Annotated in this window: 53 protein-coding genes (1 of these 53 only partly in view); 24 read left to right on the forward strand and 29 right to left on the reverse strand. The window is 55.2% G+C overall.

What is annotated here, in order from left to right; genetic code table 11:
* Positions 1–78 precede the first annotated feature (78 nt).
* The 4 genes from AAC019_RS00005 to AAC019_RS00020 all read right to left on the reverse strand — a co-directional run bounded on the left by AAC019_RS00005 (position 79) and on the right by AAC019_RS00020 (position 4,156).
* Positions 79–2,046: a glycoside hydrolase family 97 protein gene (locus AAC019_RS00005; RefSeq protein ID WP_339896485.1), complete on the reverse strand. Its 1,968-nt coding sequence runs from the start codon at positions 2,044–2,046 to the stop codon at positions 79–81.
* A gap of 190 nt (positions 2,047–2,236) precedes the next feature.
* Positions 2,237–2,566 (reverse strand): hypothetical protein, encoded by a 330-nt coding sequence (locus tag AAC019_RS00010; protein ID WP_339896486.1) that lies wholly within the window; start codon positions 2,564–2,566, stop codon positions 2,237–2,239.
* A gap of 1 nt (position 2,567) precedes the next feature.
* Entirely contained in the window at positions 2,568–3,365 is a 798-nt protein-coding gene (locus AAC019_RS00015) for a transporter substrate-binding domain-containing protein (protein WP_339896487.1), read from the reverse strand.
* 98 nt (positions 3,366–3,463) lie between these two features.
* Positions 3,464–4,156: a TrmH family RNA methyltransferase gene (locus AAC019_RS00020; RefSeq protein WP_339896488.1), complete on the reverse strand. Its 693-nt coding sequence runs from the start codon at positions 4,154–4,156 to the stop codon at positions 3,464–3,466.
* A gap of 62 nt (positions 4,157–4,218) precedes the next feature.
* On the opposite strand from AAC019_RS00020, the gene AAC019_RS00025 reads away from it, so the two are divergent.
* From AAC019_RS00025 to AAC019_RS00035, 3 genes are all read left to right on the forward strand, one after another.
* The gene (locus tag AAC019_RS00025) at positions 4,219–4,470 is read left to right on the forward strand and encodes a peptidase S14 (protein WP_339896489.1); all 252 of its coding nucleotides are present in this window, start codon (positions 4,219–4,221) and stop codon (positions 4,468–4,470) included.
* Positions 4,471–4,500: 30 nt separating this feature from the next.
* On the forward strand, positions 4,501–5,307 hold the full coding sequence (locus AAC019_RS00030; protein ID WP_339896490.1) for a sulfite exporter TauE/SafE family protein: 807 nt from the start codon (positions 4,501–4,503) through the stop codon (positions 5,305–5,307).
* Positions 5,308–5,837: 530 nt separating this feature from the next.
* Positions 5,838–6,347, forward strand: a complete 510-nt coding sequence (locus AAC019_RS00035; RefSeq protein WP_339896491.1) for a hypothetical protein — start codon at positions 5,838–5,840, stop codon at positions 6,345–6,347.
* A gap of 423 nt (positions 6,348–6,770) precedes the next feature.
* Here the strand turns inward: AAC019_RS00035 and hemH are convergent, their stop codons facing one another.
* The 3 genes from hemH to AAC019_RS00050 form a co-directional block, all read right to left on the reverse strand.
* Positions 6,771–7,787 carry a ferrochelatase gene (gene hemH / locus AAC019_RS00040; RefSeq protein WP_339896492.1) on the reverse strand — a complete coding sequence of 339 codons (1,017 nt, stop codon included), beginning with the start codon at positions 7,785–7,787 and terminating at the stop codon, positions 6,771–6,773.
* 168 nt (positions 7,788–7,955) lie between these two features.
* Positions 7,956–9,092 carry a PQQ-dependent sugar dehydrogenase gene (locus tag AAC019_RS00045; protein WP_339896493.1) on the reverse strand — a complete coding sequence of 379 codons (1,137 nt, stop codon included), beginning with the start codon at positions 9,090–9,092 and terminating at the stop codon, positions 7,956–7,958.
* Between the two features lie 59 nt (positions 9,093–9,151).
* Entirely contained in the window at positions 9,152–9,745 is a 594-nt protein-coding gene (locus AAC019_RS00050; protein WP_339896494.1) for a DNA-3-methyladenine glycosylase I, read from the reverse strand.
* A gap of 120 nt (positions 9,746–9,865) precedes the next feature.
* Here AAC019_RS00050 and AAC019_RS00055 point away from each other — a divergent pair, with 120 nt between their 5' ends.
* The 4 genes from AAC019_RS00055 to AAC019_RS00070 all read left to right on the forward strand — a co-directional run bounded on the left by AAC019_RS00055 (position 9,866) and on the right by AAC019_RS00070 (position 13,652).
* A complete protein-coding gene (locus AAC019_RS00055) occupies positions 9,866–11,176 on the forward strand; it encodes an endo-1,4-beta-xylanase (protein ID WP_339896495.1) in 1,311 nt (436 codons plus the stop codon).
* Positions 11,177–11,290: 114 nt separating this feature from the next.
* The gene (gene pip, locus AAC019_RS00060) at positions 11,291–12,262 is read left to right on the forward strand and encodes a prolyl aminopeptidase (RefSeq protein ID WP_339896496.1); all 972 of its coding nucleotides are present in this window, start codon (positions 11,291–11,293) and stop codon (positions 12,260–12,262) included.
* Between the two features lie 3 nt (positions 12,263–12,265).
* A complete protein-coding gene (gene dtd / locus AAC019_RS00065; protein ID WP_339896497.1) occupies positions 12,266–12,709 on the forward strand; it encodes a D-aminoacyl-tRNA deacylase in 444 nt (147 codons plus the stop codon).
* Between the two features lie 73 nt (positions 12,710–12,782).
* On the forward strand, positions 12,783–13,652 hold the full coding sequence (locus AAC019_RS00070) for a TraB/GumN family protein (RefSeq protein ID WP_339896498.1): 870 nt from the start codon (positions 12,783–12,785) through the stop codon (positions 13,650–13,652).
* A 282-nt stretch (positions 13,653–13,934) separates the two neighbouring features.
* Here the strand turns inward: AAC019_RS00070 and AAC019_RS00075 are convergent, their stop codons facing one another.
* The 3 genes from AAC019_RS00075 to epmB all read right to left on the reverse strand — a co-directional run bounded on the left by AAC019_RS00075 (position 13,935) and on the right by epmB (position 19,231).
* Positions 13,935–16,046, reverse strand: coding sequence for an EAL domain-containing protein (locus AAC019_RS00075; RefSeq protein ID WP_339896499.1), 2,112 nt, complete (start codon positions 16,044–16,046; stop codon positions 13,935–13,937).
* 282 nt (positions 16,047–16,328) lie between these two features.
* Entirely contained in the window at positions 16,329–18,122 is a 1,794-nt protein-coding gene (locus tag AAC019_RS00080) for a hypothetical protein (protein WP_339896500.1), read from the reverse strand.
* A 101-nt stretch (positions 18,123–18,223) separates the two neighbouring features.
* Entirely contained in the window at positions 18,224–19,231 is a 1,008-nt protein-coding gene (epmB, locus tag AAC019_RS00085; RefSeq protein ID WP_339896501.1) for an EF-P beta-lysylation protein EpmB, read from the reverse strand.
* Positions 19,232–19,271: 40 nt separating this feature from the next.
* Here epmB and efp point away from each other — a divergent pair, with 40 nt between their 5' ends.
* The 7 genes from efp (at position 19,272) to AAC019_RS00120 (ending at position 26,704) form a co-directional block, all read left to right on the forward strand.
* A complete protein-coding gene (gene efp / locus AAC019_RS00090; protein WP_339896502.1) occupies positions 19,272–19,844 on the forward strand; it encodes an elongation factor P in 573 nt (190 codons plus the stop codon).
* A gap of 3 nt (positions 19,845–19,847) precedes the next feature.
* The gene (epmA, locus tag AAC019_RS00095) at positions 19,848–20,813 is read left to right on the forward strand and encodes an EF-P lysine aminoacylase EpmA (RefSeq protein ID WP_339896503.1); all 966 of its coding nucleotides are present in this window, start codon (positions 19,848–19,850) and stop codon (positions 20,811–20,813) included.
* Between the two features lie 425 nt (positions 20,814–21,238).
* Positions 21,239–23,854 carry a phosphoenolpyruvate carboxylase gene (gene ppc, locus AAC019_RS00100; protein ID WP_339896504.1) on the forward strand — a complete coding sequence of 872 codons (2,616 nt, stop codon included), beginning with the start codon at positions 21,239–21,241 and terminating at the stop codon, positions 23,852–23,854.
* 411 nt (positions 23,855–24,265) lie between these two features.
* Positions 24,266–24,520, forward strand: a complete 255-nt coding sequence (locus AAC019_RS00105) for a hypothetical protein (protein WP_339896505.1) — start codon at positions 24,266–24,268, stop codon at positions 24,518–24,520.
* Positions 24,521–24,634: 114 nt separating this feature from the next.
* A complete protein-coding gene (locus tag AAC019_RS00110) occupies positions 24,635–25,153 on the forward strand; it encodes a DUF1697 domain-containing protein (protein ID WP_339896506.1) in 519 nt (172 codons plus the stop codon).
* 66 nt (positions 25,154–25,219) lie between these two features.
* Entirely contained in the window at positions 25,220–25,735 is a 516-nt protein-coding gene (locus AAC019_RS00115; protein ID WP_339896507.1) for an ATP-binding protein, read from the forward strand.
* Positions 25,736–25,810: 75 nt separating this feature from the next.
* The gene (locus AAC019_RS00120; RefSeq protein ID WP_339896508.1) at positions 25,811–26,704 is read left to right on the forward strand and encodes a neutral zinc metallopeptidase; all 894 of its coding nucleotides are present in this window, start codon (positions 25,811–25,813) and stop codon (positions 26,702–26,704) included.
* Between the two features lie 24 nt (positions 26,705–26,728).
* Here the strand turns inward: AAC019_RS00120 and AAC019_RS00125 are convergent, their stop codons facing one another.
* From AAC019_RS00125 to AAC019_RS00135, 3 genes are all read right to left on the reverse strand, one after another.
* Positions 26,729–27,127, reverse strand: a complete 399-nt coding sequence (locus AAC019_RS00125; protein ID WP_339896509.1) for a GFA family protein — start codon at positions 27,125–27,127, stop codon at positions 26,729–26,731.
* Between the two features lie 39 nt (positions 27,128–27,166).
* Positions 27,167–27,823 (reverse strand): glutathione S-transferase family protein, encoded by a 657-nt coding sequence (locus AAC019_RS00130; RefSeq protein WP_339896510.1) that lies wholly within the window; start codon positions 27,821–27,823, stop codon positions 27,167–27,169.
* Between the two features lie 73 nt (positions 27,824–27,896).
* Positions 27,897–29,339, reverse strand: a complete 1,443-nt coding sequence (locus AAC019_RS00135) for a helicase HerA-like domain-containing protein (RefSeq protein WP_339896511.1) — start codon at positions 29,337–29,339, stop codon at positions 27,897–27,899.
* Between the two features lie 180 nt (positions 29,340–29,519).
* On the opposite strand from AAC019_RS00135, the gene AAC019_RS00140 reads away from it, so the two are divergent.
* A complete protein-coding gene (locus tag AAC019_RS00140) occupies positions 29,520–30,095 on the forward strand; it encodes a TetR/AcrR family transcriptional regulator (RefSeq protein ID WP_339896512.1) in 576 nt (191 codons plus the stop codon).
* Here AAC019_RS00140 and ybaK read toward each other — a convergent pair.
* A complete protein-coding gene (gene ybaK / locus AAC019_RS00145) occupies positions 30,092–30,568 on the reverse strand; it encodes a Cys-tRNA(Pro) deacylase (protein WP_339896513.1) in 477 nt (158 codons plus the stop codon). The two genes, AAC019_RS00140 and ybaK, sit on opposite strands and share 4 nt — an antisense overlap.
* 216 nt (positions 30,569–30,784) lie before the next feature.
* Between ybaK and AAC019_RS00150 the strand changes: the two genes are divergently transcribed.
* Both AAC019_RS00150 and AAC019_RS00155 read left to right on the forward strand, forming a co-directional pair.
* Positions 30,785–32,923, forward strand: a complete 2,139-nt coding sequence (locus tag AAC019_RS00150) for a marine proteobacterial sortase target protein (RefSeq protein ID WP_339896514.1) — start codon at positions 30,785–30,787, stop codon at positions 32,921–32,923.
* Positions 32,907–33,569: a class GN sortase gene (locus AAC019_RS00155; RefSeq protein ID WP_339896515.1), complete on the forward strand. Its 663-nt coding sequence runs from the start codon at positions 32,907–32,909 to the stop codon at positions 33,567–33,569. Before AAC019_RS00150 ends, AAC019_RS00155 begins: the two co-directional genes overlap by 17 nt.
* Before the next feature lie 20 nt (positions 33,570–33,589).
* Here the strand turns inward: AAC019_RS00155 and AAC019_RS00160 are convergent, their stop codons facing one another.
* On the reverse strand, positions 33,590–34,531 hold the full coding sequence (locus tag AAC019_RS00160) for a transporter substrate-binding domain-containing protein (protein ID WP_339896516.1): 942 nt from the start codon (positions 34,529–34,531) through the stop codon (positions 33,590–33,592).
* A gap of 177 nt (positions 34,532–34,708) precedes the next feature.
* On the opposite strand from AAC019_RS00160, the gene dauA reads away from it, so the two are divergent.
* A complete protein-coding gene (gene dauA, locus AAC019_RS00165) occupies positions 34,709–36,472 on the forward strand; it encodes a C4-dicarboxylic acid transporter DauA (RefSeq protein ID WP_339896517.1) in 1,764 nt (587 codons plus the stop codon).
* Between the two features lie 7 nt (positions 36,473–36,479).
* Here the strand turns inward: dauA and AAC019_RS00170 are convergent, their stop codons facing one another.
* The 9 genes from AAC019_RS00170 to AAC019_RS00210 form a co-directional block, all read right to left on the reverse strand.
* Positions 36,480–37,418, reverse strand: a complete 939-nt coding sequence (locus AAC019_RS00170) for a hypothetical protein (RefSeq protein WP_339896518.1) — start codon at positions 37,416–37,418, stop codon at positions 36,480–36,482.
* The gene (locus AAC019_RS00175) at positions 37,415–37,756 is read right to left on the reverse strand and encodes a helix-turn-helix transcriptional regulator (protein WP_339896519.1); all 342 of its coding nucleotides are present in this window, start codon (positions 37,754–37,756) and stop codon (positions 37,415–37,417) included. The genes AAC019_RS00170 and AAC019_RS00175 overlap by 4 nt, the downstream gene beginning before the upstream one ends.
* A 142-nt stretch (positions 37,757–37,898) precedes the next feature.
* Entirely contained in the window at positions 37,899–38,873 is a 975-nt protein-coding gene (locus AAC019_RS00180; protein ID WP_339896520.1) for an ATP-binding cassette domain-containing protein, read from the reverse strand.
* Entirely contained in the window at positions 38,860–39,522 is a 663-nt protein-coding gene (gene modB, locus AAC019_RS00185) for a molybdate ABC transporter permease subunit (RefSeq protein ID WP_339896521.1), read from the reverse strand. Before modB ends, AAC019_RS00180 begins: the two co-directional genes overlap by 14 nt.
* On the reverse strand, positions 39,519–40,223 hold the full coding sequence (modA, locus tag AAC019_RS00190) for a molybdate ABC transporter substrate-binding protein (RefSeq protein WP_339896522.1): 705 nt from the start codon (positions 40,221–40,223) through the stop codon (positions 39,519–39,521). The genes modB and modA overlap by 4 nt, the downstream gene beginning before the upstream one ends.
* 81 nt (positions 40,224–40,304) lie before the next feature.
* Positions 40,305–41,168, reverse strand: a complete 864-nt coding sequence (locus AAC019_RS00195; protein WP_339896523.1) for an ABC transporter ATP-binding protein — start codon at positions 41,166–41,168, stop codon at positions 40,305–40,307.
* A 9-nt stretch (positions 41,169–41,177) separates the two neighbouring features.
* Entirely contained in the window at positions 41,178–42,164 is a 987-nt protein-coding gene (locus tag AAC019_RS00200) for an ABC transporter permease (protein WP_339896524.1), read from the reverse strand.
* Positions 42,165–42,215: 51 nt separating this feature from the next.
* Positions 42,216–43,628 (reverse strand): CmpA/NrtA family ABC transporter substrate-binding protein, encoded by a 1,413-nt coding sequence (locus AAC019_RS00205; RefSeq protein WP_339896525.1) that lies wholly within the window; start codon positions 43,626–43,628, stop codon positions 42,216–42,218.
* Positions 43,629–44,046: 418 nt separating this feature from the next.
* Positions 44,047–44,616: an ANTAR domain-containing protein gene (locus AAC019_RS00210; protein ID WP_339896526.1), complete on the reverse strand. Its 570-nt coding sequence runs from the start codon at positions 44,614–44,616 to the stop codon at positions 44,047–44,049.
* A 192-nt stretch (positions 44,617–44,808) separates the two neighbouring features.
* Here AAC019_RS00210 and AAC019_RS00215 point away from each other — a divergent pair, with 192 nt between their 5' ends.
* The 4 genes from AAC019_RS00215 (at position 44,809) to AAC019_RS00230 (ending at position 48,393) form a co-directional block, all read left to right on the forward strand.
* Complete coding sequence (locus AAC019_RS00215) at positions 44,809–45,906, forward strand: transglutaminase domain-containing protein (RefSeq protein WP_339896527.1); 1,098 nt, start codon at positions 44,809–44,811, stop codon at positions 45,904–45,906.
* Between the two features lie 219 nt (positions 45,907–46,125).
* Positions 46,126–47,061 (forward strand): endonuclease/exonuclease/phosphatase family protein, encoded by a 936-nt coding sequence (locus AAC019_RS00220; RefSeq protein WP_339896528.1) that lies wholly within the window; start codon positions 46,126–46,128, stop codon positions 47,059–47,061.
* Positions 47,045–47,443 (forward strand): DUF5329 domain-containing protein, encoded by a 399-nt coding sequence (locus AAC019_RS00225; protein WP_339896529.1) that lies wholly within the window; start codon positions 47,045–47,047, stop codon positions 47,441–47,443. The genes AAC019_RS00220 and AAC019_RS00225 overlap by 17 nt, the downstream gene beginning before the upstream one ends.
* A gap of 8 nt (positions 47,444–47,451) precedes the next feature.
* Positions 47,452–48,393 carry a DUF6635 family protein gene (locus AAC019_RS00230; RefSeq protein WP_339896530.1) on the forward strand — a complete coding sequence of 314 codons (942 nt, stop codon included), beginning with the start codon at positions 47,452–47,454 and terminating at the stop codon, positions 48,391–48,393.
* Between the two features lie 35 nt (positions 48,394–48,428).
* On the opposite strand, the gene AAC019_RS00235 is transcribed toward AAC019_RS00230, so the two are convergent.
* Both AAC019_RS00235 and AAC019_RS00240 read right to left on the reverse strand, forming a co-directional pair.
* Positions 48,429–49,562: an AI-2E family transporter gene (locus AAC019_RS00235; protein ID WP_339896531.1), complete on the reverse strand. Its 1,134-nt coding sequence runs from the start codon at positions 49,560–49,562 to the stop codon at positions 48,429–48,431.
* A 64-nt stretch (positions 49,563–49,626) separates the two neighbouring features.
* On the reverse strand, positions 49,627–49,947 hold the full coding sequence (locus AAC019_RS00240) for a DUF805 domain-containing protein (protein ID WP_339896532.1): 321 nt from the start codon (positions 49,945–49,947) through the stop codon (positions 49,627–49,629).
* Positions 49,948–50,437: 490 nt separating this feature from the next.
* On the opposite strand from AAC019_RS00240, the gene AAC019_RS00245 reads away from it, so the two are divergent.
* Together AAC019_RS00245 and AAC019_RS00250 are read left to right on the forward strand one after the other, a co-directional pair.
* Positions 50,438–51,766: an ammonium transporter gene (locus AAC019_RS00245; protein WP_339896533.1), complete on the forward strand. Its 1,329-nt coding sequence runs from the start codon at positions 50,438–50,440 to the stop codon at positions 51,764–51,766.
* Positions 51,763–52,419 carry a hypothetical protein gene (locus AAC019_RS00250; RefSeq protein WP_339896534.1) on the forward strand — a complete coding sequence of 219 codons (657 nt, stop codon included), beginning with the start codon at positions 51,763–51,765 and terminating at the stop codon, positions 52,417–52,419. The genes AAC019_RS00245 and AAC019_RS00250 overlap by 4 nt, the downstream gene beginning before the upstream one ends.
* Positions 52,420–52,435: 16 nt before the next feature.
* Here AAC019_RS00250 and AAC019_RS00255 read toward each other — a convergent pair whose 3' ends face one another.
* The 3 genes from AAC019_RS00255 to AAC019_RS00265 form a co-directional block, all read right to left on the reverse strand.
* Positions 52,436–53,950: a beta-N-acetylhexosaminidase gene (locus tag AAC019_RS00255; protein WP_339896535.1), complete on the reverse strand. Its 1,515-nt coding sequence runs from the start codon at positions 53,948–53,950 to the stop codon at positions 52,436–52,438.
* 361 nt (positions 53,951–54,311) lie between these two features.
* Positions 54,312–56,201, reverse strand: a complete 1,890-nt coding sequence (dxs, locus tag AAC019_RS00260) for a 1-deoxy-D-xylulose-5-phosphate synthase (RefSeq protein WP_339896536.1) — start codon at positions 56,199–56,201, stop codon at positions 54,312–54,314.
* A gap of 169 nt (positions 56,202–56,370) precedes the next feature.
* Positions 56,371–57,018: the 3' portion of a farnesyl diphosphate synthase gene (locus tag AAC019_RS00265; protein ID WP_339896537.1), read on the reverse strand. The gene runs 237 nt beyond the window's last position; only the last 648 of its 885 coding nucleotides appear in the window; the start codon falls outside the window, past its right edge — the gene reads right to left on this strand; the stop codon is at positions 56,371–56,373.

Here is a 57,018-nt window from a genome sequence, read left to right on the forward strand (position 1 = left end):
CCACCGTCCACCGTCCACCGTCCACCGTCCACCGTCCACCGTCCACCGTCCACCGCATCTGACCTCAGACAAGCCGCATTAGCGGCTTTTAACAATCCCCGCCCAGCCGCCGCCCGAGGCGAGGTTGATGGTGAGTTTGTCACCGGCCTTTACGGTTTGGCTGTCGATTTTATAGTCTTCGGCAAAATGCTCGGTATTGATGCCGTCGCGCAGCGCGGTCAGGTTGAAGTTGCCCTCGCCCAAAAAGCTAAAGTCGATGGTTAAGGTGCGCGCGGTGTCGTCGGTCATGGCGCCTATGTACCAGTTATCACCTTTGCGTCGGGCCACCAGAATGTAGTCGGCCACTTGCGCATCCAGCACGCGGGTTTCATCCCAGTCGGCGGGAAACTGGCTGATAAACTCGGTGACTTTGGGCTCGCGGCGGTAGGTAGAGGGTGACTCGCACAGCATTTGCAGGGCGCTCTCGTACACGGCGTACATGGCCACCTGGTGAGCGCGGGTGCCAAGGCTGACCGGGCGATAGTGGCTGATGTGGTGATTGGCGGCGTGCGCGTTGCGCAGGGCACCGGGGGTAAAATCCATGGGGCCGGCAACCATGCGAATAAACGGCAAGGTGACTGTGTGCTCTGGGGTAATATCGGCGCTCCACTTGTTGTTCTCGTTACCTTTTACGCCCTCGTAGGTCATTACGTTGGGGTAAGCGCGGCGCAGGCCGGTGGGTTTAAAGCCACCGTGAAAGTCCACCAGCAGCTCGTGCTTGGCGGCTTCGCGGGCTATTTTCTCGTAAAAGTTCACCATGTACTGATCGGAGCGCTGCATAAAGTCGGTTTTGATGCCGGCTACACCCCATTCGCTGTAGGTTTTTAAGATGTTCTCATAGTCTTTGTCGAGTGGGCCCCACAGCGCCCAAAGAATAATCTCGACGCCTTTGCTTTGGCCGTAACGCACCAGCTCGTGCACATCGATGTCGGGGTTCATCTCCAGTAGGTTGGTGGTGGTTTTGGTCCAGCCCTCGTCCAAAATCACATACTCAAGGCCGTAGTCGGCGGCAAAGTCGATATAAGCCTTGTAGGTCTGTGTGTTTATGCCCGCCTTAAAGTCCACATCAAACAGGTTGTTGGCGTTGTACCAATCCCAGGCGATGCGGCCGGGTTTAATCCAGCTGTTGTCGGCCAGTTGGTTGTCGCGCGATAACAGCCACACCAGCTGACTCTCGATTAAGGCGCCGTCATCGTCGCTGATTACCGCCACGCGCCAGGGGAAGGTGCGCTCGCCTTGCGTGTCGGCCAGGGTATCGCCAAAGCTAAGGTTTTGGTTGCGGTCTTCCGAGCCGGCCATGGGGGTGGCCTCGGTAACCGTGGGGGTAAAGCCCGCGCTAAAACCGTCTTGCCCGGTGCCGTATAAAAACAGGCCGGGGTAGTCGTACAGGTCGGCTTCGGTGAAGACAATATTAATATCGTTAACGCCGATGTAGGCCGGCAGAGAGGCAAAGCGCTCGGGGGCGATATCGGCGACTTTTGCCGGTACGTACAGCCGCTCGTAGTGAGAAATTAAAGATTCCTCTTCTGGAAACAATGTGCTGGCACCGGCGGGAAAGTTAAGCGCCATGGTCTCGTCTGTGACGGTAATGGGCTGATCGTACTCACCCACAAAACGGTAGGCTACGCCGTCATCATAGGCGCGAAAATCAATACCAAAGTCGTTGTCAAAGCGCAGCGACAGCTCGCGGTAGTGCTCAACAATCGTGGCCGACTTATGTTTTACCACCGGCGTATGGCTGGTGTCGACCTGGTTGCGATCAACGCTAATCAATTTGCTGTCCTGGGTGATGTCACCGAGGCCTTTTAGCGTTAAGCCGATGGTGCTGTCAGTAATCACCGGTGCTTTGTCGAGTGTGGCAGACCAGCTGACGCTTTGCGCCACGTCGATACTAACGGTTAATCGCTCGTCCGGGGATTGCAGGGTAAAGGTTTCGGCATGAGCGCCGCCGGCGGCTAAACAAACTAACAGCGCACCGTGAGGTGCTAACAAACGCAGATGGTTCATGGTATGGGCCTATTCTTATCTCGCCTGATTGGGAGTCAGGGCAGCAATTAGTATGATTTATTAGCAGGTACTTTGCCGTTTCGTGTGGGCGAATACAAGCGCCAGAGGGCGAGTTAGGCTAAGGGATATGCAAGAAGTGTAAAGGAGGGGCGGCGCCTTAATCACACGTGTGATCAAGGCGCCGGACAAGCTAAAAGCTAAAGCGAAAAATCGTAGACGGCTCTGGCTCGTTGACGTCGCTGTGCAGCTTGATGCGGTTGTCGCTGTTGCGAATTTCATCCAGCACCGGGTCGTAGCCAAATTGCATACGGCTTTGCATCTTAACCCGGGTCTCATCGTCAATTTGCCAGCGAGGGTCTTCCGGTAGAGTGGGTGCGGTTTCCTTACGCCAGTTGGGCGCGGTGACCACAATCTCTTCCATTGCCCGATCGTCTGCGGCATTGCGGTTGCTGTCCTGGGCGACCGCTACCAGCGCGGTGCCGAGAAACAGGGTGATTATTAACGGAAATTTAAGCGCCATATTATTGCGCCTCCTTCCACTCCAGGCTGGTAAACCAGTAACGGGTACTTGCCGGCAACCATTTGTCGGCAGTGCGGGCAACAATCCACGCATTTAAAAAGTTTAGCAGTGATTGCTCGCCTTTGTGCACGGCCAGACCATTTTTATAGCTTAACAGCGGTGCATTCATAGGCAGGTCAATTTTTTTGCTGTTGCTGACCGAAAAGTAAGTCACCACGGGTTGGCTGGCAATGTAGGCGTGCGCTTTGCCATCCAATACCGCTTGCTCGGCGGCTTTAGAGGTTTCAAATACTTTTACCTCGGCGTTTTTAAACAGCGAGCTGGATACGTCAAAGGCGATGGTGTCGCGTACCACGGCAATGGTGAAGTCTTTGTTGTTCATCTCCGCCAGGGTTTTAACGTTGCGGGTTTTCTCGATATTGGCGGCTAAGCCAACGCCCGATTCCGAGTAGGGGTTGGTAAACTCAACCTGCAGCGCGCGCTTAGGGGTAATGGCCACACCGGCGGCGACCATATCGACTTTACCCTCGGCCAGCGATGGCAAGATTTTGTCCCACTCGTACTCGACAAACTCGACCTTAACGCCCATGTCAGCGGCAATTTTACGGGCTACATCTACATCAAAGCCGGTCAGCTCGCCTTTTTCGTTTTTCATGGTCCAGGGAGTGAACTGGGCGACCCCGACGCGGATGGTGCCGCGATCTAAGATGTCGTTGAGTGCGTCGGCACTGACGCCAGCGCTAAGGCAGCACAGGGCGAGGGCCGCCGTGCGAAAGAAGTTTTTAACAATAGATACCATGATTCACTCCATTTATTGATCAAGATATTGGCAGCCTGCGCGGCCGTGGTAAAACGTAATCCGAGTGTACACCAATTTTGTGCTGCGCCGGGCGTGGGTTATGAGTCGCGCTTGTCCCGGGGACGGCGATAGGCAGCCGCCTCGGGCGGTATCAGGTCGCCGTCCTCATCCAGCTCGGGGTAGGGCAGCTGGTGTTGTTTGCAGTAGCGCGCCATGTCTGGTTGAGCCCATTCAAACAGGGTTTTATGGTAATGGTCGTCTTCGCTGCAGCCGCGCTGGTAGTGCCCGGCCTGCTGCCGCTGGTGGAGTGCCTCCTGCAAAATAATACCGGCGGCGACACTGACGTTGTAACTCTCTACCAGGCCCATATTGGGAATAGTGACGTGGGCGTCCGCCTCGCGGGCGGCGTAATCGCTCAGGCCTTTTTTCTCGGCTCCCATCACCAGCGCAAACGGTTGGGTGTAGTCAAACTCGCGGTAGTGCACCGCCCGCTCGGACCAGTGCGCCGCTACCAAGGTAAAGCCGCGCTTGCGCAGGTGGGCAAAACCATCTTCAATGCGCTCGTGCACGCGCTGGCTGGTAAAGCGGCCAATACCGCCCGCGGTGTTGTGGTACACAATGTGGCCACGATCGGGCTTGACCATATGCACCTGACCGATGCCCGCCGCCTCAGCGGTACGCATAATGGCCGAGATATTCTGCCCCTTATGGACTTTATCGGTCAGTACCGTCATGTCGGGCTGACGCTGGTGCAACACTCTTATAAACTTCTCAAAACGCTCGCGGCTCATGGATGATCTTTCATTAATAGCGGAAAAAGCGTCATTATAGTGGCTAACCACCGGAGGTGATTATGAAAGCATCGGAATTTCTCAAAAAGTACGAGCGCGACCAGCAGGCGAAACAGGATAAAACCAACGAGAGCGAGGATGAAGATCACTCGCTGGAGCACAATGCCCGCGAGCGCGCGGCGCACCTGGAGCAAGGGCTTAACGTCGGCAGCCCTTTCGACTGGGAAGACCTGGAAAAGTACAAGCAAGAGCTTGAGCGGATGGAGCGCGAGGGGCCGGGCCGCGGTAAAAAAAGTGATAGCGACGAGCAATAGGCCCGCGATTTACATGGATAGGAGTTGTTAGTGGAGTGGATCTGGTTGCTGAGTTATCTCGCGCTGGGCGCCGTAACCGGTGTGTTTGCCGGGCTGCTTGGTATTGGCGGTGGCGGCATTATGGTGCCGGTGCTGAGTATGATGTTTACCGCCCAGGGTTTTAGCCCGGAGCACAATGTGCACCTGGCGCTCGGCACCTCGATGGCGGCCATCGTACCTACGGCGGTGGCCAGCGCTCGCGCCCACCATCGGCGCAAAGGGGTAGATTGGCACGCGGTGCAAGGCTTGGCGCCCGGCGTATTAGTGGGCACGTTTGCCGCCACTTTTATTGCCAGTTTTTTAAGTGCGGCGCCGCTGGCGATTTTCTTTGCGCTATTTATGAGTGCTGTGGCGCTCTATATGATTATCGGCAAACCGCCGCGCCCCGACCGCACGCTGCCCGGGCCGCCAGGGCTTGGTGCGGTGGGTACAGGTATCGGCGGTGTATCGGCATTAGTCGCTATTGGTGGTGGCTCGCTGACGGTGCCGTTTTTGGTGTGGTGCAATACGCCTATTGCCCGCGCGGTGGGCACCTCGGCCGCCGTAGGTTTACCGATCGCCGCCGCCGGTGCGGCGGGTTATATCGTCAATGGCTGGGGCCTTGCGGGTTTGCCCAGCCACACCCTGGGTTATGTCGTATGGCCGGCGGTGTTAGCGATGGCGCTGATGAGCTTTATGACCGCGCCGGTCGGTGCGCGTTTGGCGCATCGGTTGCCGGTGGCCGTGTTAAAGCGCATTTTTGCGGTAGTGATGGTGCTGTTGGCGGTGAAGATGTTGCATGGGGTTTTGGTGGGCTAGCGCTGTTGCTAAGAGCAAAATCTTATTCTTAAGTGTGTGGCCGTTATAAGATTGGCTACGGTACGGCCTTTGATTTGTGTGAGTTAATGGTTCGGCCTGGAGCGGAAAGTGGTGTCGGGCCAGGCCGAGATAGGTTAAGTCAAGATTTGACTCCTAAGTTTTTAGTTTGTTTTGAATAACTAAATTTTGCTGTGCGTATAAGCAGCGATAAGCCAAATAATATCGCAGGGCAAGAAATATAAAGCACGACGGCTCACTTTCATTTTTTTGATTTATGAAATTTTTCGGGATATTTTTAGCTGAAGCAGTAAGCTAATGACCAGACTTCAAGAGCTTTGTTGGGTGTGATAGGTTGCCAATGGTAAAGTAAGACGGCTTCTTTACAATATTACAAAAATACGTCAAGTATAATTTTATGCGAGATACAACAGTATGCTACAAGTGACTTCTAATATCTTTCTAGAAAAGATAGGTTGCCGGGCGTATTTTTCAACTCGCTCACTATTAAGCTGTTAAGCCCTTAGGAAAGTATGAGAGACGAACCAGAGTTAAAAGAGCTGTCAGAGTTTCTGAATGAATTCAATAAGGAGAGCGATAGAGGTGCCGCGCTTAACGCAGCTGCGGTACTTGATGACTGGATTTCCAATATATTGAAAGAGTTTTTGGTTGATAATAAGTCGGCAGAAAGTCTATTGGGTGGCTTTAATGCACCGCTAGGTACTTTTTCTGCTAAAGCGGCAGCCGCGCACTCACTGGGTCTAATTCAAGATAATGAAATTGAAGAAATTACCATAATACGAAAGATCAGAAACGAGTTTGGTCATAGTTGGAAAGGTCTCAGCTTTGAAAATCAAAAGATCAAAGATTTAACTTTTAACCTTCCTTGGCTTGGCCCTAAAGAATTAGAAGAAGAATCAACCGTAAGAGGTCGCTTTAATGCAGCGGTCGCTATTCTACTTACAGATCTAATGTGGCGCTCAAGATTGGTATCCAAAGAAAAAAGGCAGGTCAAAACGTGGCCCAACAAATCAAGAGACTAGGCTTAACAAGCGCCTGCTGTCGGACAGTCAAAAGCTCCGGTCAAAAAGCGGCCTACACTTTTGCCTACCGCAGAGCCGGGCGTTATGCACTTCACTATGCCGAGTATTTTAAATGAAGCGTAAGCCGAATGGCTCCTTCTATATAGAACTAGATACTTCCGGTAGGAAAAGCGTTACATCGATTCAATGGATGTGGTGTTAAACACTGTCGAAGCTAGATCTGCATTGCCTATTGATGAGATACAGTCCGAAAACAAAATTAAAATATCGATGTAATCCCCCCAATCATCCACAGCGATTACTCGTAGAAAATTCCATTAAAATAGGCTCAAAGAGTTTTCTATGAGAGGGTCACGTCACAGCGATAGCCAGATATTGGTGATATCGAAGCAGAGCGAGAGCCGCATTTCAGGCTCCCGGTCTTTAAGCGCCTGCCTGTCTTAATACATCCACCAACATTTTAATATGATCTTCCCGATCATTGAGCGCTGGTATGTAGTGGTATTGCTCGCCGCCGGCTTCAAGAAAAAACTCGCGGTTTTGTTCTTCTAGTTCTTCTAAGGTTTCTAAACAATCGGCGCTAAACGCGGGGCTTAGGATGGCGATATTTTTTACGCCTTGGGCGGGCAGTTCTTTTAGGGTTTGGTCGGTGTAGGGTTTTAGCCACTCGGCTTTGCCAAAGCGGGACTGGAAGGTGGTGATGCAGTCGTCCGGGTTGAGGCCGGCTTGCTCGGCGGCCAGGCGGGTGGTTTTAACGCAAAAGCAGTAGTAAGGGTCGCCTTTTTCCAGGCTGAACTTGGGGGTGCCGTGGTACGAGAACATCCATTTGTCGGGCGCGCCGTGTTCAGCTTGGTGCTCGTGTAGGGTGTTGGCGAGCGCGGCGGCGTAATCTGGGTGTTCGCAGTAGCCGCTTAAAAAGTGCAGCTCGGGCACCCAGCGCCAGTGTTGCAGCTCTTTGGATACCGCATCGAAGGTGGAGCCAACGGTGGCAGCGGCGTACTGAGGGTAGAGCGGAAGTACGATAATTTTGCGCACGCCGGCGGCTTGTAGCTCGGCCAGGGCGCTGGCGATAGACGGGTTGCCGTAGCGCATGCCCAGGGCGACTTTTACCTCGGAGCCCAAGTCTTTCGCGATGGCGTCGCGCTGGCGGCGGCTGATGGCCAGCAGTGGCGAGCCCTCGTCGGTCCAGATGCTTTGGTAGAGTTTGGCGGATTGCTTGGGGCGGGTATTTAAAATAATGCCGTGCAAAATCAGCAGCCAAAGCAGCCTGGGGATTTCGACGATGCGCGGGTCCGATAAAAACTCGGCCAAATAACGGCGTAAACCCGATTTAGTGGGGGCGTCGGGGGTGCCGAGGTTTGTTAATAAAACACCGGTGCGGGGGGTGGTTTTTACTGTGTCGTGGGCGTTGTCGGTGAGTGCCCGGTACCTTGCTGCCATGGTTTTGCCTTTGTGTTGTGGTTAACAGCTTGCTAGGCAAAGTTTACCAGCTGTGGCGCGATTTTACCGGATAGGATGTAAGTTTTCGCGTCGCTGTAGCGGGCGCGACCTTGCGTAACCCCTGCCTCTGGGAGCAGAGGCGGGGGCTCGGGTTTACTTAGATTGGGTTTACTCTTCTGGGCTCAGGCGCAAGATGGCGCCGTTGGAGTCATCGGTGAGTAAGTACAGGTAGCCCTCAGGGCCCTGAACCACGTGGCGCAGGCGCTTGCCCACCTCGTCTTGCAATAGGCGCTCTTCGTGCAGCACTCGCTCGCCCTCGATATCAAGGCGCGACAGGGTTTGGCCTTTTAAGCTGGCGACAAACATATCGCCCTGCCAATCGGGGAATTTATCGCCGGTGTAAAAGGTGAGGCCTGCGGTTGCCAGTGAGGGCAGCCAGTAGTACACGGGTGTCTCCATGCCGTCTTTTTTAAAGCCTTCGCCAATCTCGCCACCGCCGTAGTCTTCACCGTAGGTAACGACGGGCCAGCCGTAGTTTAGGCCGGCGCGGTCGATGTTAATTTCGTCGCCCCCTTGGGCACCGTGTTCGCCGCTCCACAATGCGCCGGTTTGAGGGTGAATTGCCGCGCCTTGCATGTTGCGGTGGCCGTAAGACCAGATCTCGGGCAGGGCGCCTTCGGTGTCAACAAAGGGGTTATCGGAGGGCACGCTGCCGTCGGTGTTAATGCGCACAACTTTACCGTGGTGGTTGTCCAGGGTTTGGGCGTCGTCTTTGCGCGAGTAGCGGTCGCCGAGGGTGACAAACAAGGTGCCGTCGCTGCCAAACACCAGGCGTGAGCCAAAGTGCGAGGTGCTTTTTACTTTGGGTTGCTGGCTAAAAATACGGGTGACATCGACCAGTTGATCGTCGTCTATGCGCGCCGAGGCGACGGCGGTACTGTTGCTGTCGCCATCTTCACTGGGCTCTGAGTAGCTAAAATAAATACGCCCATTAGTGGCGTAATCCGGGTCGATAGCGACATCCAGTAGCCCACCTTGCCCCTTGGCGACAATCTCGGGCAGCCCTTTTAGCGCTGGCCACACTTGTCCGTCAGCGCTAACCAGGCGCAAGTTGCCGGCGCGCTCGCTAACCAGCATGGTGCCGTCGGGTAAAAACGCCAGGCCCCAGGGGTTTTTTAGGCCCTCGGCAATGGTTTCAACGGCAAAATTGGCCCGCTCGCTGTCGATGACGGTTTTGCCGCTGGCGCTAAAAGGGGCGGCCAGTGCGGCGGCCAAGCCTAAGGCCGTCAAGGTGCGTGTCAACATGGTGACTCTCCTGTGTAATGTGGATCACTGGTTTGCTTCGATGCTTAAGTGTAACAGCCTTATTTGTTGTCTGGCGCGAGCTTGGCACAGGGTTGGTGGCGAAAACAGTCGGTGGTGTGATCGTTGACCATACCGGTGGCCTGCATAAAGGCGTAGCAAATGGTGCTGCCGACAAAGTTAAAGCCTTTGTTTTTTAAGGCTTTGCTCATGGCGTCGGACTCGGGTGTGGTGACCGGCACTTCGCTCAGGCTGTGCCAGTGGTTTTGTATTGGCCGGCCGCCGACAAAGCTCCATAAAAACACTACCCAGTCTTCGCCGTCTTGTTGCATCTGCAGGTAGGCGCGGGCGGCTTTGATGGCGCTTTCTATTTTGAGCTTGTTGCGAATAATGCCGGCATCCTGGCGCAACCGCTCGACGTCCTGCTCGGTAAATTGAGCTATTTTGCCCGGATCAAACTGACAAAAAGCCCGGCGGTAGCCCTCGCGTTTTTTGAGTACGGTAATCCAGCTAAGGCCCGCTTGGGCACCCTCTAAAATCAGCATTTCAAACAGCTCTTGGGCGTCGTAACAGGGTATGCCCCACTGCTGATCGTGATACTCCTGATAGATCGGGTCATCGCTGCACCATTGGCAGCGGGTGGGTTGTGTACTCACGGTATCTCCTGATGATTGACTTTACTTAACACAATCAAGTGGTCATAATGACCATAAGAGGGTGGTATAAAAAGTATACGACACTCTGCCCATTACAATAAAACTAATGATAGGTGATTTATGCGCACGCAACTTTTATGGCTGGCAGGGTTACTTGCCGCTACTTCACTCACGGCCTGCGGCGGTGGTTCCAGTGACGGAGACAGCTCCCCTAGCAGTTCCAGTGCCTCCTCGGTGGACTCCTCCTCATCAAGCTCGTCCAGCAGCTCGCAACAGAGCAGTTCGTCGTCATCTGTGGCAAGCTCGTCTAGCTCCTCGGTTAGCTCAGATAGCCCGATTGCGATTGAGCCAGATTTTGACCTTTACGCTACAACCCCGTCGGATTTTCCTGTGGGTGTAGCGGTATCGGCCGCCAATGAGGGTTACAGTATTTTCAATCACAGTGATGCCAGCGAGCGTCAGGATGTGATTGCCCGGCATTTCAGTCAGTTGACCGCCGGTAACATCATGAAGATGAGCTATCTGCACCCTGCCGAAGACACCTTTACCTTTGACGATGCCGACCAGTTGGTGGCATTTGCCGAGTCCAATGGCATGAGTGTTCACGGGCACGCGTTGGTGTGGCATTCCGGCTATCAGGTGCCGAGCTTTATGAACGGCTATGAGGGTGACTTCGCCGCTATGTTGGCGAACCACGTTAAAGGCATTGTCGAACACTTTAAGGCTGATTACCCCGGTGTTGTGACCAGCTGGGATGTGGTGAACGAAGCCGTGGATCAGGGGGCCAGTGACGGGTTCCGTCGCTCGGTGTTCTATAACGAGTTGCCACCAGCGGCTGAGGGTGAGATCCCCGAGTACATTAAAGTGGCCTTTCAGGCGGCGCGCGATGCTGACCCGAGCATCGATTTGTACTACAACGATTACGACAATACCGCCAATAGTACACGTCTTGCCAAAACACTCGAGATTGCCGAAGCCCTAAACAACGAAGGAACCATCGACGGTGTTGGTTTCCAGATGCACATCTACATGGGTTACCCTTCGCTTAATAATTTTCAAAACGCCTTTCAGCAAGTGGTGGACATGGGCTTGAAGGTCAAACTAACCGAGCTGGATATCGCGGTGGTGAACCCCTACGGTGGTGGTACCCCGCCTGCTTTACCGGAGTACGATGAGCAGCTGGCTGCCGACCAAAAACAGCGTTTTTGTGAAGTGGCCAAGGTGTATTTGGATACAGTCCCGGCCGATCAGCGTGGCGGGTTCACCGTCTGGGGGCTCACCGACGATGAGAGCTGGTTGATGAATCAGTTCGCCAACGCTGCCGGAGCTGATTACGATGATGTTTGGCCGTTGCTGTTTAACGCCGACCTCTCGGCTAAGCCGGCCTTACAGGGTGTGGCGGATGCCTTTAGCGGTCAGGGCTGCCTCTAAATTTTGACCCGACCCCGGTGCAACGCACTGGGGTCTCCCTCCGGTCGCCTTTGTGTGCTAAGTTGCAAGCTGGTATTCAGTCGCACTCTTTCTTAGTACGCAGGGCCATCCTACATGTTGATGTTCTACCCCGAAATTAAACCGTTTGCCCGCCACCAAATTCCCGTAGAAGCGCCACACGAGCTATATGTGGATGAGTCGGGCAACCCCGACGGTATTCCCATCCTGTTTGTGCACGGCGGGCCGGGGGCCGGGTGCGGTAAGTACGACCGGCGCTTTTTTGACCCAGAGCGCTACCGCATTATTTTGTTTGATCAGCGCGGTGCCGGGCGCTCTACCCCCCACGCCGAGCTTGAGGGCAATAGCACGCAAGCGCTGGTGGAGGACATCGAACGTATCCGTGTGGCACTCGATATCGATCGCTGGGCTCTGTTTGGTGGCTCGTGGGGCTCAACGCTTAGCCTGGTGTACGCCGAGACTTACCCAGAGCGTGTACTGGGGCTGATTTTGCGTGGCATCTTTTTATGTCGTGAGCGGGATTTACGCTGGTTCTATCAAGACGGTGCCAGCGCTATCTTCCCGGATTACTGGAAGGATTTTCTCGCCCCGATCCCCGAGAACGAGCGCCACGATTTAATGCACGCCTACTATCAACGCTTAACCGGCGATAACGAGCTGCAAAAAATGTCGGCGGCCAAGGCCTGGTCTTTGTGGGAGGGGCGCTGCGCTACCTTGCGCCCTAACCAGGATGTGGTGGATACCTTCTCTAACCCCTTTAAGGCGTTAGCCCTGGCACGCATCGAGGCCCACTACTTTGTGAACAAGGCCTTTTTGGAAGACAATCAAATTATTAAAAACGCCGATAAACTGGCGGGTATCCCCGGCATGATTGTGCACGGGCGCTACGATATGGTGTGCCCGTTGGATAACGCCTTTGCCTTGCAGGCGGCCTGGCCCGATGCCGAGCTGCAAATTATCCGCGACGCCGGGCACGCCTCGCGCGAGGCGGGTATTGTCGATGCGCTGATCCGCGCCACCGATGGTCTGGCGCGCAAGCTCAGCAACGACTCTGACCAAATGGCGTAACCGATGCGTGGTTTGATACAGCGTGTGTCTCAGGCATCGGTTTCGGTGGCGGGTGAGTGTGTTGGGCGTATCGATCAGGGCCTGGTATTACTGCTGGGCGTCGAGCGTGACGATACCCGCGAGCAGGCCGATAAACTTCTGCACAAGCTTTTACACTACCGCGTGTTTGCCGACGCCGACGATAAAATGAACTTAAACGTCGGCGAGGTGAACGGCGGAGTATTAGCGATATCGCAATTTACCTTAGCCGCCGATACCCGCAAAGGTTTGCGCCCGGGCTTTTCGGGTGCCGCTACCCCCGCGCTTGCCCAAGAGCTGTACGATCACTTTGTCGCCGAGCTTAACGCCCGGCACCCACGGGTGGCTACCGGTATTTTTGCTGCCAATATGCAGGTGAGCTTAACCAACGATGGCCCGGTCACCTTTTTATTAGAAGCGCGCGCTTAGTGTGCTGCCCGGCTAGCTAAGCGCGACTGTAAAACCGCACCATTAAAACTCTACGATAAAAGCAGGACTGACTATGACTCGATTAAAAGGATTTCTTGCCGCTTGTGCCCTGTGCGTTACGGCTACTACATACGCAGACAGCTATATCTGGCAGGTTAGCGATGGCGACAGTACGCTGTATATTGGCGGCACCATTCATATGTTAAAGCCCAGCGATTACCCGTTACCCACCGAATTCCCCGCCGCGTTTTCCGCCGCCGATAAAATTGTGTTTGAAACTAATATGGATGTGGTGAGTGACCCGGCGTTTAGCCAAAAGCTGCAGCAGGCAATGATGCTGCCCAAAGGTAAAACCTTGCAAGATCAGGTGAGCGAAAAAACCTGGGCTCGCCTAAGCGAGTATGCCATTAGTCGTCAGTTACCCCTTGCGCCTATGCAGGCGTTTCAACCGGCTTTTGTGGCACTGGCTTTTACCATGATGGAAATGCAAAAGCTGGGCTTCGGTGACGGCATCGACCAAAAATACTTTGCCCAGGCTAAGGCGCAGAACAAAACGTTAGGGGAGCTGGAAACCGCCGATGAACAGCTAAGCTTTATGGTTGCCATGACGGAAATGGACCCCGATTTATTTATTAACGCAACGTTAGACGACCTGGAGCAAATGGCTGAGCTGTTTGATCAGATGGTGGGCGAGTGGCGCGAGGGCGATGCGGATGAATTATTTGCCTTGATGGGTAAGCCGATGTTGGACGAGGCTCCGGCGCTGTACGATTTAATTTTAACCGAACGCAATAAAACCTGGGTGCCACACATAAAACAGTTGCTGGCGACCCCCGAAACCGAGCTGGTGTTAGTGGGCGCGCTGCATTTGGCCGGGCCCGATAGTGTCTTGCTTATGTTGCAGCAAGCGGGCTTAAGCGTTACCCGTTACCAGCCAGAATAACGCAAGCGGCTGTGTGGCGGGCGTAGCCCATCACCGTTTAAGGGAAACATCATGGCAGCGGCTCACATCTCACTCGCTCTACGGGGCTTCCAGGCTGGCCCGTACTCGTCGTTGCCACTTTTCGATGGGTGGTCACACACCTCCAAAATGGCGTCTAGATTACGAACCAGCCTGAAAGCCTGAGTACGTAAGGGTTTTTCAACAGCTTGCTAGCCACCCACAAAAAAGGCAGCCCAACAGGGCTGCCTTTTTTGTGGCGAGGTTGCTTAAATCGCTGTGATTTTAGCCTTCCATATTAAAGTCGTAACTCATCGACTGGGTGGGCTCTTGCAAATAGTGGCCCTGAATATAGTGCACCCCGGCCTGCCAGAGCGTCGAGAGCACGCTGGCGTTTTCGACAAACGGCACGATGGTTGTTTTATCGGCCTCGTGCAGCTGCTCCAGTAACTGGGTTAACGACTCCGGGCTCTCGCTTTTGCTCTGTACATCCTGAGTAAAAGAGCCGTCGACTTTAATAAAGCTGGCGTCCACATGTTTGAGCGTATTAAACGGGTTGAGCGAGCAGCCAAAGTTGCAAATGGAGAGTTTGCTGCCTAGTTTTTCCAGGCCGTTATTAAGTGCTTTGGCGGCGTTAAGGTGGTTGGTGATATCCACCTCTTGCGCCTGAAAGACGATCGCATCGGGTGGTAGGCCCGCCGCTTTAAAAGCGACACCGAGCCAGGCTACCAACGAGCTGTCACAGATAGACGCGCTGTTTAAGTTAACAATCAACTTAGTTTTGTTGCCACGGCTGCGGTGCTCGGATAAAAGCTTGATTGCCTCCAGAATAACCCAGCGATCAATCTTAACCCCGATGCCCGCCTGGTGGGCGGTTTCGATAAACTGATTGGGCGATACTTCTTCGTTCTCGCTGTTTAACAGGCGCAGTAATACTTCGTAGTACTCTTCCTCGGAGCCGCGCAAACTTATAATGGGCTGAAACAAGAGGCGGAACAAATCGTTATCCAGCGCGTGCTGTACATCTTTTAGCATGTCGCGCTCTTGTTTTTCTTCCGCGCTGACGGGCGGCTCGTAAAGCAGTGCGCAGTTGTGCTCATGCTCGCGCACCTGGTCGGCGGCGGTCATGGCTTGCTCGATTACCTGCTCGGCATTGCTGGAGTTTTCGTTTAACACCGAGATGCCGACGCTGGCGCTAAGTTGCAGGGTTTTGCTGTTTACTTCAATAATATGTTCGGCAATGGTGGCACACAGTTTTTCGGCGCGGTTGACCGTTTCGCTGGCGGTAGTGGCTGTGCTCAGCAGGGCAAAAGCGCTGTCGCCAAAGCGGGCCAGGGTTTCGCCTTCGGCGCTTTCGCGCGTTAACAGTTGGGCGAGATCTTCCAGCGCAGCGTCGGCGCCGGTCATTCCCAGTTTTGCCTGAGCGGTATCGGCAAAATCGTCGATATCAATGTACAGCAGGCAACGGCTTTGCTCGCCGTCCATACTGTCGATAATTTTTTCGGTGTGTCTCAGGAAATAGCTGCGGTTATAAAGCCCGGTGATGCTGTCCTTCCACTTGGCTTCTTCTAGCTCTTTGGCCGAGACGCCGGCCGCTGCGGCAGCTGCCGCTACCGAGGCGCCAGCGCGGGTGCCTCGGGTTAAAAACTGCAGGCAGGGCTCGTCATCGTAACTGGCGTGGGCCACCTCGAGTGATACCTCGGTTTGTTCGCCGTCGTGGCGCAGTCCCTGAAAGCTTAGGGTGCTGGATTCGGCGTCGAGCCCCTTGAGGGTAAACTCTTTCAAAAAGTTTTTAAGCTTGTCGTGATCGCTCTCGGCCACCATGTCCATAATCGGCATACAGTCGATGTCGTCTTTGTCGTCGTAGCCAAACAGCTCGGCAAAGGATTCGTTGGCGTAGAGGTAGAGGCCGTCCTGCACGTAAGCGATAGCGTCGCGGGAGCTGTCCAGCAGCGATTGGGCGCGGCGCTCTGACTCGCGCAGGCGACGATCGGCAATGCGTTTTTCATGGCGCTGGGCGCGATTGGTTAACTCGCGGCTAAGCACCAGTAACAGGTGCTGGTCTTCATCCAGGCGCACCACATCGGCTGCGCCCACTTTTAGGCCCTCGACAATGGCTTGGCTGGTCTCATCGTCCGTTAGCAGTACGGCGGGAACATCTTTGTTTAGCCGGCGGATTTGCTGGATGGCGGCAGCCGGCGTCAGGTTTTGGGTTTGGTCATGAGCGATCAGGATGTCCCACGCTTGCTCTTCGAGCAGCTTGTTCAGAGATTCGTCACTGGTGACATGCTGCGCCCGATTGGGGCGCCCGGCATTGTGCAGCATGCTGATTAAGCGTTCGGCTTCAGCTTGGGAATCGTTCAGGATGAGCAGGCGGATCGTTTCATTGGGATTCATAGAGGTCTACTGCGCTCGCTATTCCACGGTTTTTATCGAGTGCCAGGCTTGTTGTGATTGCAAGGACGAATTTCCCCCATTCGCTCGAAAATTCGAGCCGGTAGTCGGCTACCGCTTGCAAACTGGCACTTATAGAAGAGGCAACTATATTACCCGAATATTCACTGACCTCAACACTTGTACGCTTATTGCTACAGGCTTGTCATACTGCCTGTTGAAAAATGCGACGAGGTCGACGCTTTTACGGCCGTCCCCAGCTTGCATAATACCGGGGGCGGATGGTTAATCTTTACTGTCCCACAGGGCGGCAAAATTAGTCTTGGGCCGGGTTTGCTCATCTTGAGCCGGTTCGGCGCTCGCCAGTACCTTGTAGGCGAACTGGCTGATGATGCCGGTAGAAAATAGCCGGCGTGTTAGCTGCAAGCTGGTAACGCCGCCGTCCTGATAAAGCCTTATTTTTTGCAGTTCGCGAAAACTGACCGCGTTGGTCAGCAAGCTGGCCGGTTGATTGGCCAGGCGTTGGGCCGGCAGTGCCAGTACCCTCTGGTACTCGGCGTAGTCGCCGGTTTTTTGCACGATGGCCGCTGCCGCCGGTTGCGCCTGTGGGGCGAGCATTTGTATCCCTACCTGAGTGGTGTTGCGCGCCTGCTGTACCCAGCGCACGGCGGCAATGCCCCACTTGTGGCGACCGGGCTCTCGCACCCCTAGCAGCTCGCCAGCCTTAAGGCCGGCGGGGCTGGCGCCGTGCCACTCGAGGCAATAACCTCCGGCGCTGACATCAATGACGGCGACTTTATCGATCGGGTGCTCACCGCGGTACTTGGCCCGGCTGGCCCGGCGAATATTCTCCTCCACATTGACGGTGGAGTGGGTGCCGCTTTGCAGTGTTGGCTTGGCGACATCAAAGGCCTCGCCCCAGGGGTCGGCGGCACTGGGGCTGATACGGTCTTTTAGCTTTAAGCTGCGCTGTTTAAACAGGCCTTCGCTGCTGTCTTCCAGGCCTAAGTCGGAAGGGCTTTTAAGGTACAGGTTAAAAGGTGTTTCGCCGGCGCTGTAAAAGTGCAGATTGCCCAGCCCGATGGTAACTTCAAGTTCGCCGTTGCCTGCGTGGCGCGGGTAATTGCGCTCGACGGTGCGCTGCCAGGCGGCCAGTAAATGGCCGGTCAACGCTGGCGATAAACGTGTTGTGGCGTTGTCGGGTAAAGCCTGTAAGGTTTGGCACACAGCGTTGCTGTCCAGTACGCGAATCTGCTGGCTGTCGTACAGTGACAGGCGGTTGCGATAGACCGGAGGTTTGTCGTGGTCGAGCATTACCGCATACAGGCCGTCGGCCGCCTGCTCGCCCTCGGGGTACAGCTGCGCTTTGGCACTGAGCGACTCAAGCGACAGGTACAGGTTGTACAAATCGTTTTGCCCCAGCTGGTTGGGGCGGGCCGCGGCGAGCAACAGGATACGCAGGTAGGCCTGTTTGACGCTGCCAACCTCCTGATGATTGGGCAGCGGATCGTTGGTTTTTAGCTCGCTTAGGCCGTTGCGTTCGGCCAGTAAATAAAGCGTGTGCAGCTCGAGCCAAAGCTGTTTGATGGTGGGGGTGTACAGCTGGTAGCTGCGCAGTAACAGTAAGCCCAGCCCGGTGATGGCCCGGTGTAGTGCCCGGGCGCGCAGCTCGTTGCTGCTGCGCTCGGTAAAGGCGGTGCGCAGAGCGCTTAAATAGGCGTTACTTAGGTGTTTTTGCAGCGCTTGGGCGATGACGGCCGCCTTGCGTGCCGGCTCGGGTAAAATCAGGGGCTGATGTAAAAACGCTTTGCTCAGGCCCTGAATCGCCACATGTACGGCCGGGCGCACCTGATCGAGTATATCGAGGTGGGTTTGCGCGTCGGTTTTCAGGCGTGCCAGCTCGGGCAGTGCCGCGTAAAGAATCGCGCTGATATAGCGCGTTTGCGTCAGGGGTTGGGCGTCAATCCACTGGGCGACATTAGCGCTTGTCGCACTTTTGCAAAAGCTGAGACTTTTAAGGTCCGACTCTGGCAGTTTTAGCTGGGCCAGCAGTGCGGCGTCGGTTAAGGCTTCATTCATTCATGCTATCGCTTATGACTCTGAGGTTACCGTTACACTATAGCGGATGGTGCGTGCTTGTGACGAGCTGGCGGTACATAGAGTACTCGGTTCGGCGGTGATTAGATCACCGGTGTTTTAGACGGATGGCCGGGAATTTCGCGCACCAGCTTTGGTACTAAATACCCCGATAGGCTGTGTAACAGCCCTTGATGCAGGTGTTTTGCATCGGCCTCCGGCACATCAAAGTGCGCCGCTCCGGCGACTTTATCCAGCACATGTAAGTAGTAAGGTAACACACCACAGGCAAATAGCCGTTCGCTGAGCTGTGCCAGGGAGCTGACCGAATCGTTAACGCCTTTTAATAATACCGTTTGGTTGAGCAAGGTGACGCCTGCCGCGCGCAACTGGCTCAGCGCCTGTGCCACGCTGGTGTCTAGCTCACGGGCGTGATTGGCATGAATCACTAAAGTGTTGGCAAAGCGCGGCCGGGCCAGCCACTCGAGGCACTCATCGGTGATGCGTGAAGGCAATACCACGGGCAGGCGCGAGTGTACCCGCAAGCGGCTGATGTGCTCGATCTGGCTAATCTCGTCGGTTAACCAGCTGAGGGTGGCATCGGGGGCGTTTAACGGGTCACCGCCACTAAAAATCACCTCGCGAATACTGGTGTCGGCACGAATATAATCGAGCGCCTGCTGCCACTGGGCGCGGCTTGGGCGATTGTCGGCGTAGGGAAAGTGCCGCCTAAAACAGTAGCGACAGTTAATGGCGCAGCTGCCGGTCACCACCAGCAGTACCCGGCCCTGATATTTGTGTACCAACCCCGGGTGGGGGTTGGTGGTTTTTTCTTCCAGAGGGTCGTGGCTGTAGCCGGGCACGGCCAGCAGCTCGTCGCCAATAGGCAGCACCTGACGCAGCAGTGGATCGTTGATATTGCCCGGCTCCATACGCCGAACAAAGCAGCGCGGCACCCGCAAGGCGAAGTCGCCGCTGGCCAAATGGGCGGCCGGCAACAGTGCCGGGTCGAGTTTTAGCAGCGAAAATAGCTCTTCTGGGGTGCGAATAACGTTTTTAAGCGCCTCTTGCCAGGTCTCGGTCTGCCATGTAGCGACGGTTCGATGTATCATTGGCGCCTTTCAATTTCCGTTAATGTCTACGAGAGGGGTTATGGCCACCTATTCTATCAACGATTTCCGCACCGGTCTGAAAGTAATGCTAGACGGTGATCCATGTAACATTGTTGAAAACGAGCTGGTAAAGCCGGGTAAAGGCCAAGCCTTTAACCGCGTTAAACTGCGCAACCTGGCCACTGGCCGGGTGTGGGACCGCACCTTTCGCGGCAGTGAGAGCCTGGAGGGCGCCGACGTTGTCGATCGCGATATGGAGTACCTGTACAGCGACGGCGAGTTTTGGCACTTTATGGACCCGGAGTCATTCGACCAGTTTGCCGCCGATGCCAAAGCGGTAGCCGACGCGGCTAAGTGGCTGCGCGAGCAAGACAAATGCGTGGTGACTTTGTTTAACAACGCGCCTTTGGTGGTCACCCCGCCAAATCACGTTGAGCTGGAAGTGACCGAAACGGACCCGGGCTTAAAAGGTGATACCGCCCAGGGCGGCACTAAGCCTGCCACCCTAAGCACCGGCGCTGTGGTTAAGGTGCCGCTGTTTATGAACGTGGGTGACGTGGTTCGCGTAGATACCCGCACCGGTGAATACTTAGGCCGCGCGTCTAAAGACTAAGCTGTGAGTGAATCATGGCAGCCGAGCTGCTCGCCCGCGCTATTACAGGCGCGGGCGGCGCTCAACCATCACATACGCGAGTTTTTTAACGCGCGTCAGGTGCTTGAAGTCGAAGTACCGATTCTGGCCAGTACCTTTGTTACCGATCCGTTTATCGAGCCGATAACAGCGCACAACGCGGGCCACACCTATTATTTACAAAGCTCCCCCGAATACGCTATGAAGCGGCTGCTGGCCGAGTATCGCCAGTGCATGTATGCGCTTACCAAAGTGTTTCGCGCCGGTGAGAGCGGCTCGCGCCACAACCCAGAGTTTACTATGCTGGAGTGGTATCGCGTGGGGCTGGACGACCACGAGCTTATGGCGGAAGTCGGTGATCTGGTGGCGCTGCTGATTCCCGAGCTGGCTATCCACAAGCTGAGTTACCGTCAGTGGTTTTACCGCCGCTGGCAGATTGACCCTCATGAGATCTCTTTGGCTGAGTTGCGCGTATTAGGCAAAAGCTTGATTGAGATCGACGACACCGGGTTAGACAAAGACGCTTGGCTGGATTTATTGGTCACCCATGAGTTAGAGCCTGCGCTGCCCGTTGGGCTGACCTTTGTGCACGACTTTCCGGCCAGTCAGGCCGCGTTGGCCCGCATCGTGAGTGACGCTAACGGCACGCCCGTGGCGCGGCGCTTTGAAGGCTATTTGGCCACGGCGCCGGGCAACGCTATGGAGCTGGCCAACGGCTACTGGGAGCTCACGTGCCCACACGAGCAGCGTCAGCGCTTTGCGCGCGATATCGCCCGGCGCAGCGCGCTGGGTTTGCCCCACTATCCGGTGGATGAACAACTGCTGGCGGCATTGGCCCACGGGCTGCCCGATTGCGCGGGTGTTGCCCTGGGGGTCGACCGGCTGTTAATGCGTCAACAAGGGCTGACGCGCATTGGCGATGCCCTGAGTTTTGAGTTTTCCCGCACTTAACAAAATTGTGCAAAACATTTTTTAAGCGGCTTATTTAGCCCGGCAGGCTGTTCGTAAACGGGCTTGTGTCAAGTGCTTTTGTGCCTAAAAAGCGGGCATCATTGGTTGCCGAGTACTCGAATCGGTGCATTTTAAACTATTGATTTTGTTTGTGTTTTGCACTGTGTGAGAATCACACAGTGAGCGCAGAGCCGGCGCTGCCGGTGGCTTTGAGCGGTTACGCAAAGCTCATGCACAAAGTTGTCCACAGGCTGTGTGGATAAGCAAAATTGCGCGGTCTTGGCGCTGACGTCAAGGGCGCGATTACCGTAAAATAGAACGTTGCCTCTGAATAGTAGAGCGGTGTTGTGGCCTTGCTGTAGGTTTGTGACACACCTGTATTATTCAGAGGTTCCTTTTACCTTTATTGGCTATGGAGATAGTAGATGCAACAGCTACCGGAAACCCTGCGGGAAAACGTCCGATTATTGGGCGAGCTGCTGGGCGAAACCATTCGCGAGCATGAAGGCGAAGAGCGCTTTGCCAAAATTGAAGATATTCGCCAGCTGGGCAAAAGTATCAACCAAAGCGAGAACGAAGACTCCAGTGCCCTGGTAGAGATGCTGGGTGAGCTGGACGACAACGACATTCTGCCGATTGTCCGGGCGTTTAATCAGTTCTTGAACCTTGCCAATATCGCCGACCAGGAGTATGGCGCCAGCGCCGAGGCCGAGCCCGAAGACGGCTTAAAAACCATGGTGTTGGATTTTGCCGAAACCTACGGCAAAGAAAACCTGATTGAGGTGATGCAAAAGCTCAGCATCGAGCTGGTGCTGACTGCGCACCCCACCGAGGTAACGCGCCGCACCCTGATCCGTAAATACGATCAAATTGTGAATACTCTGTCTGACCAACAGCGCGGCAACCTGCTGTCGTTTGAAAAAGACAAAGTGGTGGGACGCCTGCATCGTTTAGTGGAAGAGATGTGGAGCACCGATGAAATTCGCGGTGAGCGCCCAACGGCCGTCGATGAAGCTAAGTGGGGTTTTGCCGTTATTGAAAATAGCCTGTGGCAAGCCGTGCCAGATTTTATTCGGCATATGGACCGCATTTGCAGCCGCCATTTGGGCCAGAGCTTACCCATCGATTTACACCCTTTTAGCTTTTACTCCTGGATGGGCGGCGACCGCGATGGCAACCCCAACGTCACCCACGATGTGACCCGCGAGGTACTACTGCTGGGCCGCTGGATGGCCGCCGAGTTGTACTTAAGCGATGTGCAAAATCTGTACGGCGATTTAAGTATGTACGAAGCAAGCGCCGAGCTGCGTGAAATTGTCGGCGACAGCGAGACACCGTATCGCGACTATCTGGCCGGCCTGCGCAGCCAGATTCAGGCGACGCGGGATTGGGCCGAGGCCACGTTAAAAGGCAAAGAGCCCTCTCGCCCGCAAAACCTGATCGAATCGCGCGACGATTTACTGGCCCCGCTAATGATGTGTTATCGCTCGTTAAAAGACGTGGGTTTACCGCACATCGCCAACGGCCCGTTGCTCGATACTATTCGCCGGGTGCACAGCTTTGGTATCAATTTAGTGCCGCTGGATATTCGTCAGGACGGCGAGCGTCACGTTAAAGTCATGGACGAGTTAACCCGCTATTTGGATATGGGCAGCTACTTTGACTGGAGCGAGTCCGAGCGTCAGGAATTCTTACTCAAGCATTTAAAAGACAAGCGCCCATTGTTGCCGGCTGAGTGGCCGGTGAGTGATGAAGGCCGCGAAGTACTGGCCACCTGCAAAGTCATCGCCGGCGAGCCGCGCGAGGCACTGTCGCAATATATTATCTCGATGGCGCAGCAGCCCTCCGATGTATTGGTGGTGGCGCTGTTGTTAAAAGAGTGCGGCATGGGCTGGAACATGCCAATCGTCCCTCTGTTTGAAACCCTGGACGATCTCGATCGCTCCGCCGAGGTGATGGAGTTATTGTGGCAATTGCCTTGGTACAAAGAGTACACCGATGCCAAGCAAACCGTCATGATCGGTTACTCCGATTCGGCCAAAGACGCGGGTAAATTTGCTGCCACCTGGGCGCAGTACAAATCGCAAGAGCGCTTAGTGGCGCTGGCCGATCAGTACGGCATTGATTTAATTCTGTTCCACGGTCGTGGCGGCACCGTAGGCCGTGGCGGCGGCCCGGTAGAAAAAGCCATGGCCTCGCAGCCTCCGGGTTCGGTAAAAGGCAAAATTCGCGTGACCGAGCAGGGCGAAATGATTCGCTACAAGTTTGGTTTGCCGAAAGTTGCCTTTAGCAGTTTCTCCACCTATGTGGCCGCCACCTTGCGCGCGACTATGGAGCCGCACTCGGCGCCCACCGACGAGTGGCGCGATTTAATCGAGCGCATGGCGCAAGCCAGCCTCGAAGGTTATCGCCGGGTGGTGCGCGGCCATCCGCAATTTGTGCCTTACTTCCGCTCACTCACGCCCGAGCAAGAGTTGGGCTTGTTGGCGCTGGGCTCGCGCCCGGCAAAACGCAAAGCCACCGGCGGTATCGAAAGCCTGCGCGCAATTCCCTGGGTGTTTGCCTGGATGCAAGTGCGTTTAAATCTGCCCGCGTGGTTGGGTGCGCGTCAGGCGCTGGAGTTTGCGCTGGAGCAAGCCCCCGCTACCCTAAACGACATGGTCGACAACTGGCCGTTCTTTTCGTCGTTCCTGGATTTGCTGGAGATGGTAATCGGCAAAGCCGATGGCCCAATGGCCGCTTACTACGAAAAGCAGTTAGTCCCCGAAGAGCTGCACCCACTGGGTCAGCAAATGCGCGCCGATCTGGCGGCCCTTGAAGTGCTGATTAATCGTATTAAGCGTCAGGATGAGCTGCTCGACTCCGACCCGATCCTGCGTCAAACCATCAGCGTGCGTAAGCCTTATATCGACCCGCTCAACTATTTACAGGCCGAGCTGCTTAAGCGACACCGCAGCGGTAAGCCCTTTAGTAAAGAGTTAGAGCGTGCGCTTAAGGTGACCATGGCCGGCATCTCGGCCGGGATGCGCAATACCGGTTGATTGGGTTGCCCGGATGACGGTAAACGGTAAACGGTGAACGGGGGGAGATGGCTATTGGCTGTCTCCCCTTTTTTTGTTGGGGAGTCTGATGTCGGACGTTCGAGGTCTGATACTTTTGGGTATTTCGACGAACCTTTTTGATTCACTCTGCCCGAGGGGTAATATTAATAGAGGTAAAGTCTTTCTGAGTGATTCAATGGTTCAACGTAGCTTGTGCGACAGAATAAAAACAATTAACTTGCCTATATTAATGGATATTAGCTGCGCTATTCCCGGTAAAAAGTTTACAAATGATGGGCTTTCCGCTTTTTCAAGTGCCTTTATTTCTAACTTAACCCAGATTTGAGTGAGGGTTGGTTGATAGAAGAACGTGCCTAAGTCGCCTTAATTAGCTGTTATATGGTCTTTAGTATGGAAGTGCTTTTTAATGCGTTGCTAATAATTGGAGTGGTGAGCGGTGGCGTTTTTACAACCCTTAGCATTTTCGTGCTTCATGGCTTTGAGAAAAAGCTTGGAAAGAGACCGCCGGCATTCAATTTTTGGCCATTCTATAAAGAGTTAAAGGAAGTCTACCCAAATGCTGCCAAGGTAGGATCGATTCTGGAGGTCGCTGCAATGGCTTGTTTCGTAGTTGTCTTCGCAGTTAATTACGTTGGCAAGCAGTGAGGCGCCATAGTTTTTTATCCATATAACCAAACGTATCATTACACCATCGCAAGGGAGATGAGGCGCGCGAAAGATCCGCCCCTGTGCGCGGTATTACATTATAAAGAGCCATACATGACGTTATACATAGCATTTTTTCGCGGTTTAAATGTCGGTGGGAAAAACATCATTCCGATGAAGGGCTTGGCGGCGCTCATGGAGTCGTGTGGTTATCAAAATGTTAAAACGTATATACAAAGCGGTAATGTTGTATTTTACGGTGTAACGGCGCCGGGGTTAGAGATCGTCACTGCGGTTGAGCGTGAATATGGATTTAAGCCGGATGTTTTGTTTCTGCAGGAGTCAGAGCTACTTGATGCTATCGAGCATGGGCCTTTCAACTCAGAAGAGGGTAAAACGTCGCATTTCTATTTTTGTAAAACAAAACCGAAACTGGACCAAGCCAAGTTGAAAAAGTATGCGGCCGAATCCGAAAGATATGATCTTGTCGGGAACGTGTTTTACCTGCATGCACCCAGCGGCATCGGCCGCTCTAAACTTGTGGCGAACATAGAGTCGTGTTTAGGTGCTGTTGCGACAGGGCGAAACCTAAATACGATTAACAAGGTTTTAGAAATGATGCGCAATGCCTAACGGTAGATGCCCGAGGGAATTTTGGGGCGGGGCTCTTTTGCGAAGGGCATTGCGAGGTACAGCACTTTGACTCTTGATGGTAATGTATTGGCCCAAGTAAAAAAGGGAAGCCTTAGCTTCTTTTGCGGCAAGATGGGCGCCGGTAAATCGACTCTGGCCCGGCAACTTGCTGCCGATGAGGGCGCTGTGCTGCTTAGCGAGGACGACTGGCTCGCGGCGCTTTATCCCAATCAGATATTTACCTTAGCGGATTATGTCGAGTGCTCAGCCCGGTTAAAAGCGCCGGTTAAAACGTTGGTGCAGTCGATGCTGCTGGCGGGCACGGATGTGGTGATGGATTTTCCCGCCAATACTACAGCGCAGCGGGCGTGGCTGCGAGAGGTGTTTAGCGAGGTGGGGGCCGAGCACTGTTTGGTGTATATCGACTTGGCTGATGCTGTTTGCCTCAAGCGCATCGAACAGCGCCGCCTTACTGAACCCGGGCGCGCGAGCACGGATACGCCGGAGATGTTTGCGCAAGTGACCCGCTACTTTGAGGCGCCGTCGCCGGCCGAGGGTTTTACTCTAAAAGTGTATGAATAATTCGCTGAATGGCTGCAGCGCCGCTGGTTAGACGCTATTCTTAAGGCTCTTGGGTAACGCATCAAGGAGTGATCCATGCGCTGGCAAAACCGCAGACGCAGTAGCAATATCGACGATCGGCGTGGGCAGCGGGTATCGGGCACCCGTGCCGGTGGCGCACCTTTGCTACGGCTGCTGCCGCTATTGTTGGGGCGCAAAGGAGGCAAGTGGGTGCTGCTTATTATTGGCGGTTTGTTCGTTGCGTCTTACCTTGGGGTGGATATTCCGTTTTTATCGGCTACCGGGCCCACCGGCCAGCAAAGCGCCTCTTACCAACCCAGTGCCGCCGAGCAGGAGCTGGCGGAGTTTACCGCGGTGGTTTTGGCGGACACTGAAGACACCTGGACCCAGCTGTTTCAGCAAACAGGGCGAGCCTACCAAAAGCCCACGTTAGTGTTGTTTAGCGGTGCGGTGCAGTCGGCCTGTGGCCAGGCCAGCTCGGCCGTGGGGCCGTTTTACTGCCCGGCCGACCAGCAGGTGTATATCGATTTAAGCTTTTATCAGGATCTAAAAAACCGGCACCAGGCGCCGGGGGATTTTGCTCAGGCGTATGTGATTGCTCACGAGGTAGGCCACCATGTGCAAAATTTGCTGGGTATCTCGACCATGGTGAATCAGCGCCAGGGGCAAATGAAACAGGTAGAGGCAAATCAAATGTCGGTGCTGCAAGAGTTGCAAGCCGATTGTTTTGCCGGCATTTGGGGGCACCACGCCGACCGCTTTAGGCAGCTGCTTGAGCCCGATGATTTAAACGAGGCCTTGGTGGCAGCGGCCGCCATTGGCGATGACCGGTTGCAGCGCGAAGCGCGCGGTTCGGTGCAACCCGATAGCTTTACCCACGGCAGTTCAGCGCAGCGCGTGCACTGGTTTAAAGTGGGTTTTGACAGTGGTGAAATCGCCCGATGTGATACCTTTGCCAGCCTGCGCTAGGGCGGGTGTATGGTTAGCCGTCTGTTAGCCCGGGAAGCGGTTATATTTTTTTGCTTGCACGCCCTGTTCGTACCACCCGGCCCGCTCACACCAAAAAATATGATCCTGTGGTGCAAGGGTGGGGGCGCGATCCAGTGACCCCACCGGCACAATCAGAGTGTTATCGCCGGCCGGGTAAGGTGATGGACAACCGCAGGTTTTACAAAAACCATGGCTGATGTTGCGCCCGGGCACAGTGTAGTGGCCTATGTGTGCCTCGCCGCTTTGCCACTGTAAGGCATCTGCGGCAATAAACACGTTGGCCACATGAGCGCCACCACTGATTTTTTGACACTGCTGGCAGTGGCACAAATGAAACGCACTAAACTCATCACGGACAGTAAACTGAACCGCTTTACACAAACATCCGCCGGAAATTTCCATTGTGTTACCTAAATTTTTTTGTCGCGCCGGGCTACTTACCTACATCGACTCACTCATAGGCCTTAATACACGTTGGCCGCTGGCGCGAGCCTGTAACCTGTTGGCGTACTGTAGCAGTTTCGGGTGAGCCCTGACCAGATTAATACAATCGGGTGCATCTTTGTTGTAGGCTAACATGGGCGCTAGCATGGCATCGGCCAGGCTAAACTGATCCCCAACCAGGTAGTCTGTATCGCCCAGCTGTTGGGCAATAATATTCAGTGCGTGTTCGGCACGGGGGCGATTGTCGGCAATCACATCCAGGCGCGGCTCACCGTTAGCACCTTTTGGAAACACCAGCTCGAGCATAAACTGACGCACCACATAAAAATCAATGTAATGTGTAATCAGGGAGCACCACTGGTCGATGTGTGCTCGCTCCCATTCGTTGCCGCCCTGTAAAGTCTCGGGGCCAAAAGCGCGATCTAAATAGCGGATGATGCTGGCGGTTTCGCACAGAGTGTTATCACCGTGTTGCAGTATGGGAATTTTGCCAAATGGGTGCAGGTTAAAATGTGCCTCGCTGTGCATCTCGAACGGTTGGTGTTTAAGGGTTTTGCTGTACTGATAGGGAATGTTTTTTTCTTCGCATACCAGTGCAACTACGCGCACAAACACACTGAATGTCGCGCCATAAATTTGAACGGTCTGGCTCATAACAGGCTCCTTATGATGTAGTAGAGAGCCTAGCAATCACAACAGTATGTTCAAGAACATATTGTTGTGTGCTTTATTTTAATAATGAGCCTAGCAGCCCGCGCATGATTTTACGGCCAACGCCACTGCCTAAGCTGCGGGCGACACTCTTTAAAAAAGCCTCGCCGACGCTTTGCCGGGAGGATCTTGCGCGTGATTTTTTGGGTTTTACGGTTTCTTTTTCGGCCCGCTTAGCAAGCGCTTTTTGCCGCTTTTGTAATATCTCATGGGCAGACTCCGGGTCTACCGCTGTTTTATAGCGAACCAGCAGTGGGTCGGCGGCAATGATCGCGCTACGGGCGGTTTTACTAATAAGGCCTATTTGTGATCGTGGCGGCGCCATGATAGTGCGCTCTACCACGCTGGGAATACCGCCGTTCTGTAGTGTTGACACCAGTGCCTCGCCCACGCCCAACTCTGCAATTACCTGCTCGGTATCCAGCGCCGGGTTGGGGCGAAACGATTGCGCGGCAACCCGCACGGCCTGTTTTTCTTTGGGGGTATAGGCGCGCAGCGCGTGCTGAATGCGGTTGCCCAATTGCGCCAGTACATCGTCGGGGATATCGCTGGGGCTTTGGCTGATAAAATAAATACCAACGCCTTTTGAGCGAATCAATCTGACGACTTGCTCGATTTTATCGATAAACGCCTTGGGGCAATCTTTAAACAGTAGATGTGCTTCGTCAAAAAATAACACCATGACGGGTTGGTCCGGGTCGCCCACCTCGGGTAAATTTTCAAACAACTCGGACATTAACCACAGCAGGAAAATGGCGTAGGTTTTAGGCGTGTTCATCAGTGAGCGGGCATCCAATATATTGATGGTGCCACGTGCGTTATCTGTGGTTATTAAGTCGTCAAACTCAAGCGACGGCTCGCCAAAGAAGGCTTCCAGCCCCTCTTGCTCCAGCAATAGTAAGCGCCGGCGGATAGCCGCAACTGAGGCGGAGGAGATACGGCCATAGGATTTCTGGATGTCCGCCGAGTTCTCCTGAATAAAGCTTAAGCTGGTTTTTAAATCGTTTAAGTCCAGCAGTAAAAAGCCCTGATCGTCGGCGTAGTCAAAAATAATACTCAGGATGGCCTCCTGAGTATCGTTTAAATCCAAAAGGCGTGCCAGCAGCTGTGGCCCAAGGTCCGATAAAGATAACCTTACCGGAATACCGCGGACGCCGGTGATGTCCCAAAAGCGAACGGGATTGGCGCTAAAGTTAAAGTCGGGGATTTCCATTTGTCCGAGCCGCTGCTCGATTTTTTTATGGGGCGCTCCGGCGCAGGCTAAGCCCGATAAATCGCCTTTAATGTCCGCCAAAAACACCGGTACCCCTAGGCGCGAGAAGTGCTCGGCGAGCACTTGCATGCTAACCGTTTTACCGGTGCCGGTAGCTCCGGCGATTAAGCCGTGGCGGTTGGCCAGTGCCGGTTGTAAACAGACATTGCCGCCGTTAGCGCCGCCCAAAATAAGTGGTGAAGCCATATTTTTACCTCGGTAAACGTCGCCTTTGACTATAGACTAAATTACCCGGTGTTATAGCAAGCGGCCCGCCGCCGGTTAGCAAGCGGCATACTCACCTCTAAAATATGTTGATGAACATATTTTAGAGGTGAGTATGATGGTAGCTTAAATCTAAGCGTTAATTGGTAGGAGCGACGTACCATGGCATGGAGCAAAACCCATAAACCCCAATCGCGCGAGGCTATTGTAACGGCCGCCGCCATGCTGTTTACCGAGCGCGGCTATGAGCGGGTAGGTATTGATGAGGTGATGGCGGCGGCCGGGTTAACCCGGGGCGCTTTTTATGCGCACTTTGACTCTAAATCGGCACTTTACGCCGAGGCTATCGCCGTGGCCGCGATACGCGCGCGCGATCATATTCTCGAGCGCACCCCGGTAACCCCCAGTCTGGCCGATATTACCGAGCGCTATTTAAGCCGCGAGCGTGCCGATGGCGGTAGCAATAGCTGCCCGCTGGCATTTTTGGCAACCGATATTCAGCTGCGTAACCAGCAGGTGCGGGATGCTTACGCCCGTGTTTTTAAAGGGTTTGTGGGCAATATCGCCGGTGCCGATCAACGCGATAAGCAAGATACCGCCGCCTTGCAGGCGGCGGTGCTGATGGTGGGAGGCCTTGCTCTGGCCCGGGCGCTGGGCGATGACCCTATTGGCGATCAGGTGCTGGCGGTGAGTAAGAAGGCGATTGCACAGCTAACGGATAATACCCAACGCTCTTAATTGGCCGACTGCGCGATCGGGGCAAAAGTGGCGCCGCTTAAACGCTTTAAATCGGCCGGTGGCAGCTCGATCTCCAACCCCCTTTGGCCGGCGCTGATAAAAATGCTGTCATGGTATTGCGCCGAGCTGTCGATATAGGTTGGCAGGCGTTTTTTCTGCCCCAGCGGGCTGACGCCGCCCAGCACGTAACCGGTGGCGCGCTGTACATCGGCCGGTTGTGCCATGACGACTTTTTTCACGCCGGCGGCGCGGGCTAATTGCTTTACGTTTAAGGTCCCGCTGACTGGTACCAGCCCCACGATTAGGCCTCCCTTGGGCGTCTGAGCAACCAGTGTTTTAAAAATTTTATCGGGGACAACGCCGAGTTTTTGCGCCGCCTCCAGGCCATAGGAGGTACTTCCCTCGTCGTGCTGATACTCGTGCAGTGTGTAGGGGGCTTGGTGTTGTGCCAGAACATTAACCGCCGGAGTCATGGTGTGTAGCCTTAGTTTTCTTAGGCGTTGGCGCCAGATAAAAGCGCGATAATACCCCCAAAGTGTTTCTGGCTCTAGTGGTCCATCCCCCGCGCAAAAACCGGTTGCCACAATTGATCATAATTGCCCATCAGATCGCCCGCTTTAGTCTCTCTAAGGGCTGATTGTGCTGTTGTACTGGTTGTATTGACACTCATCAGTACAGGGAGATTCACAATGGCTAATCAACAATGGCGTTTTGCCGGGGTAATGTGGCGCTGGCTGGGTTTGGTAGTCGTCCTCGGTATCGGCGCCCAGGCGCGGGCCGAGGACGACGCTGGCCGGCTGGTTATAACGGCGGCGCAAGCCGGCACCGAGCTGCGCCAAAACCGCCAGGATGCACTGCACTTAGACACGCATATCGAGCTCGACGTGCAAGGGCTACAGGCCCGTGTACTGGTGACGCAAAGCTTTAAAAACCAAACCGAGCAGTGGGTTAACGGTACTTATACTTACCCGCTCGCCGAGGACAGTGCGGTAAGCCAGCTAACCATGTTGGTGGGCGAGCGCGTTATTAAGGGCGAGATCCAGGAAAAAGCTCAGGCACAAAAAACCTTTGCCGCTGCAAAGGCGGCGGGCCAAAAAGCTACATTAGTTGAACAGCAGCGGCCCAATTTATTTCGTCAGCAAATAGCCAACATAGCGCCCGGCGAAACCATTCGTATAAAACTGGGCTACAGCCAACAGGTATTGTACGAGTCGGGCGAATTTCGTTTGCGCTTACCTCTAACCTTAACGCCGCGTTATATCCCGGGCTCTGCGATTCCGGGTGTTGTCGCGGGCGACTTAAACACCGAGCAGGCCTTAACCACGGGAGCCGGTGGTTGGGCGCTGGCTACCGATCAAGTCCCGGATGCCGCCTTAATAACACCCGTTCAGCAGCATGTTGCCGCGGGTGAGACACTAAACCCGGTGACCTTGTCGCTAAAGCTAAACGCAGGCGTGCCTTTGGCGCAGGTGCACAGCGCCACTCACAAATTGGATATTGCTCAGCCCGCCGGGGCCGATCAGGGGCAGCGCCAGATTCAGTTTGCCCGCGGTAAAGTCAGTATGGATCGCGACTTTGAAATCACCTGGCAGCCTCAGCCCCAAGCCGCGCCAGTGGCGGCGCAGTTTGTGCACCAGTGGCAAGGGGATCGCTATGTACAGTTAATGCTTATGCCGCCGCGCGAGGTGAGTGATGCGCAAAAAATGCCCCGCGAGCTTATCTTAGTGGTAGACACCTCGGGCTCTATGGCGGGCGACTCGATTAAGCAGGCGCGCGCCGGTGCACTACTGGCACTGGATACCTTAACGTCACAGGATCGCTTTAATGTGATTTTGTTTGCCAGCGATACCCGCCCCTTGTTTGATCGGGCGGTGGTGGCAAACGATGCCAATGTGCAGCGCGCCCGTCGGGCCCTTGAACGTATGCGCGCCGATGGCGGCACCGAAATGATGTCGGCGTTAACCCGGGCATTTGCCCACCCGGCAAGCGATGAATACCTGCAGCAAATTGTGTTTGTGACCGATGGCAGTGTGGGCAATGAAGCCGCGCTATTACAGCATATTCACCGCCATCTCGGCGATGCCCGATTATTTACCGTGGCCATTGGCAGTGCGCCCAACCGCTTTTTTATGCGTCGCGCCGCCGATTTTGGCCGGGGCAGCTTTACCGAGATCGCCACAGCCGCACAAATTGAGCAGCGCATGACCGGCCTGTTAACCAAATTAAAAAGCCCGCTGGTGCGTAACATTACAATCGATTGGCCCCAGCCGGTGCAAATGTTTCCCCGGCGCATTCCCGATTTGTACTGGGGCGAGCCGCTGTTAGTAACAGCAAAATTGGCGCCCTGGCCAAGCCGGTCGCAGCCGCTAATTACCGTGCGCGGTACCAGCGCCGGTAAACCGTGGCAGCGTGAGCTAAGCCTTCGGGAGGCAAACAATGCCGAGGTGACGGACACGCAAACACCGCCACTGTTAGCGCAGCGTTTTGGTCGGGAAAAAATTACCTTTTTAGAGAACGAGTTTTACGTTAATGGCCGCGACACAAACGATGCCGCGCGCGAGCAGATATTGCCGGTGGCGCTTAATTATCAATTGATGTCGCGCTACACGAGTTTAGTGGCCGTGGATAAAACTCCGGGGCGCCCCAAAGAAGCCACAGCCCATGAACGGGCGCTAAGTAATGCTATGCCTGCCGGCGCCACAATGCAGGCGGTGGGCTACCCGCAGACGGCACTGGGTGTTGCGTGGCGCTGGCTGTTAGGCGCGCTGGCGTTATTGGGTTTAATGGCGGTGGCTAGCTGGGAGGTGCGCAATGTGCGAGCTGCGTAAATCACCCCGTACGCCGCTGCCGCGTTGGCATCGCGGGCGCCTGTTGCTAAGTGGGCTGTTACTGCTGGTGCTTGTTTGGCAGTGGGGCAGTGCATTTGCCATTGAGGCAAAAGCGCAATTGGCGCAAGTACTTATCGAGCGAGCCTGGCAACAAAAGCTCGACGCCCCCGAGCTTGATGTGGCGCCCTGGCCCTGGGCCGATACGCAGCCGGTGGGACGTTTACAGTGGTTGGACGCGAGTGGCCGGGTGCGCAAAGATTTATACGTACTGGGCGGTGGCCACGGCGAGGCGCTGGCTTTTGGCCCGGGGTTACTGCAGGTGGGGGCGGCCAGCCAACCCGGTGCCCGGGTTATTGGCGGGCACCGGGATACGCACTTTGCTTTTTTGCAGCAGCTAAAAAGTGGCGAGGTGTTGCGCTGGCAGGCAAGTGATGGTCAGTGGCGCCGCTACGTGATCAGCCAGCGCAGCATTGCCGATGCCGCGCAGGGAGATTTATGGGTAAACCCCGATGCGGATAGTTTGTGGCTGGTTACCTGTTACCCGTTTGATGCGGTGCGTGCGGGTGGCTCACTGCGTTACGTGGTGCGTGCCGATAGCGTCCCCGCGGCGGCCGGCTTTGCTCACAATCGGCGTTTTACGCTGTAGCGACGCTGTTTACGTCTTACTTAGGGCACACTTTGGTGGCGCAGCAAGGGTTGCTTTAGCTCGGGCATAAGGCTGGGGTTAGGGTGTTTAAGCACGATAATACGAGTGTTTTTATCGCTGATATGCCGGATGATGTCGCCAAAGTACTGGTTGAGTAATTGCTCGTGGGTACCGTCTTGTATGAGCCGCTTAAAGCCCTCGGCAATGCGTTGCGCAAGCTCGGGGTATTTACCGCTTACCTGAAACACCATCGCATGGGGGTAGTAAATAATCGGTTGCCCGGCAACGCTAAGTTGTGCCTTTAACGGGCTGGCCGCGAGCTCTTGGTTTGCCTCGGCGGCGCCCAGCAAGAGGGCGTCAAAACGGCCATAGCTAAGCATTTCAAACAAGTTGTTAAAGCGCCCGTTGTCGTTGACGGTGTAATGGTTAAAACGCAAAATTTTGGCGTCTTCCCAGTCGCGGCCCTGGCCTATGACTAAACTGCGCAAGTCACTCTCGCTGGCGGCCCTGGCGTAGCGCTCGGCATCGTCGGCGCGGATAATCGCGGCGCGGTAGCCCATTAGCCCTTTCATTGTGGGCTGGTGCACCATCAGTATCTGTTGCTCGCGAGTGAAATTATCTTCGCGCAAACCCGAGACATACACATTGGCTTGCTCGCCATCGGCAATAACCTGTCGGCCGCGCTGGGTGCCAAGCGAATCGTGGATAACGCTAAATTGATACGCTGGGTAGCGATCTTTTGTGCGCTCTAATATCGCTTGAAGTAGGGCACGTTCAAACTCGCCACGGCCACTTTTACTGGCCCACAATGATACTGGCATGACGGCGTTTGCTTGAGTACGGAGGCCGGGCTCGGCGTTTGTCACGGGCACCCAAAACAAACCAAAACCCACGCTAAAAGCCAACAGTGGCGTTAGCCGTTTAATTGCAGTGGCTACATGAGTGGCGATTGATACATGCATAATGTGGCTCGTTTTGCGCGGCGGTAGCAGGCGGGGCCTTGCCGACACACCGGCGCTGGTGCGGTATTAGATTATTGCACTGTCTGGATAGTATAACGCGTCACTGCCTGGCGCAACCGGTGCGCAGGGCCGGCGATTAACACGTATAATAAAAGTCTTTAAACACAAGGAGCAGCTATGTCCGCGCGGCGTCATCTACAGGGGTTGCAAGTTGCCAGTGCGCTGCGCGCCAGCTGCCTGCGCGAGCGCTACAGCCTGAGTAAATTTCGCGGCGATTTAATGGCCGGCCTTACCGTGGGTATCTCGGCGATCCCACTATCGATGGCACTGGCCATTGCCATTGGCGTACCGCCGCAGCACGGGCTTTACACTTCTCTGGTGGCCGGGTTGATTATGGCGCTGCTGGGCGGCTCGCGTTATTCGGTGTCTGGCCCCACCGCCGCTTTTGTGGTGATTTTGCAACCTGTCGTGCAGGCTTATGGGCTACCCGGGCTACTGCTCACCACGCTGTTGGCGGGCGGTTTTATTTTGCTGATGGCCATTGCCCAGTTTGGCCGGGTGCTAAGTTATATCCCCCATACGGTGACCTTTGGTTTCACCCTGGGTATTGCTGTGGTGCTGGCCACTTTACAGGTGCCGGATTTATTCGGCTTGGTGCTGACCGAACCGCTGCCAAATTTTTTCTTTGCTAAATTGTGGGATATCGCGCGTCATATACCCACCATCCACTGGCCCACATTAATGGTTACCGCGGTATCGTTTGCGGTGATGTACCTCTGGCCCAAATTAAAAATTCCGATTCCGGCGCATTTAATTACGTTGCTAGCCGGCGTGTTGGTGGCATTGTTGCTGTCCCATTGGGGTTACCCGGTGGCCACCATTGCCAGCTCATTTGAGTACCATGCCCACCCTGGCCACACCGCCGGGGGGATACCGAATTTTTTGCCGCAGTTTGCTTTGCCCTGGCAGGGGCTCGAGGGCAATTACTGGACCTTTGATATGCTGGGTGAGGTGTTGCCCCAGGCGTTAACCATTGCTTTACTGGGGGCCATCGAGGCTTTGCTTTGTGCGGTAATGCTCGAGCGTATGACGGGCAAGCGTTATCACGCCAACTCGGAGTTGTTTGGCTTGGGGGTGGGTAATATTGTCGCCCCGTTTTTTGGCGGTTTTAGTGCGGCGCCCGAGCTTGCCCGCTCGACCACTAATATTCGCGCCGGTGCGGCGACACCATTGGCAGCGGTGATTCACGCCGGGGTAATTGGTATAAGTTTGCTGTGGGCGTCGCCCTACCTTAAACATTTGCCCATGGCCTGCATGGCAACCTTAGTGGTGATAGTGGCCTGGCGCATGTGCCATGGCCGACAAATAGTAAACACTATACGCACGGCGCCCACCGCCGATGTCGCGGTGTTTGTGGTGTGTTTTTCATTAACACTCTTGGTGGATATGGTGGTCGCCATAGGCTCGGCGGTGGTGATCGCCGCACTGTTGTTTATGCGCGATATTGCCGCTATGACCAAAGCGCGCGATATTACCAAGGCGCTAAAGCATGTGCCCCGGCCGCTGCCCGAGGGCTGGCGGGTTATTAAAATATCGGGCCCGTTATTTTTTGCCGCGGCTGATAAAATTTTTGCCGAGCTGGACGAGTTTGCCAAAGAGCAACAAGGGTTGGTGGTGCATATGGACGGTGTGCCGCTGCTGGATGCCGGTGGCTTAGACGGCTTAACCGGGTTTATTACGCGCTGTAAAAAACGCAAGTGCCAGCTGATATTTTCCGATATTCAGTTTCAACCGCTCAAGGCCATGGTGCGCGCCGGCATTAAAGCCGAAAATGGCAACTTTACCGTGTACCCTATTTTAGCCGATGCGTTGGATGCGGTGCTCGACCAAGATCCTCATCAACCGCCGGTAACGGAGCCGGCCACTGAGAGTAAAGTTTAGCCCGTATTTATATTGCCCGGTATAATTTGATTTTTTGGACGGTGTCGTAAAGGGCAAATAGGACGTAGGCGGCAGCGGCTAACGCAATGGAGTTGCTGCTTATCGCCCACTCCCTACTCGCCTCGCCGGCACCGGTGATAATCGTCAGTGGTGCATCCCAGCCGTGAATCACCGCCACAATAATCAGCGTGGGAATATACAGCGCCAGCTCGGTGATGATTTTACGCCGCGTCCAGTAAGGGAAGAGTAATTTGCTCACCGCTAGCACAATACTGCCCAGCAATACGGCGTTAATCCAGGGCAGTAATGTTGCCCACTGCTCAGAAAAAACAAACTGGATAGGATTGTCCCCCAAGCTTTGCGGTATCACGCGGTTTAACCACGCGGCAAAATATACGGTAACCACCAACTCAAACGCCGATGCGGTGCGGCTTATATAGTCGCCCTCGGCAACTACTTTAGGCAAAGACTCTGGGTGCCAGCGTTTAAAAATGTCTGCGCGGCTGACCGACTCGCCTATCAGGTAAAAAATTAGGGTAAGCCAGGCAAAGCCGTACAGGCTTTTTTGCAAAATACTCCACATTAGTTGCGGTAGAGCTTGCCACAAACGCACTTCGCCGGCTCCGGCAAAGGCGGCCACCATCAGGCACAGTTGCACCACGGCGATGGCGAGGATCATCCACTGCAGCAGCTGCCGGTAAATGGGAAACAGGCTTTCACTGACGAGCGTAGGGCGCGGCTGAAAATCAGCCGCCACTAACATGGGATGGCCGCGTTCGCGCAGTAGCGCTTTCAGTTCGTCATCGGTAAGCGGGCGGCGCAAAGACTCTTCGCGATAATCGCGCTCGTCCTGTAAGTCACTTAGCAACTCGTCGGCCACATCGTTTCTAACACTGGCAGGCAAGTGGGATTTAACCGCAAAGGTATAGCGTTCTAACCAGTTCATGGTGTTGTCTCCGTAATATTGGCCAGCGCTTTATTCAGGCTTTGCCATTCGGTATTCATAGTTACCCGGGCAGAGTCGCCGGTTTTGGATAACCGGTACACACGCCGTTTACGGCCCTCCTGCACCTGCCACTCGCTTGCAAGTAAACCCTGACTTTCTAGCCGGCGCAGCAATGGGTAAAGTGTGCCTTCATCCACCTCCAGCCCTTGCTCTTGCAAAAAGCGCCGCAGCGAATAGCCATAGTGCGGCTGCACCAGTGCTTCCAGCACCGCCATCACCAGCAGGCCCCGGCGCAGCTCCATGGTTAATTTAGTCAATCGTTCAGCGACGTCCGTCAAAATCTTACCTATACTGTGTGTTGCACAGTATTTACTATGTGACACACAGTATTGAGTTGTCAAGAGGGTAATCACAATGAATGAACTGGCTTAGAGGGGGCGTTTGTTCTGCGTCGGTTAGGTTCCAGGGTGTTACAGCAAACTAGCTGGGCCTAATACCATGGGCTTTAAATTGCGCGTACACCTTTTGTCCTGGCGCTAGCGCTAGCGCCTGAACCGCTCTGGGCGTAATAAGCGCGTAGAGCTCAGTGTTGTACCAATCCAGAGTGGCGATGATGCTGGCTTCGCTCACCGGGTGTAGCGCGTTAATGGTGACTGCCAGGGTATTGGCAATACTGGAGGGAGTGGGTGGCTCGCGGGCGATGGAGACCTCGTGAGCATCGATGCGAATGCGCTGAGTCGTCCCGGGCAGCGGGCCGCACTCCAGTGTCTGGCCATTGACCCAGACTTGTCCGTTACCAGGCGGCTGATCAAGCGACCACAAAGCATAGGCGTTGTCTGGCTGCTTTTGTACGTGGTGTTTATGGGCCTCAGAGATCGCGCAAAGCGTTTGGTTTTGCCATTGATACAACCAATCGCAGCTGGAGGCTAAATCGTGCCACTGGTGGCTGACGATAATGGCGCCCAGTTGCCGCTCGCGCGCCCAGCGCCGCAGGCAGTTAAGCGCCTCACGCGCGGCGTTAGTGTCCAGCGCCGAGACCGGCTCGTCGAGCAGCAGTAAATGTTTAGCGCAGATAAACGCACTGAGCAGGGCGACCCGCTGACGCTCGCCGCCTGAAAGCGTATTTGTGTATTGTGGCAACAGAGGGGTAATGTGCAGCTCGCGAGCGCATTCTTGCCAGTCATTAAAATTGTGTCGTGTCGCCAAGCTGGCGAGCATTGTGTGTACGGTTTGGTTGGGCCACAAAGGCGCGCCCTGTACCGCCCAACCAAGGCCGCGTTGATGTGCCGGATAGTCAAATAAATTAGTTTGTTGCGGGCTTTGCAAAAGCCCTCGCTGGCCGCAGGCAATCGCGGTTAATAGCTGGGTTTTACCACAGCCAGATGGGCCGCTAATGCCCAGCCACTCGCCTGCCGGCCACTGCCAGTGATGGCCGTTTAACTTAAGCTGCCACACGGGTGTGCCTCCGGTGACGCTGCCAACCGTAAAGCGCCACTAGCAAAACGAACGAGGCCGCCAGTAAGCCGCCGGCAATGCGATGGGCCGCGGCAAAATTTAGGGTCTCTACCTCATCGAATAATAATATCGAGAGCACCTGAGTCTCGCCGGGAATATTGCCGCCAATCATCAGTACCACGCCAAACTCGCCCACGGTGTGGGCGAAGCCCAGCGCACCTGCCATCACAAAGGCGTGGCTGGTGGCGGGTAAGACGATACGCCTGAGTAGCTGCCAGGTATTGAGCCCCTGGCTGCGCCCCAGTTGCAGTAGGCGGGTGTCCAGCTGGCCGAAGCTGGCGGCGAGCGGTTGCACCACAAACGGCAGCGAGTAAATGACCGAGCCAATCACCAGCCCGATAAAGCTAAAAGCCAACCCCGACTGACTGAACTGCCCGATAGCGCCACCCGGAGCCAGTAATAACAACAGATAAAACCCCAGCACGGTGGGGGGGAGTATAAGCGGTAGCGCCACGACGGCTTCGGCCAGGGTGCGCAAATAGCGCCCACGCCCCTGCGCCAGCCACCACGCCAGCGGTGTGCCGATAACGAACAGCACCAGTGTTGTCACTAATGCGAGTTTGCAGGTAACCCAAATCGCGGCGTTCACGGTGTGGCGGCTAGGTATCCGTTTTGTTGTATCAAGTGTTGTGTTGTATCGCTGAGTAAAAAGCGTAAAAACTCGGGCGCAGCGCCTGTGTTATCCAACACGCTGGCCGCTTGCGTTAACACCGGAGCGTGGTCCAGTGGGTACCAGTGTAGCTCAGGCGCCAGTGTTTGAAAGCTGCTGGCTACCAGAGCGCAATCGGCGTTGCCGGTGGCGGCAAATTGCAGTGCGCCGGCCACGGAGCCTGCCTGTACTTGTTTGGCCGACATTGCTTTGCCGTATTGTGTAAGCCAGCGGGCGGCTGCGCGACCATAAGGGGCTGTGCGGGCATTGGCAAGTGCCAGGGTGCGGGCCTGGGTTAGCGCGTGGGTGGTGGAGCTGGTGGCAAAGGTGCAGGCGGCGATCAGTTGCCCGCGGGCGTAGACGACCGGCTTGGCACCTTTGGCTTTGGCGTGCAATGCCCTGGGGTAATCGGCATCGGCCGACAAAAACAGCCCGAAGGGGGCGCCGGCTAGTATTTGCTGGGTAAGCGCGCCAGAGGGGCCGCTGGAGATAACCACGGGAGTATCGCTCTGCGCCCGCCAGTGCGGCAGCAGGGCCTCAAGCGTGGGGGTGAAGTTGCTCGCCACGGCAATTCGTAAAGGCTCGGCGGCCTGTAGCTGACAGGTAAAAAAAAGCAGCAGAGCGGCACTGAATATTCTCATGGATACCTAACTGATAGCGGTGACGTTCGCTGGTGTAGCGAGCGTCAGTGACCGCTATTGTGCCACAGAAAATCGGCGTGATCAGGCCGCGTGGTGTTTGCTTTTACCTTTGCTATTGTCGGGGGCGCCCGTTTTATCGCGGCGTGTTGCAATGGGCTCGATTTTGCGTTGTTTCTCGTACAAAAAGCGTAACACGGCGCTGCGGTAATGGTTGTACTCGGCGTTGTCGGCCAGAGCCAGTCGGTCACGCGGGCGCGGCAAATTGATATCGAGAATCTCCCCCACGGTGGCGGCGGGGCCGTTGGTCATCATCACGATACGATCGGACAAAAGCACTGCCTCATCCACATCGTGGGTAATCATAATAACGGTGTTGCCCAAATCGGCCTGAATCTCCATCAACGAGTCTTGCAGGTGGGCGCGGGTTAGCGCATCCAAAGCGCCAAAGGGCTCATCCATTAGCAGTACTTGCGGCTCCATAGCCAGTGCCCGGGCAATACCAACGCGCTGCTTCATACCACCCGAGATCTCATCGGGCTTTTTGTGTAACGCGTGGCCCATTTGCACCAGCTCCAGGTTGTGCTCGATCCACTCGCGCATCTCGCGGCGGCTTTTGCTGCGGCCAAACACTCGCTTAACGGCCAGCTCAACATTTTGGTAGGCGGTTAGCCACGGCAACAGCGAATGGTTTTGAAACACCACGGCGCGCTCGGGCCCCGGCTCGTTAACCTCGCGGCCATTGAGCACAACGCCACCGGTACTGGCTTGATATAAACCGGCGACGATATTCAGCACGGTGGATTTACCACAGCCCGAGTGCCCGATAAGCGAGACAAACTCGCCTTTTTTTATTTTTAAATCGACGTCTTTAAGGGCGCAAAAAGGCCCCTTGGGGGTTGGAAAACTGATGCCCACGCGGCTGAGCTCTAAATGTACATTGTCCATAGTGATCTCCTAACGCATCACAGCGTTTTTGTCCCAGTTAACCCGGCTTTGTAACAGCAGTAGGGCGCGATCTAGTAAAAAACCAATAAAGCCGATCATTAACACGGCGACGCAAATTCGCCCGAGTGAGTCGGACGAGCCGTTTTGAAATTCATCCCACACGAACTTTCCAAGCCCCGGATTTTGCGCCAGCATCTCGGCGGCGATTAACACCATCCAGGCGATGCCCAGCGACAGGCGTAGGCCGGTAAACATCATCGGGATAGACGAGGGTAAAACGATGGTTTTAACGTGCGTAAGCCAGCCCAAACGCAGCACCCGGCTAACGTTTTTTAAATCCTGGCCGATGCTGGCAACACCGACTGCGGTGTTGACCATGGTTGGCCACAGGCAGCAAAGGGTGACGGTTACCACGGAGGTGATAAACGATTTGGCAAACATCGGATCGTCAGTAACATACACCGCACTCACCACCATGGTGACCAGCGGTAACCAGGCCAGCGGTGATACCGGTTTAAATATTTGGATGATGGGGTTGAGTGCACGGTACATATTGTTGCTTAAACCGATGCAAATACCCAGCGGAATAGCAATTACTGTCGCCAGTAAAAAGCCCGTCATTACCGTAATAAGGCTGGTAATAATCTGGTCAAAAAACGTGGGGCGGCGGTTAAAGTCGCGCCATTTGATCTCGGCATCTGGGTTGGCCGCTAATTTTTTTTCGTTGCGCTCTTGTTGTCGCTCGTAAAAGGCCGCTTCGCGTTGGTTCTCGGCTTGATGCTCGCTGAGCAGGTTATTCCATTGCTGTTTAACTTCGACGGGCCCCGGAAACGTACCGAGCGAGGTGTCGACTTGTTGCGCGCCAATGTGCCATAACCCCATAAACAATAGCAGCCCCAGAATGGGTAAGGCGACTGCCCGGCTGATGGCCAACCATTGAGTTTTACCGAGATCGGTGTGTTGCCATTTTTGGCGAATTGCGATGGCAGGGTTCATAACGGATTCCTCACAAACGGGCGCCGTTGCCGGCGCCACAGTGTTTAGTGCTTACAGAGAGTCGTCGGCTTTTAGGCCAATGGTGAGTTTTTCCAGATAGGCGTTAGGCTGGCTGCCGTCGTAAGTAATGCCATCGAGAAAATCAGCCTGCGGCGGTTTTATGCCGGTTTCGCTGGCAAAGGCCGGAAACTCGTCCGCGTTAGCGGCGCCATCGGCAATCAAGGCTTTGGCCGCTGTAGCGTAAATGTCGGGGCGATAAACTTTTTTCGCGGTGTCCAAATACCAGGCGTCGTCTTTGTGCTCAGAGATTTGACCCCAACGACGCATTTGCGTTAGGTACCAGATGGCATCTGAGTAATATGGGTAGGTGGCGTGGTAGCGAAAGAACACGTTAAAGTCGGGAACCTCTCGCTTGTCGCCTTTTTCGTATTCAAAGGTGCCAGTCATGGAGTTGGCGATCACTTCGTAATCGGCGCCTACGTAGTAGGGCTTAGACAAAATCTTAACCGCCTCTGGGCGATTGGCATTGTCGTTTGCATCCAGCCATTTAGCGGCACGAATAAGCGCCTTGGTTAAGCGCACGGTGGTGTTGGGGTATTGCTCGGCAAACTCTTTGGTAATGCCGAATACTTTTTCCGGATTGTTTTTCCAGATTTCGTAATCGGTAATAACCGGCACGCCAATGCCTTTAAAAACGGCTTGTTGGTTCCAGGGCTCGCCGACGCAGTAACCGTAAATGGTGCCGGCCTCCATGGTCGAGGGCATTTGCGGTGGCGGTGTTACGCTCAGCAGCGCGTCGGCTTGTAGCTGGCCCGAGGTGTCGCCTTTATGGGGCGCGTAAAAACCTGGGTGAATGCCGCCGGCCGCCAGCCAGTAACGCAGCTCGTAGTTGTGCGTCGATACCGGAAAAACCATGCCTAAATTAAACGGTTTGCCTTCTTTTTGGTAAGCGTCCACCACCGGCTTAAGAGCGTCGGCTTTAATAGGGTGAACCGGTTTGCCATCGGCGCGCTTGGGAATATTGGGTTTCATTTGCTCCCAAATTTCATTGGAAACGGTAATGCCGTTGCCGTTTAAATCCATCGAGAAAGGCGTAATGATATGAGCCTTGGTGCCGTAGCCAATCGTTGCCGCCAGTGGTTGACCGGCCAGCATGTGTGCGCCGTCCAACTCGCCGGTAATAACCCGGTCTAGCAGTACTTTCCAGTTGGCCTGGGCCTCTAGCTCCACGTATAGCCCTTCGTCTTCGAAGTAGCCTTTCTCTAATGCGATGGCGAGCGGCGCCATATCGGTAAGCTTAATAAAGCCGAACTTTAAGTCTTCTTTTTCGGGCTCGCCCACGGCCCAGCTTTGGCTGCTGATGCATACGGTAGCGGTAACCGCCAACAGGCATGTAGCGAATTTTTTGCTGACCTTTTTTATCAGTCGGGCCGGCTGTAAGTCGGGTGCGTTGCGCTCGTTCATAAAAGCTCCATCCGTTTTTTTGTTTGAGGTTGCTTGCACTTGTTTTAAGTAATAAAAAAGGCGCACACCAAAGGCGGCACGTAATTGTGCTGCCGTTGATGGACGCCTTTGTCCGCTGCCTGTGACCGCCGTTGGCCAGTGGCAGAAATTAATTGGCTGTTTAAAGCCATTTGCACGCTTGTTATTTCAATTGTCGTGCCAGATATAAAATCGCCCAAAATCGTGCAACAAAAGCCTGTGTTTAACCTGTTTAAAGGTGCCTATGCACAAGGCTGAGTCGGGCGGCTTTTTTTAATGCACAGGCTTGTGCATTTCTGGTGCGGGTGATGACCAGGCTTAGCGACAGCCGTTGGTGCAAAAGTGGGGCGCGGTGTTACATCTGGGTGCGCTTTGCGCCGCAAACGGCGGGAAGGTAGGGTTATGGTTGCAGCAATTGCCCGACGGACAACAGCTGGCGGGCCAGTTCGATGATAGGTAGTTGGCGTTGCATCGCCTGACGGCGCAGTTGTTGGTAGGCGTCGTTTTCACTGCAGCCTTTGGTTTGCATCAGCATGCCTTTGGCTTTTTCGATAGTAATACGGTCGCGTAACTGTTTTTGGCACTGTTGCAGTTGCCGCTGCAACTGTTGCGCTTTTTGTTGTTGCCGGTGGGCGATGGCGACAATTAAGGCCAAGCGATCGATAGCCGTATCGACCCCGCTAAAACTGTTGGCGCCGGCATCAATGGCTGCTATGGCGTCTTGTTCGCACACGGTGTGGCAAATCAAAGCCGAGGTGAGTTCAGGTTGCTGTAGCCGCGCGAGCCAGCGGCTGTTGGCGATATCCTCCCAGCTGTTGAGCTCGGCAATTAATACGGTGGCGGCGGGGCAAAGCTCGGGACTCTCGCTGACACAGTGGTGAACAAGCGGGCCATAGTGGACGGCGATACGCTCTAAGGCGGCTGCCAGGTGGGCTGGGCGGCGCGATGATGTCAGGTAAAGCAGCGTCACATGATACTCCTTGTTTTTTTGTGTCGGTTTGTTGCCCGAGGTTAGAGCAAAAGGCGTACCACCGCGCGGTTTGCAGCGGCTCCCCAAAGCGGTGCGCTGAGCGTGATACGAGGCCTGGAACACAGTTGCTGCTAGCGAAAACACGCGGGAGGGGTATACTCAAAGTGTCCCACTAATAAAGAGGCGCTGGCTATGTACCAGAAAGCGTCAAATCGATTGTTGGCAACCGTACTGCTCGGTTTGCTGTTACCCGCGCTGCTGGGGTGTAGTAACAACCCTATAAGCTGGCTTGTGCCCCCCTCGGACGACGCGTTAGTGTCGCGCGCCCTGCAAGGTACGGCATTGGATATTCTGCACCAAACTCCCGGCGCGCGAATTCCACCCGATGAGCTGCTGGCATTGACGCCCGAAATGGCCGATTTTGCCGAGCAGGCCGTCAGTGGTATGCGCAATGATGCCGATCGGGTTCGGGCGCTGCACAGTGCCTTACTTACGCCCGAGTCGGGCGGCGGTCGCGGCATTCGCTATGTCACTATGGCGACCTATACGCCTGCCGAGGCGTTTCAGCAACAACAGGCAAACTGTCTGAGTTTCTCGTTGTTGTTTGTGGCCATGGCACGCCATGTGGGCTTAAAGGCGGATATTAACGACGTATCCATCCCGCCAACCTGGGATCGCATCGATGAGCGGGTGCAGTTTATGCGCCATGTGAACGCCAAAATTCAGCTGCGCCACAGTATTGATTCACTGGTGGTAGATTTAGATATGCGCAATTATCGAGCTTACTACCCGCAAACAACCATCAGCGATCGCACCGCGAAAAGCCAGTTCTACAACAACCTGGCCATCGCCCCGGTCGACGCTGCCGGCGATACTTTGGCGAATCGCTTTTTTAATTTACAGCAGGCTATCGAGCTAGACAGTCGTCAGAGCTTTTTATGGAACAATCTGGCTGCGCTCTACCGCCGGCAGGGGTTAGAGGACTACGCAGAGGCACTTTACAGTGAGGCCTTGACGCGCAACCCCAAAGACTTAACCGCCATTCAGAACTTGAGCCAGCTCTATCGTCGCACGGGGCGCGATACTCTGGCCGCTGAACTTGAGGCTGTCGCTTGTGAGTACCGCGAGGAGAATCCCTATTATCAATACCGTTTAGCCTCTAAGTATTACCGCAATGCGGAGTATCAACAGGCGGCGCAGCGCATTGAAATTGCAATTGAAAAGCACCCCGATGAACCTTTTTTTTATGAACTGGCCGCCGATATTTACGCCACAATGACGGACGATTAAGTCGCTGTTATGAGTCGCCTCAAGGTTTGTATAGCGCGCGCTGTTAGCGGAACCTCTGCCGCTGTCATTTGTCTTACAAATAGGTCAGGGTAGCGGCCTACAGGTTGTTTTTGCGCCCTGTGGTGCTTGTATTGGCCGTCTATGGCCCCACTAAAAGCGTTACACTTAGGCAAGTGCAGTGTCGCTCAGCGAAACGCTTTTATCAGGACGCATTCAGTTATGATCCACCCGTTAAAACCTGTGGCGCCAAAGGCTGCATCACGTACCTCTGCGGCTACAAAGTGGCGGCTTTGGCACAGAGCGTTACTGAGTATTTGTGTCTCTGCTTTATCGCTGCCGGTGTGGGCGCAAGCCGAGCCGATTGTCGGTGAACCCGGCTTGACCGACACCGCCAATACCGCCGAGGCCTGTCTGGCGCGGCTTAATGGTAGCCGCGAGCAAAGCTACGGCCCGGCGTATCAGTTGCCCGATGCCTTCTCTATTTTAAGCTGGAATATCTACAAAGCGCAGAACGAGCATTTGTGGCGGGATCTAACTCTGCTCAGCCAGGAGGTGGATATTGTTTTACTGCAAGAAGCGCTGGAAGACGAAAGGCTTGAAGCGCTTAAACCTTTCTGGCGTTTTGCGCCTGGCTATCAGTCCGGCGATATGCAATCGGGGGTAATGACCTTGAGCCGTTGGCCGGCCGCCGTGCACTGCCAGTTTACCCATGAAGAGCCTTGGTTAAACACGCCCAAAGCCACCGGGGTGGTGGAGTATGTGCTGCAAAATGGCGAGCGTTTACTGGCCGTTAATGTGCACGCCATTAATTTTACTTTGGGTACCGATGCCTATCGCGAGCAAATTGCAACCGCGGCGGCCTTAATGCGTGAGCATCAGGGCCCCATTATTTTTGCCGGCGACTTAAACAGCTGGAGCGATGCCCGCAACGACGTACTGCAAGAGCTACTGGAGCCGCTGGGCCTAGAGGCTACCGAGTTTCACGAAGATAACCGCACCTTAACTTTTGGTTTGGCGCTGGATTATGTTTGGTTGCGTGGCGTGTCTATCAGTGCGGCGCGTGTGCCTATCTATGAAAGCTCGGATCACAACCCACTGTTAGTATCGTTAATGATTACCGCGCCGGAGGAGACACACCATGTGGTACAAGATTAATACGCGCGTTGTTGTACTGGCGCTGCTTTGTGTACTCACGCTTAACGTATACGCCGACGCCAAAGATGAGCGCGAAGTGGATTATTTGATCGACTTTGTGGCTGGCAGTGATGCGATATTTGTCCGCAATGGCAGTGAGCACGAAGCGCAGGAGGCCGCCGATCATTTGGCCATGAAGTATCGCCGTGCCGGTCGCTACGCAAAAACCGCCGAAGACTTTATTGATAACCTTGCTAGTAAAAGCTCCATTACCCGCAAGCCCTACACGATTATACTCAGCGACGGTTCAGAGATTCTCGCCCGCGACTGGCTTTATGGTGCCCTTAACGATTACCGCGCGCAGCAGGCAACCGAAAGTCTACCCGGCTCGGCGGGGCACTAATCTGGCTTATGTCTCAAGCGCCGCCAATAACAGACGATAGGCAAGCGCTGCTCGCGGCAATAGAGCGCGGCGTAGCCGACTACTTTACCGAGTGTCGCGCTCGCATCCCGGGTTTTGTTAAGCAACACTTTCGCTATCCGGGTGCCTGGCACACCAATCGTCGGGCGCTGGGGTGGGATATGCTGCGCGCCCCGCTCAACTTGATGTGGGTGCCGTTTTATCTATTTTTTCAAGCGCTGGCCTGGTTGAGTAAGCGGTGCCGCCTGAGGTGGGTGGCGCGTCAGCTGCGCCGTGTACCCATTGGGATGCAGACGAATATTCAAAGGTATTTGGTCGTCTGCGCCGAGCGCGAGTTGCTGCTGCGCGGCACCGATCAAAATCGCTTGCGTGAATGTATTGTGGCGGCCATCGTCGAGCGGGAACAGTTTGCCGGGCTGGAGCCGGCGCAAGAGCAAGCGCTGCAGCAGAGCCTAGACGATGCATTGGCCCAATACGCACTAACGCGTACCGCCAGTGCCGATATTAGCAATACCTTGTTCGCCACGTTGGCCGGTGCCTTTACCCTGCAAAAGTTTACCCCCGGCGGTATCGCTATTGGTATAACTCTGGCCAGTGTGGTTGCCAACCGTTGGGCGGCGTGGGACTTTTTTCTGGGGCCTGTGCTGGGCGGCTGGTATTACAGTGTCTTTCCGGTGGCGCCAGAGGCGAGCTTAATTGTGCTCTCTACCGCTTCGGTGATGGCATTAATGGCCGTATTTGCCTGCTTCTCGGGGCTTATTTCCGATCCTGTGCAAAGTATAACTGGTATCCATCAGCGCCGACTTAGACGTATGCTGGATGGTTTAGAGCGGGATGTAATACGACGTACCAGCGGCAGCTTTCGGCCCAAAGATGCTTATTTAGCCCGCTTAATGGATATTATCGATGCGGCCCGGGTCAGCATGATTTAAACGACGGGCTCTATGAGAGCCCGCCACCGGTGTTGTTATTGCGGCTCGCCCTCGCTTGGCTCCGGGGGAGTATGCAGTGCCTCGGCCAGGGTTTCCGGGGTGCTGTCTTCCTGAGGATCTTCGACATTAATCTCGCGCATAAAGATTCCCCAAAAAGCGATAAACAAGGCCGCAATCAAGGGGCCAATGACAAACCCGTTTATACCAAACAGAGCCATGCCGCCCAGAGTTGAGAGCAGCACCAGGTAGTCGGGCAGTTTGGTGTCGCGCCCCACCAGCACCGGGCGCAATAAGTTATCCACCAGACCGATGACCCCGCCGCCAAAGGCGATCAGAATGATGCCGTCGACATAGTTGCCCACCGCCAGCAGGTAAATCGCCACCGGCGCCCAAATAATGGCCGCGCCCACGGCGGGCAGTAGCGAGGCAAACGCCATTACCACGGCCCACAATAAAGCGGCTGGAATACCCAGCACCCAAAAGATAAAACCGCCCAGCGCGCCCTGTACCATAGCGACCACCAAATTGCCTTTTACGGTGGCGCGGGTAACTTCGGCAAATTTGGCAAATAACAAACGCTCGCGGGTGTCGCCCATCGGTAGGGCGCGAATCATCAGCTCCAGCAACTGGTTGCCGTCGCGCAGCAAAAAGAAGGTAAGGTACAGCATCAGGCAAAAGTTAAGCACAAACTTAAAGGCATTTTGCCCGATATTAAAGGTGTACTGAGCGATGTATTTGCCGCTGTTCATGGCAAAGTTTACCGCCTGCTTTTTTAAGTCATCGAGGTTTACCCCAAAGCGTCCCAGAGTATTTTGCACAATGGGAAAGCTACTCTCGAACTGCTCAATCTTTTTCGCCGGGTCTATCTCGCCAGAATCTATTTGCTGATACAAAGAGGCGGCTTGAGCCACTACGGAGCTGACCAAAAAGATCACCGGGATAATCACGATGATAAGGCAAAACCCCAACGTTATTAGTGAGCGGATGTTAGGGCGATGCTTAAGGTTGCCTAAAAAGCGCGATTGCGCGGGGTAAAAAATAATAGCCAGTGCGCAGGCCCAGAACACCGGGCCAAAAAAAGGCTGAAGTATCCATAAAAAAGCGATGGATACCAGTATTAATAATCCCAGAAAGGACTTTAGCTCGAGCGTTTTTCGCAGCTCAGACATGGGGGGCCTCATGGCGGTGTGCACAGGGGAGTGGGCACGGCATTCATTAGCCGTGCCCTTTGATTTATTCCGCGGCGGTCGCTTTAGTGGGTTGCGCCAGCAAAACAATCAGGGCGATGGTACCGATCACCGGGATTAAACCAATCAGCACCCACCAGGGCGAGAAGCCGGCATCGCGTAAACGCCGGATGGCGGCCGCAAGGCTGGGGATAAACAGAACCAGACTGTAAAGCGTGCTAATAAAACCAATTTTTAGCAGGGACTCGACAACGATAAGACCGAGTATTATCAGAAAGTTAACCAAAAAGAACATCCAGTACTGGGTGCGGGTCCAGCGGCCGGAAAAGTCAGCGTATTGGCGAAATGCCTGTAGATAGTGTTCCATAGTTATCCTCATCGTTATGTGCGCCCGGCCCGGATGGGCAGGGGAATCCTTTGCCGCAGGCCTCGTGCCTACAGCTGCAATATTCTCACCTATCGCAGCGATCGTGTCGACTACTAGCAGCAACTGTGTTCTAAGTCGTCATGGGCTGATAAGGCTCACCGGATCTGAACACAGTTGCTGCTAGTAGGGTATTGCTCGGTTGCTTTGGGGCGGGCAATCAAAGGCCGTGTTAACGGGGCAGGAAGAGCAGAGCCTGATTGCCTTTGGCTTTTTGGCGTGGCTGAGCATTCATGGTGCGTTGGGCCGTTTATCTGGCGTCCATTGGCACAATATCGGCGCGGCGGCCTGGGCCGTGCTCGCTTAAATAACCGCCTGCTATTGTAACCCTCTGTTATAAAAAGCCTTTTATTGCCCGCGCTGTTTGGCATATATCCTGCGTAGTTTGGTCAGTGCTGCGCCCCGTTGCACGGCTAACCAACAAGAGGCTGTCATGAACCGATTACTGACCCACCGCTGCTCTTTTATGATGTTGTGCTTTGCTCTGTTGTTGAGTGCGTCGCCGGCCCACGCCCAAAGTGTCACGCAACACTCGTTGGATACGGTTTGGATTGCGGTGGCCGCGGCCCTGGTGTTTTTTATGCAGGCGGGTTTTGCGCTGCTGGAAAGCGGTATGGCCCGCAGTAAAAATGCCATCAACGTGATTATGAAAAATTACGCCGATGTGTGTTTGGGCTCGCTGGTGTTTTGTTTGGTGGGGTTTGGGTTAATGTTTGGCGCCAACCCGACCGGCTTTGTCGGCACGGATCACTTTTGGTTAAACCCGGATGACGAGTGGGACTGGAGCGTGGTGCTGTTTCAAACCATGTTTGCCGCAACGGCGGCGACGATTGCCAGCGGTACCATGGCCGAGCGCACGCGCTTTGGCGGCTACCTGATCGGCGCGTGTTTGGTGATGGGAGTGCTGTACCCGGTGTTTGGCAGTTGGGTGTGGGGCAGTGCTTTTAGTGGCAGTGGTTGGCTGGCGCAGCTGGGCTTTATCGATTTTGCGGGCTCTACGGTGGTTCACTCGCTGGGGGCCTGGGTGGCGTTGGCGGGCGCACTGGTGGTGGGGCCGCGTATCGGGCGATTTGCCCCCGACGGCACGCCGCGGAATATTGCCGGGCATAACTCAAGCTACGTGGCGATGGGCGGCTTTATTTTATGGCTGGGTTGGTTTGGCTTTAACGGCGGCAGTACTCTGGCGGCCGATGTCGCTATTGGGTTAATTAATTTAAACACGCATTTGTCGGCCTGTGCCGGCGCCGCCGGTGCCTTGTTGGCGTGCCGTATAACGGGGGTAAAAGTGCAGGTGGCGCATGTCATTAACGGCAGTTTAGGCGGCCTGGTGGGTATTACCGCCGGTTGCGCCACTATGGATCCGCTGTTTGCCATTATTACCGGTTTTATTGCCGGCATTGTGGTGGTGTTGGGCGCCGGGTTGTTGCTGCGCTTAAAAGTCGATGATGTGGTGGGTGCTATACCGGTACACGGCTTTGCCGGTGCCTGGGGCACCTTGGCGGCGGGTTTATTTTATCGCGGTGATTTATTTTCGTTGGATTTATTTGTCGTGCAGTTAACCGGTGTGTTGGTGTGTTTCGTCTGGGCGTTTATCGGTGCGCTGATTATTTACGGTGGTATTAATGTTATCTCGCCGCTGCGCGCCGAGACGTTGCACGAGCAGCGCGGGTTGGATATTACCGAGCACGGTGAAATTGGTTACCCCGAGTTTGCTAACAACAAAGTTTACAATAGTCGCACGCTTGAGGTGATGGAGTCATGAGTAGCGCTGCGGATCAGAGCCTTAAGCGCCGTATTGTGTTTACTGCGCTGGCCGATTACTTAAGTGGCGAGCCATTGATGCAGGCACTTAATTTATGGGAGGCGCAGTACGCCGCTAAACCTGTGTACGCGTTAAATGAATTTGTCGGTAAGCTTGCCCAGTACCCGGCGATAGCCGGAAAGCGCAAAGAGGTGATTCGCACGCTGTTGAGTTTAAGCCAAAATCCGGTGGGGTTATTGCCCGAGCCAAACCCTTTGCACACGTCTTATAAAGCGCCCGAGACACAGGTTCAGGCAGCTTATCCCGAGCGTTTAGATAAAGTATTTGAGCACTTTTTGGTAGCGCTAGAGGTGGTAATGCCGAGCGCCGAATACGGCAAATTGCGCCTAAGCTTTTTGCTGCGGCTGGATGAGATGTCACTCAACCCGACACTTAAAGCGTGCTTGCGCCGGTGGTTTGAGTCCGACGGCAGCGACAAGGCTTTTGCGGTTGTCTGCAGTGCGGCGGAAATAAGACGGGTGGTTAATCAGCTGTATGTGGCGCTGTGTGAACAGTGCGGCCCGGTACAGGCCGACGACACCCTGGAGGCGACGGTGGTGTGGCTAGAGCGCAAGCACCCGGCGTGCGTGCGAGATATCCGGCGCTTTTTATAGCGCCGGATGCGGGCGGTTAATCCCAGTTAAGTTGCGGCTCACGATAGTACTCGATGCCCATGGCATCCAGCATTGGTCGTAGGGCGTTAAGGCGCTGCAAAAATGCTTGATAGTCGCGGTCGTCGGCACGGCTCCAGCCGAGCTCGGCGGTTACCGCCACCCGCGGCCACAAGCGGTTGTCCGCGGCGGCGTCGGTATGAACCAACTCGGACCACATAGCCGACTCAACCCCGACAATTTGCTCAAAGTCTTCAGGTTTTAATTGGTACGCACGCTCTAGCGGTACGCCCTCTTTGCGGCACCAGTCGTAGGTGTTGGGCTGACCTTGATAGTTGCCGTGATCAAAGTAGGCGTAAGAACAAGGTGACAGAATCAACTGATGGCCGCGGTCCAGCGCCGGTTGAATATCGTACTCATCGTTCCACAGTTGCAGCAATACGTCTGGGTCGTTATCGGCCACCGAGCCCTCTTCCCAGGCAATGGCGGTGCGACCTAACTGGTCGACAATACGAGTCGCGCGGGCAATAAACTCAGGGTAGAGCGGGTCTTTGATTTCGTCGCCGCCGATGTGGATATATTCCGACGGAAACAGTTTTACGATTTCTGTCAGTACATCTTTAACAAAGGTGTAAGTGGTTTCGCGGTCGGTTAAGCACAGCTTGCTAAAGCCCACCTCTAAACCGCTGTAAGGCGCCAGGTTGGTAACGTCGTCGCAGGCCAACTCGTTGTACGAGGCAATCGCAGCCTGAGTGTGACCGGGTAAGTCGATCTCGGGCACCAGCGTGACGTGGCGGGCTTTGGCGTAGCGCACCAACTCGCGAATGTCATCTTGCGTGTAAAAGCCACTGCGGCCACCTTTAACCGCGCTGGCTCCGCCAATCTCGGTCAGCTTGGGGTAGCCTTCTATCTCGACGCGCCAGCCCTGATCATCACTTAAGTGCAGGTGCAAGCGGTTGAGTTTAAAGCGCGCCATGCGATCTATGTGCTGTTTTAGGTACTCAACAGAAAAGAAGCTGCGGGCCACGTCCAGCATATTGCCGCGCCAGCTATAGCTGGGACTATCGGTAATACTGAGGTTGGGTAACGGGTAGCTCGCCTGCACGTTGGCGGGCAGTAATTGGCTGAGTGTTTGTACCGCGTAAAATAAACCGGCATCGGTGTTGGCGCTCAGGACAATTTGCTGGTCGATGTCCAGGCGGTAACCTTCATCGCCCAGCGCTGGCTCATCCACCAAGTATAACTGGATCTGAGTGTGGGCAGAGCTGTCCCGGGTAATATCCAGAGCCTTTAGTAAGCGGTTAAGCGCCGGCGCGGATGTCTCGGTGCCGTCGGCCGCCTCGACATGCACGACTTTGGTTAGCTCCAGAGTGCCGGGCATTGGGGTTACGTCGTCGGGGTAGGGGACCAAAGCCAGCTGGCTGGCTGTTGTGCCGTCGGCGGATGCCCCACTGTTAGGGGACGTGGATTGATCCATATGGCTGCCGCAGCCGGCGAGCAGGCAGGCTGCAACGGTGGCCAGTAATAGTTTCATGCGTTTGCTCCAATTAAGTGCTGTCGGGCTAGTCTAGCGTAAGCCGCAGCGCATTATCATTGAGTGGCTATTGTTGGAGGGCATTATTGTTGGTACGGCGTCCACATTGACGTGTGTTGTTTAGTGTTTTTCGTCAGGTCGCTGTGCCGTTGCTGGCTCGGTCACGCAACGATAGATAAACCAGCGCCACAACGCAATAATATCCACAGGCATTGCAACGAATACTTACAGTTCTTTAGGGTTGTAGCGGACCATAGCAATAAGCGAAGCGCACCACGGACGCAAGCCTTGAGCGGCGAGTCTGCGGCCGGAGCTGGCCAGTATGAGGTGACCGGCTATCATCGTGCCGCGGTTGTGTAGGTTAGGGGGCGAGTTTGCCGCTAGTCGGCCCGGGCAGTTGTGCCAGACGGGCCCGAATGGCGTGTTCGATGCCGCCGGCGTCCAACCCTTGCCCGGCCAGCTGATCGGCCTGGCTGGCGTGGTTGACGAAAACATCGGCCAGGCCCAATTGCAACAGCGGAGTCACTTGCCCGCTGGCGGCCAGGTATTCGGCAACCGCCGAGCCGGCACCGCCGGCGATGGCGTTTTCTTCGAGGGTGACGATCAACCGGTGGCGCTGGCTGATGTCGTCGATCAGTGCGGTATCCAATGGCTTAACAAAGCGCATATCACACAGGGTTGCGCCTAAGGTGTCGGCGACCTGACGGGCCGTTTTGCACAAAGTGCCAAAACATAAAATTGCTACGTCGCCGCCTTCGCGCCGCACAATACCTTTACCCAGTGGCAGCGCGTTCATGGCGGGCGCAATCGCCGCCCCGGTACCGGTACCGCGGGGGTAGCGCACCGCGCTGGGCCCCTTGTGGGTAAAACAGGTGTACAGCAGCTGGCGACACTCGTTTTCATCGCTGGGGGCGGCAATCACCATATTGGGGATGCAGCGCAGGTAGCTGATATCAAAACTGCCGGCGTGGGTGGCGCCGTCTTCACCCACCAAACCGGCGCGGTCGATGGCAAAGGTCACATCGAGTTTTTGCAGGGCGACATCGTGAATCAGCTGATCGTAGGCACGCTGTAAAAAGGTCGAGTAAATTGCCACCACGGGTTTTAAGCCTTCACAGGCCATGCCGGCGGCTAGGGTAACGGCGTGTTGCTCGGCAATGGCGACATCAAAAAATCGTTCGGGGTACTCGCGGGCAAACTCCACCATGCCCGAGCCCTCGCACATAGCGGGGGTAATCGCGTTAAGGCGCGGCTCCAGCGCGGCCATATCGCACAGCCATTGGCCAAACACTGCCTGGTACTTAGGCCGGTTGGCTACCGGCTTTTTCGGTGCCGGCTCCAGCTTGTTAAGCGCGTGGTAGCCCACCGGGTCTTGTTCGGCGGGCTCAAAGCCTTTGCCTTTTTGCGTGATTATATGCAGCAGTTTGGGGCCTTTAACGTTGCGCAGGTTGCGCAGATAGCGCACCAGCGACGGTAAGTCGTGGCCGTCAATTGGGCCCACGTAGTTAAAGCCCATTTCTTCAAACAGGGTGCCGGGCGAGACAAAACCCTTAAAGTGCTCCTCGGTGCGCTTGGCAAACTCCCAGGCCGAGGGGATTTTGGTCAGTACCTGCTTGCTGCCCTCGCGCAGCGAGTTGTAAAACTTGCTGCCCCAAATCTTTGATAAATAAGTGGCAAGGCCGCCCACGTTGGGGGAGATCGACATATTGTTGTCGTTGAGAATCACCAGCAGGTCGGCATCGGTGTGGGCCACGTGGTTGAGCGCCTCGAACGCCATACCGGCGGTCATGGCGCCGTCGCCAATAATGGCGGCGCATTTGCGCTCGCCACCGGCTAGCGCCATGCCCAGCGCGGCACTGATCGAGGTGCTGGAGTGGCCCACGCCAAAGGTGTCGTACTCGCTCTCTTCGCGCTTGGGGAAGCCCGACAATCCGCTCTCTTGGCGCATCGTCAGCAGTCGCTCACGGCGGCCAGTGAGTATTTTGTGAGGGTAGGTTTGGTGGCCCACATCCCACACTAAGCGGTCGTCTGGCGTCTGATAAATATAGTGCAGGGCAATGGTCAGCTCGACCACGCCGAGCCCGGCGCCAAAGTGCCCGCCGGTTTGGCCCACGCTATAGAGTAAAAACGCCCGCAGCTCATCGGCAACGGTGGCGAGCTGCTTTTCTTTTAGCTCGCGCAGGTCCGCCGGCGACTCGATGGTGTCGAGTAGCGGGGTATCCGGGCGCTGTGTCGGGATCTCATTAAGCATGGATGTAATTTATCGTTTGCGGAAACCCGCCATTGTAGGTAGTTACCTGCACACTGGCTAGGGCCTGTTAGCACTAATTTAATACCGCCTGTTGCGTCTGGCTGGAAGCAAAACGGGCATTCGGCAGGCACATAAATGGGTGTTGATTGGCCCTGTGGGTACCCGGGAGTTAGTGGCTGCGCCGGATAACATATTGCGCAATTTGGCGCAGTGGCCCGACATCGCCGTCGAGCTGGTGCAGCGCGGCCAGCGCCTCTTGGTGCAGCTCTTCGGCCCGCGCCTGGGCCGCTTTAAGGCCCAGCAACGACACATAAGTCGGCTTGTTGCGGGCGATATCGGCGCCTTGTTGTTTGCCCAAAGTGGCGGTGTCGGCGGTCACATCAAGGATGTCGTCGTGCACCTGAAACGCCAGGCCCACTGAGCGGCTGTAGCGCGCCAGAGCGCTTAGTTGCTCCGGGGTTGCCTCGCCAATCGTGGCGCCCATGGCGACGCTGGCGTCGATCAGGGCACCGGTTTTGCAACGGTGCATGTGCTCGAGGCGGGTAATGTCCAGGGCGGTATCGACCGCCGCTAGATCAATCGCCTGGCCCACCACCATACCCTGCATACCGGCGGCGCGGCTCAGGCAGCGAATAAGCTGTACCCGGACGCTATCGCTGAGCGCCGGGGTGTCGGCCAATAACTCAAACGCCAGGCTCTGCAGTGCATCGCCAGCCAGTATGGCCAGCGCCTCGTCAAAGGCGAGGTGGCAGGTAGGGCGGCCGCGGCGCAAATCGTCGTCGTCCATGGCGGGCAAATCGTCATGAATCAGGCTGTA

The organism is uncultured Gilvimarinus sp., from assembly GCF_963975215.1.
GTDB lineage: Bacteria > Pseudomonadota > Gammaproteobacteria > Pseudomonadales > Cellvibrionaceae > Gilvimarinus.

Bases quoted from the DNA above. Each gene is read 5' to 3' on its own strand.
- AAC019_RS00120 (WP_339896508.1), top strand. From the start codon at position 25,811: ATGCGCTGGCAAAACCGCAGACGCAGTAGCAATATCGACGATCGGCGT.
- AAC019_RS00155 (WP_339896515.1), top strand. From the start codon at position 32,907: ATGTGCGAGCTGCGTAAATCACCCCGTACGCCGCTGCCGCGTTGGCAT.
- AAC019_RS00015 (WP_339896487.1), bottom strand. From the start codon at position 3,365: ATGGTATCTATTGTTAAAAACTTCTTTCGCACGGCGGCCCTCGCCCTG.
- ppc (WP_339896504.1), top strand. From the start codon at position 21,239: ATGCAACAGCTACCGGAAACCCTGCGGGAAAACGTCCGATTATTGGGC.
- AAC019_RS00160 (WP_339896516.1), bottom strand. From the start codon at position 34,531: ATGCATGTATCAATCGCCACTCATGTAGCCACTGCAATTAAACGGCTA.
- AAC019_RS00240 (WP_339896532.1), bottom strand. From the start codon at position 49,947: ATGGAACACTATCTACAGGCATTTCGCCAATACGCTGACTTTTCCGGC.
- AAC019_RS00135 (WP_339896511.1), bottom strand. From the start codon at position 29,339: ATGGCTTCACCACTTATTTTGGGCGGCGCTAACGGCGGCAATGTCTGT.
- AAC019_RS00130 (WP_339896510.1), bottom strand. From the start codon at position 27,823: ATGAGCCAGACCGTTCAAATTTATGGCGCGACATTCAGTGTGTTTGTG.
- AAC019_RS00170 (WP_339896518.1), bottom strand. From the start codon at position 37,418: ATGAACTGGTTAGAACGCTATACCTTTGCGGTTAAATCCCACTTGCCT.
- AAC019_RS00020 (WP_339896488.1), bottom strand. From the start codon at position 4,156: ATGAGCCGCGAGCGTTTTGAGAAGTTTATAAGAGTGTTGCACCAGCGT.
- AAC019_RS00045 (WP_339896493.1), bottom strand. From the start codon at position 9,092: ATGTTGACACGCACCTTGACGGCCTTAGGCTTGGCCGCCGCACTGGCC.
- AAC019_RS00215 (WP_339896527.1), top strand. From the start codon at position 44,809: ATGTACCAGAAAGCGTCAAATCGATTGTTGGCAACCGTACTGCTCGGT.
- dtd (WP_339896497.1), top strand. From the start codon at position 12,266: ATGCGTGGTTTGATACAGCGTGTGTCTCAGGCATCGGTTTCGGTGGCG.
- AAC019_RS00245 (WP_339896533.1), top strand. From the start codon at position 50,438: ATGAACCGATTACTGACCCACCGCTGCTCTTTTATGATGTTGTGCTTT.
- efp (WP_339896502.1), top strand. From the start codon at position 19,272: ATGGCCACCTATTCTATCAACGATTTCCGCACCGGTCTGAAAGTAATG.
- AAC019_RS00140 (WP_339896512.1), top strand. From the start codon at position 29,520: ATGGCATGGAGCAAAACCCATAAACCCCAATCGCGCGAGGCTATTGTA.
- AAC019_RS00035 (WP_339896491.1), top strand. From the start codon at position 5,838: ATGAGAGACGAACCAGAGTTAAAAGAGCTGTCAGAGTTTCTGAATGAA.
- AAC019_RS00255 (WP_339896535.1), bottom strand. From the start codon at position 53,950: ATGAAACTATTACTGGCCACCGTTGCAGCCTGCCTGCTCGCCGGCTGC.
- AAC019_RS00225 (WP_339896529.1), top strand. From the start codon at position 47,045: ATGTGGTACAAGATTAATACGCGCGTTGTTGTACTGGCGCTGCTTTGT.
- AAC019_RS00110 (WP_339896506.1), top strand. From the start codon at position 24,635: ATGACGTTATACATAGCATTTTTTCGCGGTTTAAATGTCGGTGGGAAA.
- AAC019_RS00055 (WP_339896495.1), top strand. From the start codon at position 9,866: ATGCGCACGCAACTTTTATGGCTGGCAGGGTTACTTGCCGCTACTTCA.
- AAC019_RS00150 (WP_339896514.1), top strand. From the start codon at position 30,785: ATGGCTAATCAACAATGGCGTTTTGCCGGGGTAATGTGGCGCTGGCTG.
- AAC019_RS00235 (WP_339896531.1), bottom strand. From the start codon at position 49,562: ATGTCTGAGCTGCGAAAAACGCTCGAGCTAAAGTCCTTTCTGGGATTA.
- AAC019_RS00220 (WP_339896528.1), top strand. From the start codon at position 46,126: ATGATCCACCCGTTAAAACCTGTGGCGCCAAAGGCTGCATCACGTACC.
- AAC019_RS00010 (WP_339896486.1), bottom strand. From the start codon at position 2,566: ATGGCGCTTAAATTTCCGTTAATAATCACCCTGTTTCTCGGCACCGCG.
- AAC019_RS00230 (WP_339896530.1), top strand. From the start codon at position 47,452: ATGTCTCAAGCGCCGCCAATAACAGACGATAGGCAAGCGCTGCTCGCG.
- AAC019_RS00105 (WP_339896505.1), top strand. From the start codon at position 24,266: ATGGAAGTGCTTTTTAATGCGTTGCTAATAATTGGAGTGGTGAGCGGT.
- AAC019_RS00005 (WP_339896485.1), bottom strand. From the start codon at position 2,046: ATGAACCATCTGCGTTTGTTAGCACCTCACGGTGCGCTGTTAGTTTGT.
- AAC019_RS00075 (WP_339896499.1), bottom strand. From the start codon at position 16,046: ATGAATCCCAATGAAACGATCCGCCTGCTCATCCTGAACGATTCCCAA.
- hemH (WP_339896492.1), bottom strand. From the start codon at position 7,787: ATGGCAGCAAGGTACCGGGCACTCACCGACAACGCCCACGACACAGTA.
- AAC019_RS00250 (WP_339896534.1), top strand. From the start codon at position 51,763: ATGAGTAGCGCTGCGGATCAGAGCCTTAAGCGCCGTATTGTGTTTACT.
- modA (WP_339896522.1), bottom strand. From the start codon at position 40,223: ATGAGAATATTCAGTGCCGCTCTGCTGCTTTTTTTTACCTGTCAGCTA.
- AAC019_RS00025 (WP_339896489.1), top strand. From the start codon at position 4,219: ATGAAAGCATCGGAATTTCTCAAAAAGTACGAGCGCGACCAGCAGGCG.
- AAC019_RS00125 (WP_339896509.1), bottom strand. From the start codon at position 27,127: ATGGAAATTTCCGGCGGATGTTTGTGTAAAGCGGTTCAGTTTACTGTC.
- ybaK (WP_339896513.1), bottom strand. From the start codon at position 30,568: ATGACTCCGGCGGTTAATGTTCTGGCACAACACCAAGCCCCCTACACA.
- dxs (WP_339896536.1), bottom strand. From the start codon at position 56,201: ATGCTTAATGAGATCCCGACACAGCGCCCGGATACCCCGCTACTCGAC.
- epmB (WP_339896501.1), bottom strand. From the start codon at position 19,231: ATGATACATCGAACCGTCGCTACATGGCAGACCGAGACCTGGCAAGAG.
- pip (WP_339896496.1), top strand. From the start codon at position 11,291: ATGTTGATGTTCTACCCCGAAATTAAACCGTTTGCCCGCCACCAAATT.
- dauA (WP_339896517.1), top strand. From the start codon at position 34,709: ATGTCCGCGCGGCGTCATCTACAGGGGTTGCAAGTTGCCAGTGCGCTG.
- AAC019_RS00195 (WP_339896523.1), bottom strand. From the start codon at position 41,168: ATGGACAATGTACATTTAGAGCTCAGCCGCGTGGGCATCAGTTTTCCA.
- AAC019_RS00200 (WP_339896524.1), bottom strand. From the start codon at position 42,164: ATGAACCCTGCCATCGCAATTCGCCAAAAATGGCAACACACCGATCTC.
- AAC019_RS00070 (WP_339896498.1), top strand. From the start codon at position 12,783: ATGACTCGATTAAAAGGATTTCTTGCCGCTTGTGCCCTGTGCGTTACG.
- AAC019_RS00205 (WP_339896525.1), bottom strand. From the start codon at position 43,628: ATGAACGAGCGCAACGCACCCGACTTACAGCCGGCCCGACTGATAAAA.
- AAC019_RS00080 (WP_339896500.1), bottom strand. From the start codon at position 18,122: ATGAATGAAGCCTTAACCGACGCCGCACTGCTGGCCCAGCTAAAACTG.